We start from the raw sequence: 57,671 nt of genomic DNA on the forward strand, positions 1-57,671 counted from the left end.
TCGTCTTCGAGCGGATTGTTAAGATGAATCGTCAGGATTTGGTTCGGGAGCTAAGCAAGGTGCTTGAAATGATGAAGATTGCCGTCAAATACAAAGACGCAGATGAATTTTCATATCAGGATGTTCTGTTCCATGAAACAATCATCCGGTCGATTGACCACGGATACGTCAGCATGATGTGGCAGAATCTCAAACCTGTCATGGAAAGCTTCATCCTGCTGTCGATGCGTCAACGAATCGAAGACGACATCGAAGATTTTGACCGAATTCTCGAGAACCATGCACTCTACATCGAAGCAATCGAAACTGGCGACCGCAAACGAATGATTGCTTCGCTCCATCAGAACTTCGATGATGTGCAAGAAGTTGAGGATTTATGGAAATCGCAACAACTGATGACGAAAGGAGTCGAACCACATGACTGAACACATGTTAGGGATTGATATCGGGACGACGAGCACCAAAGCCGTACTCTTTACGACAAAAGGGGAAGTCGTCGGACAAACGAATGTCGGTTATCCGCTGCATACCCCGAATCGTTCGACGGCGGAACAGGATCCGGAAGAAATTTTCCATGCCGTGCTCGAAAGCATCCGGTTGATGACGAAACAACATCCGACGGAGCAACCGAAGTTCGTCGCCTTCAGCAGTGCGATGCACAGCTTGATTGCGATGGATGAACACGATCAACCGCTGACCGCCTGCATCACGTGGGCTGACAGCCGGAGCGAAGTCTGGTCGAACCGAATCAAGGAACAGTACGGTTACTCGATTTATCACCGCACCGGAACTCCGGTCCATCCGATGTCGCCGCTCAGTAAGATTTGCTGGCTCGTCGAAGAACATCCGGACATTGCCGCGCGAACGAAAAAATACATCGGCATCAAGGAATTTGTCTTCCAGCGTCTGTTTGGACAATACGTCATCGACCATTCACTCGCTTCAGCGACCGGTTTATTCAACATCCATGATCTCGAATGGGATGCGGAAGCGTTGCAGGTCGCAGGCATTGATGCAACCAAATTGTCGCGACCGGTTTCGACGACGACGTCCTTTACCGACATGTCAGTGGATTATGCCAAACAAACCGGCTTGAATCCGGCAACACCGTTTCTGATCGGGGCAAGCGACGGCGTCCTGTCGAATCTCGGCGTCAATGCGATCCGGAAAGGCGAAATCGCCATTACGATTGGAACGAGCGGCGCCATCCGGACGATCATCGACCGTCCGCAAACGGATGAAAAAGGCCGGATCTTCTGTTACGCCTTAACCGAAAACCATTGGGTCATCGGTGGACCGGTCAATAACGGCGGCATGGTCTTACGCTGGATTCGTGACGAACTGGCCTCGGCGGAAGTCGAGACCGCGAAACGTCTTGGCATTGATCCATATGCCGTCCTGACGAAAATCGCCGAACGCGTCCGTCCGGGATCAGACGGTTTACTGTTCCATCCGTATCTGTCGGGCGAACGGGCTCCGCTTTGGAACCCGGATGTCAGCGGTTCGTTCTTCGGCTTGACGTTATCGCACAAAAAGGAACATATGATTCGGGCCGCCCTGGAAGGTGTCATTTATAACTTGTACACTGTCTTCCTGGCGTTAATCGAATGTATGGATGGTCCGGTCACACGGATTCAGGCAACCGGGGGGTTCGCCCGTTCTGAAGTGTGGCGTCAAATGATGGCGGATATTTTCGAGTCAGAAGTCGTCATTCCGGAAAGTTTTGAAAGTTCATGTCTCGGGGCCTGTATTCTCGGATTGTATGCGACAGGGGAAGTCGATTCGTTCGAGGTGGCAGCAGATATGATCGGCGATACACATCGCCATGTGCCGAATGAGGAAGCAATGCACGAATACCGTCAGTTGTTACCGATCTTCATCAGTTTGGCGCGCGTTCTCGAAACCGATTACCGACGCATCGCTACGTATCAACGGGGTTTGATTCAAAAAGAAATTTAATTTAACGTTTTTGGGGGAAGTCACATGCCATTAGTCATTGTTGCCATCGGGATTGTTCTGTTACTCGTTTTAATTATGGGGTTAAAATTAAATACGTTCGTTTCGTTAATCATCGTCTCGTTTGTCGTCGCTTTACTGCTCGGAATGCCGCTTGATCAAATCGTCACGACGATTGAAGCCGGTCTCGGCGGAACGCTTGGTCACCTCGCCTTGATCTTCGGACTTGGTGCCATGCTCGGAAAATTGATTGCCGACGCAGGGGGTGCGCAACGAATCGCGATGACGCTTGTCGCGAAGTTTGGGGAAAAGAACATCCAATGGGCCGTCGTTGTCGCTTCGTTCATCATCGGGATCGCGTTATTCTTTGAAGTTGGACTGGTTTTATTGATTCCAATCGTCTTCGCGATCTCACGTCAGTTGCGTGTCTCGATCCTGTATCTCGGGATTCCGATGGTCGCTGCTCTTTCCGTCACACACGGTTTTCTTCCGCCACACCCGGGCCCGACCGTCATCGCCGGGGAGTACGGGGCCGATCTGGGACAAGTTCTCTTATACGGCTTTATCGTGGCCGTGCCGACCGTCATCATTGCAGGACCAATCTTTACAAAAATCGCGAAACGGATCGTACCGGAATCATTCAAAAAAACCGGCAACATTGCGTCACTCGGGGAACAAAAAGAATTTAATTTAGACGAGACACCAGGTTTCGGGATCAGTGTTTTCACAGCGATGCTGCCTGTCCTCCTGATGTCCATCGCAACGATTTTAACGTTATTGCAAAAAACGCTTGGTTGGGAAAGTAACTCTGTTTTATCTGCCGTTCAATTCATCGGAAACGCGTCAACAGCGATGTTGATTTCCTTACTCGTCGCCATCTACACGATGGGACTGGCACGCCAAATTCCGATCAAAACCGTCATGGATTCTTGTACGACGGCCATCACACAAATCGGGATGATGCTACTGATCATCGGCGGCGGTGGTGCCTTCAAGCAGGTCCTGATTGACGGCGGTGTTGGTAAGTTCGTCGCTCAGATGTTTGAAGATACGACATTATCACCGATTTTACTCGCCTGGATTATCGCCGCCATCTTACGGATTTCACTTGGTTCGGCAACCGTCGCTTCACTGACGACAGCCGGGCTCGTCATTCCGTTGCTCGGTCAATCGGATGTCAATCTCGCACTTGTCGTCCTTGCGACAGGAGCCGGCAGTTTGATCGCTTCACACGTCAACGATGCCGGATTCTGGATGTTTAAAGAATATTTCGGATTAACGATGAAAGAAACTTTCGCGACGTGGACCTTACTTGAGACAATCATTTCCGTCTTCGGACTTGGATTCGTTCTCCTGCTCAGTCTCGTCGTCTAAAAAAGGAGTCGATCTTATATGCTACATTCAATCGGAGTCATCGGGCTCGGTGTCATGGGGCGCAACATCGCCCTCAACATGGCAAGCCGTCAGGAAGACGTCGCTGTCTATAACTACACACGTGATTTAACGGATGACTTAATGGCACATAACGAAGGATTGCCGGTTCATCCTTATTACGAGGTGGCTGATTTTGTTCAATCCCTAGCCCGTCCTCGAAAAATTTTCGTCATGGTCACGGCGGGAAGTGCCATTGATTCGGTCATCGAGTCACTGATTCCACACCTCGAAACAGGCGACATCATCATGGACGGTGGAAACTCGCATTTCCATGATACGGAACGCCGCTTCGATCAGTTGCAACAACACGGAATCGAATACATCGGTGTCGGTGTCTCCGGCGGTGAAGTCGGTGCACGGACCGGCCCTGCCATCATGCCGGGCGGTACAAAAGAAGCCTACGAACAAGTCGCGCCGATTTTGACGAAGATTGCGGCACAAGTGAACGGTGATCCATGTTGCGTCTACATCGGACCAAAAGGTGCCGGCCATTTCGTCAAGATGGTCCATAACGGGATCGAATACGCCGACATGCAGCTGATCGCGGAAGCGTACAGTTTTCTCCGGGTCCGTCTCGGCCTTGACGTGGAAGAAATCGCGGATGTCTTCGCGTCTTGGAATGAAGGCGAGCTGAAAAGTTATCTGATCGAGATTACAGCCGATATTCTCCGGAAAAAAGATGACGAGACCGGTCTTCCGTTGATCGATGTCATCTTGGATCAAGCCGGTCAAAAAGGGACAGGCAAATGGACGAGCATGCAATCGATTGATAACGGGATTGCTTCGTCGATCATTACGGAAGCCCTCTTCGCCCGCTATCTTTCTGCCGTCAAAGAAGAACGTGTCGCTGCTGCTTCCGTTCTCGGTGGACCGGAAGCCCGTGAGACACTCGATAAAGACGTCTGGATTGAACGGATCCGCCAAGCGCTCTACATGGGGAAAATCGCCGCATACGCGCAAGGGTTCACACAGTACCGGACGTCATCCGAGCTGTATGACTGGAACTTACGTCTCGAAGAAATCGCTTTGATTTTCCGCGGCGGCTGTATCATCCGTGCCGAGTTCCTCAATGTCATCAGTGAGGCGTTTGCGAAAGACGAGTCGCTTGCGAACTTAATGCTTGCACCGTACTTCGCGGACAAAGTTCAGGACTATCAAACGTCACTGCGTCAGGTGGTCGCTGAAAGTTCATTATCCGGACTCGCTGCTCCGTGTCTCAGCACATCGCTGACGTATTACGACAGCTACCGGACGGCGAACTCCAATGCGAACATCCTGCAAGCCCAGCGTGATTATTTCGGCGCCCATACGTATGCCCGGACCGATCGCGAAGGAACGTTCCATACGGACTGGCAGTAACTTATACAGCTTCCATTTCCTGTTTCATTTAAGGAAATGGAAGTTCTTTTTTTGTTCACACTTTGTTTATCAGAATAGGAAATTGCAGGTTATGTCTTGACAAAACTGAGCGTCTATATGAAATTAGTATTAGATTAGAATTATTCTAGTGTGATAGATACAGTTTTTTTCTTTCTACTAGAACAGATTCTTAAATAGAACCCAACAGGAGGATTTTTATCATGTCTTTAATCGGAAGTGAAGTAAAACCATTTAGTGCATCAGCATTCCACAACGGAGAGTTCGTCGATCTTACAGATGCCAACCTTCGTGGAAAATGGAGTGTCGTTTGTTTCTATCCAGCAGACTTTACATTCGTTTGCCCGACTGAGCTCGAAGATCTTCAAAACCAATACGCAACACTCAAAGCGCTTGACGTTGAAGTGTACTCGGTTTCAACAGACACGCACTTTACACATAAAGCATGGCACGAAACTTCAGAAACAATCGGTAAAATCGAGTACGTCATGATTGGTGACCCGTCACACGTCATCTCACGTAACTTCGAAGTCTTAAACGAACAAGACGGACTTGCAGACCGCGGAACGTTCATCATCGATCCGGACGGTGTCATCCAAACGGTTGAAATCAACGCTGGCGGAATCGGCCGTGACGCAAGCACACTCGTCAACAAAATCAAAGCAGCACAATACGTACGCAACAACCCAGGCGAAGTTTGCCCAGCGAAATGGGAAGAAGGTTCTGCAACACTTACACCGAGCCTTGACCTCGTCGGAAAAATTTAAGGAGCGGATTTGAGATGGCTTTAGCAGCAGATATTAAAGCACAACTCGCTCAATACCTCGATTTATTGGAAGGAGATCTTGTCCTCGCGGTCAGCGCCGGGACAGACTCCGTTTCTCTTGAGATGAGCGAGCTCGTCGAAGAAATCGCGAGCATGTCACCACGAATCAGCATCGAACAGGCGGCCTTGCCGCGGACACCAAGCTTCAGCGTCAACCGTGTCGGGGAAGAGAGCGGCATTACGTTTGCCGGGATTCCACTCGGTCACGAGTTCACGTCCCTCGTCTTGGCGTTACTCCAAGTCAGCGGTCGCGCGCCGAAAGTCGACGCCGCACTGATCGAACAGATCAAAGGCATCAAAGAAACGTATCATTTCGAATCGTACATCAGTCTCAGCTGCCACAACTGTCCGGATGTCGTTCAAGCCCTAAACGTCATGAGTGTCCTGAACCCGAATATCAGCCACACGATGATTGACGGCGGTGCCTTTAAACAAGAAGTCGAAGCAAAAGAAATCATGGCTGTCCCAACTGTCTTCGTCAACGGCGAAGCCTTCGGAAACGGTCGGATGTCCCTCGAAGAGATTCTCGCGAAACTCGGTACAGGTGTCGACGCTTCTGATTTTGCGAACAAAGACCCGTACGACGTTCTTGTCGTCGGTGGCGGTCCTGCCGGTGCCAGTGCTGCGATTTACGCGGCACGTAAAGGAATCCGGACGGGAATCGTCGCGGAACGCTTCGGTGGTCAGGTCATGGATACGATGAGTATCGAGAACTTCATCAGCATGAAGTATACGGAAGGTCCGAAACTCGTGGCGAGTCTTGAAGAACACGTCAAAGAGTACGGGATCGATGTCATGAACCTTCAACGGGCGACACGTCTTGAGAAGAAAGACCTCGTGGAACTGGAGCTTGAAAACGGTGCGGTCTTGAAAACGAAGAGTCTGATCCTTTCAACAGGAGCACGCTGGCGTAACATCGGTGTGCCTGGCGAACTTGAATTCAAGAACAAAGGAGTTGCGTACTGTCCTCACTGTGACGGTCCACTCTTCGAAGGAAAACGCGTTGCGGTTATCGGCGGCGGGAATTCTGGTGTCGAAGCGGCGATTGATTTGGCCGGTCTCGTCAAACATGTGACGGTGCTTGAATTTGCACCGGAACTGAAAGCGGACGCGGTCTTACAAGACCGTCTCGCGAGTCTTCCGAACGTCACGGTCGTTGCCAACGCCCAGACGAAGGAAATCACGGGTACGGATAAAGTGAACGGCATCACGTATGTCGAACGCGAAACAGGTGCTGAGCACCATGTCGAGCTCGAAGGCGTTTTCGTCCAGATCGGTCTTGTGCCAAACACAGACTGGCTCGGCGAAACGATCGAACGCAACAAGTTCGGTGAAATCCTCGTTGATCGTCATGGCGCAACGAACATCCCGGGTGTCTTTGCAGCCGGCGACTGTACGGACAGTGCATACAAACAGATCATCATCTCGATGGGATCAGGTGCTACAGCAGCACTCGGTGCTTTCGATTATATGATTCGTAACTGATTATGAAAACGTCTTGCTTCGGCAAGGCGTTTTTTGATTGTAAAATCTAGTATGAACAGAATCTCCATCAACAAAAGAGAATTTTTCCCGTGCTTTTCTCGGGCGAGGCGCAAGCCGCGACTTTGGCGACCAACAGGTCTTAAAGCCGGGTCTCGCCTGCCTCTACCAGCGCGTAAACGCGCTTTTTCCCGTAGAAGTCACGGAAAATCCCCTTTTAAGTTTGTACTTTCATTAGTAAAGATTCAGATTTAAACTGACCCCTATAAATTGGTCGAAATTGATACTTTTAGCTAGTCCAGAAATCTGATAGATTGAGAGTATTCAAAATCTATCATAAAGAAGGTCTGACACATGCAAAAAGCAGCACCGTATTCAAGCACTCGTACCCGGCAACTCGTCATCACTTCAATGTCGATTGCACTTGTTTTTGTTGCTACATTTTTCATTAATATTAAATTGCCGATCGCGGCAAATGGTGGACTTGTCCATATGGGAACAGCGATGTTGTTCCTGATTGCAATTCTCTTCGGACCCCGGACAGCAATGATTGCCGGCGCGGTTGGAATGGGACTTTTCGATATCATGTCTGGTTGGGCACTTTGGGCGCCTTTCTCCTTTGTCGGTCGCGGCTTACAAGGATTCATCGTCGGTTGGATTGCTTGGACGTATGGACGTCAAGGAACCAAACCCGGTATTAACTTGCTTGCTATGATTGCATCGGTTCCCGCTATGCTCGCTGTCTATTATATCTGTGAAGGAATTTTATATAGCAACTGGGTAGCCCCAGCATTATCCATCCCGGGTAACATCACACAAAACGTCGTCGGGATTCTCGTCGCGATTCCAGTCGGAATTGCTTTGAAGAAAACACGTTTCTTCCGTCAACGCGGCTGATGCACGACAAACAACCCCGCTCTCTTCATGAACTGCCCCATAAAAGTTGGACATAAAAATCCAACTTTTATGGGGTGTTTTTTATGGTCAAATATACAAAGGCGTTTAAAGTCCAGGTCGCTGAGCGTTATCTGACAGGACGAGACGGATACCGAGGTGTGGCGAAAGAATTCGGGATAACGCATAACCTGGTCCGTGAGTGGTCACATCTCTATGAGCGCTGGGGGGAAACGATCTTCGATCCTTCCTATACAACACACTCGCTGGCATTTAAACTGGAGGTATTAAACGACATGGCGACCAATAAGCTGTCCAATAGAGAGACGGCCGTAAAATACCGAATTTCCTCCCCGGGGATGATTTCGACATGGCGATCGACGTATGAACGGGAAGGGACCGCAGGTCTGGTCGCCAAACCGAAAGGACGTGCCCCGATGACGAGACGCAAGAAGAAGGATTTTGAAGAGATGACAGAAGTCGAGAAGCTCAAAGATCGGATCGAGTATCTCGAGATGGAGAACGCTGCGTTAAAAAAATTGAAAGCCTTGGTTCAAGAAGAGAATGCGCGACGAACCGGATCAAGGCACAAGTAATCGACGAATTGCGGTCAATCTATCCCGTTCCGGGACTCCTCCGCGTGCTCGGAATGGCCAGGAGCGTCTATTACTATTGGCGGACGCGCCTGACGGGCGAAGACAAGTATGCGGAGGTGAAGGCAGCCATCCATACCCTCTTCCACGAACACGAGGGACGATGTGGTTATCGTCGCATCCACGCACTTCTCGAACGCCAGGGCTTCCGGCACGATCCGAAGACCGTGCGCCGTCTCATGAACGAGCTCGGTCTCAAATGTCTCGTCCGCATGAAGCGATACCGCTCCTATAAAGGACGGGTCGGAGAGGTCGCACCGAATCTTCTCCAACGGGACTTCAAGGCCACCGGCCTGAACCAGAAATGGGTGACTGACGTCACTGAGTTTCACCTGTTCGGTGAGAAGCTCTACCTGTCGCCGATGATGGACTTGGGAAACCGTGAGATCATTGCCTATACCCTATCGGACCGCCCTACATATCGATTCGTTGGTGAAATGTTAGACAAGGCAATCGGGAAGCTCGACGGGAAAGCCCGACCAATCCTCCATTCCGATCAAGGGTGGCATTATCAATATAGAGCGTTCACTGGTACGCTCCACGAGCACGGCATTACGCAAAGCATGTCCCGTAAGGGCAACTGTCTCGACAACGCAGCCATCGAAAGCTTCTTCGCCGTGCTCAAGTCAGAGCTCCTGTATCTCAAGGAGTTCGATGACATGGACCACTTCAAATGTGAGCTCGAGCGTTACATCGAGTACTATAACCATCGTCGTATCAAGAGACGACTAAAAAACCTGAGCCCGGTGGAATACCGGACTCAGGTCCTCAAGGTCGCCTGACAAATTATTTATTGTCTAACTTTTTTGGTTCAGTTCATCAAGAGAACGGGGCTTTTTTATGCTTCCTATGATGTGTTTAACGAATCGGCTGTGCTTCCGTTAATTCAAGAGTTTTTGTTGTTTCGGCGTGGATCTGACCAAAGAGTTCCGGATTCGCGACGAGTGACGTGCCGTACGACGGAATCATTTCTTTGATTTTTGCTTCCCAGCCAGGCAGTTGATCCGGGAAACACTTGGCCAGCACTTCCAGCATGACCGGTACGGCAGTTGAAGCGCCTGGTGACGCGCCGAGCAACGCTGCAACCGAACCGTCTGCCGCACTGACGACTTCCGTTCCGAACTGAAGTGTCCCCTTGCCTTGCGGTGTATCTTTGATGACCTGAACCCGTTGACCGGCAACGACGACATCCCAGTCTTCCGTCTTCGCGTTCGGAATGAACTCACGCAGTTCGTTCATCCGTTGCTCCGTCGACAGTAAGACCTGTTCGATCAAGTACTTCGTCAGTCCCATCTCTTTTGCCCCTGCCGCAAGCATCGTCAAAACATTGTTCGGTTTAACCGATGTGATTAAATCAAGATTCGATCCCGTCTTGAGGAACTTCGGCGAGAAGCCGGCGAACGGTCCGAATAAGAGTGATTTTTGACCGTCGATGTAACGTGTATCCAAGTGCGGGACAGACATCGGCGGTGCGCCGACTTTCGCTTTCCCGTAGACTTTCGCATGATGACGCTCGGCGATTTCCGGATTTTTACAGACGAGGAACAAGCCGCTGACCGGGAATCCGCCAATCTGTTTCGACTCCGGAATCCCTGTTTTTTGAAGCAACGGCAAGCTTCCGCCGCCGCCACCAATAAAGACGAACTTCGCTGTATGATGTTCAATCCGGTTGTCGCGTTCGTTTTTGACTTTGACTTCCCAGCCGCCGTCGACCCGTTTCAAGTCTTCGACACCATGACCGTAGTTGATCTCGACATCGAGTTGTTTTAAGTGATCAAACAGGATCCGTGTCAACGCTCCGAAATTGACGTCTGTTCCCGAATCGATTTTTGTTGCTGCGATCGGCTCCGGTGATGTCCGGCCTTCCATGATCAACGGAATCCATTGTTTCAGTTGCTCCGGATCTTCCGAAAATTCCATTCCTTTAAACAACGGATTAGCTGAGAGCGCTTCCAATCGTTTTTTCAGGAATGTGACGTTTTCCGCTCCTTCGACCATACTCATATGTGGAATCGGCATGATGAATTCTTTCGGATTCGGCAACACCTGTTCTTTGACGAGGTGCGACCAGAACTGGCGCGACAACTGAAACTGCTCGTTGACCTTGACGGCCTTGCTGATGTCGATCGTTCCGTCGGTGTTTTCCGTCGTATAGTTCAGTTCACAAAGTGCTGCGTGACCTGTCCCCGCGTTGTTCCATTCATTTGAACTTTCTTCCCCAGCACTCGCTAACTTCTCGAATACTTTAATCTTCATGTCCGGCGCAAGCTCTTTTAATAAGACCCCTAACGTTGCGCTCATGACTCCGGCACCAATCAAAATAACATCTGTTTGTTTAGGCATACTGCTCATGATATCCTTCCTATCCCCGTTTGATATTATGGACCTGTCATACCAGTTGAAAGCGCTCGTATGACGACAACTTACCTTTCCAGTATAACCCTATCACAGGTCATTCATAAATTAAAATATTGGGTGTCTCCACTTAAAAATAAATCGGCTTCCGAGTGTAATAGGACACATCCGAAGACATACTTTCCAGCAAACGGGCTATATACTCCTATAGAAGAAAAAGGAGGAACGTGCATGGCAACGCGCTGGATTTTCGGCAATCAACTCAATCACAGCTTACCGCTTCTGACAGAAGCGGATCCAGAAGAAGATATCATCCTGATGGTCGAAGCAACGTCCCGCTCGACCTGGAAGGCATATCATAAACAAAAATTGGTGCTGATCTTTTCGGCGATGCGTCATTTCGCAGAAGAACTCCGGGACAAAGGATTTAAAGTCGATTACCGGGAAGCGGACTCGTTTGACGATGCTTGGAAGCAGCACCAGAAGCAGTACAAACCGACACACCTGCTCTATACAGCCATCACAGACGAACCGATGCGCCGTATCATGCAAAAATTTCAGGACGCTCTCCCGAAAACGATCACCGTCAACATCTGTTCCGATGTTCCGCTCTTTTTATTGACGCAGGACGAAGCTGTGGCACTACTTGGGGATAAACCGTGGAAGATGGATCGCTTTTACCGGCAGCTTCGAAAAGACCGTCGCCTGTTGATGAACGGAAACAAACCACTCGGCGGAAAATGGTCGTTTGATGCGGATAACCGAAAACCGGCGAAGGACGGCGTTGATTTTAAAGTACCGATCCGGTTTCGTCCGGATCAGATCACACGCGACGTCATGAAAAAAGTCGAAACGTCATTTGCCGATCATCCGGGGCAGCTTGAGACATTCCACTGGCCGGTTACCCGAACGGAAGCCCAGCGCGCGCTCGCCCGGTTCATTGAGGAACGGCTAGAGACATTCGGCACTTATCAGGATGCGATGCTAACGGGAGAGGATACGTTATCCCACTCCCTGCTCTCCTCGTCGATCAATATCGGCTTACTGTCACCGGACGAAGTCATCAAAGCGGCGGCGGCCGCACTGGAAGACCAGGAAGCACCGCTTAATGCTGTCGAAGGATTCATCCGGCAGATTCTCGGGTGGCGCGAATACATGCGGGCGGTTTATTTAAGTAAGATGCCGGGGTACGAACAGGTCAATGTCCTGCAACACAACCGAGATTTGCCGGACTTCTTCTGGGACGGCGAAACAACGATGACGTGTGTCGCGGAATCACTGCGTCCAGTCGTCGAAACGGCGCACAATCACCACATTCAGCGGCTGATGGTGCTCGGGAACTTTGCTAATCTGTTTGAGATTTCCCCGCAACAAACAGCGGACTGGTTTAACGAAATGTATATCGATGCCTATGAATGGGTCGTCCTGCCGAACGTTCTCGGGATGGCGTTGCATGCCGACGGCGGTCTCTTGTCGACGAAACCGTACATTGCGTCGGCAAACTATATTCATAAAATGAGCGATTATTGCGGGAACTGTCCCTTTAACCAGAAGGATGCGCTTGGCGACAATGCCTGTCCCTTCAACGCCTTATACTGGGACTTCATCGCCCGGCACGAGGAACGTTTCGCCGGTAACCAACGGATGTCGATGATGTACCGGCAGTGGGCAAAACGCGACAAAGCGGACCAGCAGGCGATTCGCAAAAAAGCGACCGCCTTGAAGAAACAGCTGGCGGATGGCACATTTCACCGCTGAGTCTCGTATCAAAAAATAAGACCCGGCTCCCTGACAAGTAAGGCAGGGAGCCGGGTCTTTACTTATTTCCTTGATGTATTATGCACTATGACGTTCTGCTTTTTGATGTTTTTTCGTCCGCAGCTGATACAGGACAAACAATCCGATGAACCAGACCGGTGTCAGGAGAAGCGCAGGACGTGTTTCATCCGCAACCAGCATGACGATTAAGATCAGCGTGAACAGACCGAGCACAAGATAGTTAACGAACGGTGTGAGTGGCGCTTTGAACGTCGATGCAGCATGCAATTCAGGCTGTGTCTTCTTGTATTTCAAGTGACAGACGAGAATAACGCCCCAAACCCAGATGAAACAGATCGCACTGATCGTCGTCACGATGCTGAACGCTTGTCCCGGAAGTAATTTACTCAACAGAGCCCCACCCGAGACGACCAGCGTCGAGACGAACAACGCATTCGCCGGCACATGATTTTTATTGAGCTTCGAAAATGATTGAGGTGCCTGTTTTTGATTCCCGAGATTATAGAGAATCCGGCTCGTCGAGAACATTCCGCTGTTACAAGCAGATGCGGCTGATGTCAGAACGACGAAGTTGATGATTCCGGCCGCGACCGGAATCCCAATCAGACTAAACGTCTTGACGAACGGACTTTCCGTTGCGTTCAGTCCGGTCCATGGATTGATCATCAAGAGGACAAGCAAGGCACCGACGTAGAAGAACAAAATCCGTAACGGAATTTTATTGATTGCGGACGGAATGTTCTTTTTCGGATCAGCCGTTTCGGCGGCCGAGACTCCGACCAGTTCCACTCCGACATAAGCGAAGACGACCATTTGGAACGACAACAGGAATCCGGTGACACCGTTCGGGAACATCCCGCCGTGCTGCCACAAGTTCTTGACCGTGACCGGTCCTGCATCCGTATTAAAGCCGATCACGAGCAAAACGATTCCGACGCCGATCAAGACTAAAATCGTGACGACTTTGATCAAGGCGAACCAAAACTCGAGTTCTCCGAACAGTTTGACCGTCAGGAGATTAAAGCCGAGTAAGATCAACAGGGCGATAACGGCCGGAATCCATTGTGGGATATCAAACCAGTATTTGACGTAAACACCGACGGCGATCACGTCGGCCATCGCCGTCATGATCCAGCAGAACCAATACGTCCAGCCGGTTACGAACGCGGCGCGCGGTCCGAGATAATCTTCCGCGATATCCGTCAGGGACTGATAACCGGCTTTTGACAACAGTAACTCTCCGAGTGCCCGCATGACGAAGAAAATCGCAATCCCGACAAGCAGATAAGCAAATACGATCGATGGACCGGCCAGCTGAATCGCTTTCCCCGATCCTAAAAACAACCCTGTTCCGATCGTTCCACCAATCGCAATCAATTGGACATGACGATTCGATAAATCCCGCTTTAATCCTTGCTGTTCCAAACCTAAACTCCTCCTTTGATGATCTCTCTGTTTCCCCCGGTCAGACTGTTCTGTCAGTCCAACAAAAAAGAGACTGGACGGGTGTCCAATCTCAAAAAAATCATCAGAATAGCAAATAATCATTTTTTGCTTGGCAAAGCCAACACAAAAAATAAAGATTTAGTACTCTTCTGTCCTTTTGCCTGAGATTGTGAACCCTTCGGCGCCGTTTACACGGTCTCTCCAGAAGCTGCTCCTGCCATAGTGTGACCCATGACAATCATAGCTTTCTCTTTTTATTCGGTTGCTGAGGTGACATAATCACCTGAATTGTTTCTAATACTAGTAATCTTATGATCGTTTGTCAACCGTTTTATCAAATTCTTTCATTTCTTCTTTCATAACTTGAAAGAGGATTTTCCATTCTATTACCAGAACTCTTTCATATGGTTACATCTAGAGGAGGTACTTACATTGCAGACCTATTATCTTATCCGACATTGTGAAGCAACCGGACAAGCAGCCGATGCTCCGTTGACGCCACAAGGTCAAAAACAAGCGCTATTACTCGCTGACTTTTTTAAATCCATTCCGATTGACCGGATTTTATCGAGTCCATTTCGACGCGCATACGACACTGTTTTTCCGCTTTCCACTATGTATAATTGTCCAATCGAATTGGAGAATCGGTTGCAGGAACGTATACTCAGTACTTCTTCGTTACATGACTGGCGGGCTGACTTAAAAGCGACATTTTCCGATCTCAAGCTCCGATTTCCCGGTGGTGAATCCAGTCGTGAAGCAATGGAACGGACCTCATCTGTCCTCCATGAGGCATTTCTTCATCCTGCCCGTCACACCGTATTGGTGACGCACGGAAACGCGATGGCTCTATTGTTAAAATCCATCGATTCAAATTTCGACTATCCGGACTGGGAACAGTTGCGTAACCCGGATATCTATCGTCTCGTCAAAAATTCTAAGGGTCTGACTTGCGAACGCTTGCCTTTTAATGCGCAAACAGACTGAAGGAAAAACGTCATTTTTTCAAGTATTCACCAAATGCATCTGACGACTTTTTACCTATTCTTTTATCTTATAGGAAACATAAGAATTATCTATTTTACTTCCCCTTCGAACTCGACTACATTTAACGAATTTATAACAAAGTGAAGTAGTTCAAATCCCTGTCAGACAGGGAGTTGTCTTAAGAAAAGAAGGGGTATGTTATGTCTACACAATCTAATCATGCACGAAAAGGGTATTTGATGATGGCTGTCCTCTGGTTCGCCTATGCGACGTTCGCCATGAACTGGGTCGCCGGTTCCTCATTACCCCCGCAAATCACGGCTCATTTCTTCGGAGACCGGACCGTTGACCCGTTGATTTCACAACTCGTCAATTATTCAATCACGACGGCCCGCGTCTTCGCGAACATTTTGGCGGCACTGATTTTGATGAAACTGGGACCTAAAAAAGCACCGATGCTCGCCCTGTTGTTTCTGATGATGTCCATCGTCGCCATTTATCTGCCGAACTACTGGGCCTATACGGCGGCAAGGATGGTCATGGGCCTTGGCGGTTCAATGGTCATAGTCTACATGAATCCGGTCGTCACTCGTTACATCAGCGATCCAACAGAAAAACTGCGAATCAATGCGCTCAATACCGTCTCGTATAATGTCGGTGCGTTTGTCGTCTCGTTACTGTTTACATTTTTTGCGACTCAATTCACGAACAACTGGCAGCTGACGTTAACGATTTTTGCTGCTTTGACAGCAGTTCTGTTCCTCGCCTGGTTGATTTTCAGTGAAGAGTTCGACTTGAACACGGCAAGTGATCAAAACGAAGTCGTCACGGCTTACGGCTACCGGGATGCGATCAAAGACAGCTTCTTATGGAAATATGCGATTGCGTTCGGCGGCTTCCTGACACTGTATATTCTGTCGCTCGTCGGACTCAAACCGGTGTTTGACACGTATACCGAGTTAAACGGATCGCTCGTCAATCTGCTCGTCTCCGGCGCCGGTATTATCGGGACCTTCGTCGGTTTGAAAATCGGCAGCCGCGGGACACCACGAAAACCGATTCTTCTAATCAGCGGCTTCGTGATGATCGCCAGCTTCATCGTCACGGTTGCGTTTGGCAACATATCACCGCTCGTCTCGTATATCTTTGCTTTCATCTCTGGGTTCGCCATGTACATCCAGTATCCGATTTTCATGAATTTGGCGCACGAAATGAAAGGCATGACACCACAAAAAATTACCGTCTTGTTCGGTCTGTTCTGGGCGATTGCGTATGCGACCCAAACCATCTTTACGATTATTTGGAGTTACACGCTCGGTCAGATGGGTTATACGGCGTCGATGGTCGTCTTTTTCCTCAGCTGTTCGACGTACCTGATCTTTAGTCTCTTTTTACCGGAAACCAAACCGAAACAGTCGGTTCCGGCTTCGAAAAAAACAGCCTGATTGCAAACAATCCCCAGTGTCGCCTGCGACCTGGGGATTGTTTATTTTTGATGCGCACCGTATTGATGGCGCAGGATGAACAGCAATCGGATCAACGGTTCATGGTACGAAATGAATGTCCCTTCCCGAATCCCGGAAATGATTTCCTCTTCCGTCGCCCATTTGACGGTTTGGACTTCTTTTTCCTGTAACGTCAGGGTCGTCAGATCGACTTCCTGTTCGATTAAGTAATAATCGTCAAATCCGACTTCAAACGGAACCGTCAACTGCGGCCGCCGTCCTGCGAACGACAACGACAGACCGAGTTCCTCGAACAATTCGCGCTCGGCCGCCATTTGACTCGTGTCACCAGTCGTCGCACTGCCGCCGACACTGAGGTCCCACATGTTCGGCCAGCCCTCTTTGAACGGCTGGCGTTGCTGAATCAACATTTGTCCTTGTTCGTTAAACAAACAAACATGCACAACAAGATGGTAATCGCCGTCTTTTAATTCTGTCCCCCGCGGCCAGGTACGGCCTGTTTTTACGCGGTCTGCCGTATAGATATCCCATCGTTCCATTTACTTCTTCCCCCCTGCCCAATTGTCCGCAAACAGCGTCGAGACGGTTTTGTCTGCTTTCGCCCGGTCAAGTCCGAGGACGACACTTAAAAACAGTTGTTCTGCCTTGTCGTCAAGCAGTGTCAGTTCGTATTGTTTTCCGAAACGGACCCACCGTCTTTTGCCTTGCCCGATTTTATTCCCCTGATACATGACGCTGAATGTCATCGTCGCCCAATTGATGTCGATTTGCAGGTCGCGGCTGTCAATCCGGTAATCCGAAAACATCAAAAATCCGGTTTTTTGAATCGTCGCGACGACGCGCCCGTCCACTTCCACAAGGATATGCGGCAGCATGCTGAACGTCTGTTTCGTCACCCGACCGACTTCGAATCCTTCGTGAACGAGTTGCCAGTTTTTCTGCATCTGGAATAACTGTCCTCTTACTTCATACGCGATCTGCCCGGTTTCATCGGCAACCGTAAATCGCCGATTCAGTTCAAACGTCTGTTTCATCAAAATCTGCTTCATATACGCTTCCTCTCCTGAGTACTTTCTTATGACGAACTGGATTCTTCATCTTCTTTGACGCAGTCAATGGCGACGACAAGCGCAATCAAAATCTTCTCGATGTCCGGATCAAAGACTTTAATTTCATAACTGTCACCAAATGTGAACCATTTTTTCTCGACGCTTCCGACGACTTCGCCGTGACGCTTGATTTCAAAATCCATATCCCACCAGTCTCCGTCGATTTCAAGATCCGCCGCATCAATCGTGTAGCGGTCTTTAAAGAACGTAAATGATTTTTCGATCGTCAGTGTCTCCCCGTCGACTTCGATAAAAAACTTCGGTAACAGGCTGAGCATTTTTTTCGTGATGACGGCGACTTCCTCTCCCTCAACCGTCGAGATGGAAAAAGTCTTCGGCAGTTTCATAAAGCTGCCTTCGACGAGATAAACGTCCTGTTCCTGTTGATCTTGAATCGAAAATCGTCCCCGTAAACTGAATACTTTCTGTTTCATGTACAGCATATGCATAAGAAATCATCCTTTCGTTCATCTGATTATTCGTTAGGTTTGTATTCTTTAGGCAAGTGGTATCGAGATAGAACGGTCTTGTTTTACCTTATTCGACTAACCTGTTTGTTTTTCCCTCTTCATTGTCCCGCCGCTCATACTCCTGAAGGAGGCACTCCCATGTCGACTGATACCATCATTCTGACGATTATCCTGACATTGATTTCACTCATCATCTTCGTTCCGTTGGCGCTTGGACTCTATCTGTGGAATATCGATCACAGACAACAGGAGCATTCCATCTTACGAAACTTTCCGGTGCTCGGAAAAATCCGTTACATCCTTGAAAAAGTGGGTCCTGAACTTCGCCAGTATTTGTTCTTAAATAACAATGAAGACAAACCGTTTTCCCGGAATGATTACAAAACGGCTGTGCTGGCCGGTAAATATAATACGCGGACGATGGGATTTGGTTCCGAACGTGATTTTGAAGCAGCCGGCTTTTATTTGCAAAATGCCCTTTTCCCGACGAACCGTCAGGAACTGCGGATCGATAACCAGCATAAAATTACGACTCACCTCTATCAGCTCGATCAGGATAATCTCCTGACCCGGAAAGAACACCTGGTTGAACAACAGATTGCACCGTTTTTACTTCCCGCCGCTGACGCTCCGATCATCGGGGAGTACACCTGCCGTCAACCGTTTCAAGTCTTCGGACTAATCGGTCAGTCGGCAATGAGTTTTGGTGCGCTCGGTGACCGGGCGATTACCGCACTGTCGATCGGTCTCGGCCGGGCGGAAGGAACCTGGATGAACACCGGAGAAGGCGGACTATCCGACTATCATTTGAAGGGTGACGTCGATATCATCTTCCAGATTGGACCGGGACTGTTTGGTGTCCGGACGGAAGACGGTGCTTTTTCGCTCGAGGAATTCAAAAAGAAAAGTAAACTGACGCAAATCAAAGCCTTCGAACTGAAACTGGCGCAAGGTGCGAAAACACGGGGCGGTCACCTTGAAGGCGAGAAGGTCACGGCTGAAATCGCCTCCGTCCGGAACGTCAAAGCCGGTGTCAGTATTGACAGTCCGAACCGGTTCAATGAATTCCAGACACCGGAAGAGATGCTGACGTTTGTTGAACTGTTACGGGAAACCGGCGGAAAGCCGGTCGGTATCAAACTGGTCGTCGGCAATCTCAATGATCTGCATGAACTCGTCTCTTACATGAAAACGTCCGGAAAACATCCGGATTTCATCACGATTGATGGCGGGGAAGGCGGAACCGGTGCGTCGTTCCAGGAACTTGCGGATGCGGCCGGTTTACCGCTCAAATCGGCCCTGCCGTATCTGCATCAGTTGCTGGTCGCTCACGGCATCCGCGACCGGATCAAACTGTTTGCTTCCGGCAAACTGATCAGTGCCGATAAGATTGCCGTCGCTTTAGGGCTTGGCGCCGATTTCGTCAACATCGCCTGTGGCCTGATGTTTAACGTCGGTTGCATCCAGGCGCAAGTCTGTCACACGAACCACTGTCCGGTCGGAGTCGCAACGACTGATCCGAAACTCCAGCAAGCGCTGATCGTCGATGAAAAAAGTTTCCGGGTGACGAACTACATCATCTCGCTCCGGGAAGGTTTATACAATCTGACCGCCGCTGCCGGTCTGAAGTCCCCGACCGAGTTGTCGGCAAAGCATATCATCTATAAACAATCGAACGGACAAGTCACACCGGCCACCGCCTTGATTCATTATCCGATGCCTCTTTCCTAAACCATCCGCTTGCACTTTTTCCTCATTACGCTTAAAGTGTATAGTTGATGAAATTTTAATTGTGCAAAACGAATTACCTTAAGGAAAGGGTTTTATATACGATGAAAAACAACTTTTGGCAGGACCTGCCACGACCATTTTTTGTACTTGCTCCAATGGAAGATGTCACCGACGTCGTTTTCCGTCACGTCGTCGCGAAAGCAGCGCGACCGGATGTCTTCTTCACTGAATTTACGAATACAGAAAGTTACTGTCACCCAAAAGGGAAACAGAGTGTCCGCGGACGCCTTGAGTTCACGGAAGATGAGCAGCCGATGGTCGCCCACATCTGGGGCGACAAGCCGGAATATTTCCGTGAGATGAGTATCGGAATGGCGGAAATGGGCTTTAAAGGAATCGATATCAACATGGGTTGTCCGGTCCAGAACGTCGCCGTCAACGGAAAGGGATCAGGACTGATCAACCGTCCCGATGTCGCCGCTGAACTGATTCAAGCAGCAAAAGCCGGCGGTCTGCCGGTCAGCGTCAAGACACGACTCGGCTATTCGAAAGTCGAGGAGTGGCACGACTGGTTACGTCATATCCTTGAGCAGGACATCGCCAACCTGTCGATTCACCTGCGGACGCGTAAAGAAATGAGTGCAGTCCCGGCCCACTTCGAACTGATTCCGGAAATCAAGAAACTCCGCGATGAAGTAGCACCGCAAACGCTCTTGACGATCAACGGAGACATCAACGACCGTCAACATGGTCTTGAACTCGTCGAACAGTACGGTGTCGACGGCGTCATGATCGGACGCGGGATTTTCCATAACCCGTTTGCGTTCGAAGTCGAAAAGAAAGACCATTCAAGCGAAGAATTACTTGATTTGTTACGTTTGCAACTCGACCTACACGATCAGTATTCAGCTGAATTCGAGCCGCGTCTCTTCAAACCGCTCCGCCGGTTCTTCAAGATTTATGTCCGCGGTTTCCGCGGGGCGAGCGAACTGCGCGCCCGTTTGATGGACACGAACTCAACGGATGACGTCCGGGCATTGCTTGACGAATTCGTCGAACAAGAAGGCATTCACGCTGTTAATTCGTTTTCGATTTAAGGATTTGAATTGAATATGCAAAAGAGCAAGGCATCGCGCCTTGCTCTTTTTTTGACGTTAGTTCACTTCCGCTTCCAATCGAATCTTTAAACAGGTCAATTCAAACGGTGTATCGCATGTTACTCGTTCCAAGCGCCGTTTCCCGACGCGCCGGTCGAGCAACGCAAAACCGCGGATGAAGGCATGGGGATGCGTCAACGCTTCTTCAATCGCGAGCGTCGGATACAACAGCAAATCCTTTTGCACGTCGTAATTGGCATGCCATCCCTCTTCCTCCAACTCACGTTCAATCTGCTCATATAATACACGTGATGTGTTGAACCAATCCGATTGAAAAATCTCCAGTGTAATTCGCTCCGGTTTTTCCGGCAAGCGCTTCTTCGCCAACGCATAACGACGGTCCGCTTCGAACGTAAACCGCAAATCCTCCGCCCGGAAAATTTCTTCCCCGTCCAGTGTCATCCAGACTCGGGCTTCGCCGTCATGAAAATGCCGGTCAACTGTGGCATACAAATCGAGACGCGGTCGAAGTGACGGCGCGACGAACGATAAGATCTGCTTTTTCATTTTTGAGAATTGCATCGGGTCCTCCTTTAAAACGCGTTAAACACCAGGCAGCAACTGACTGCCTGGTGTTTAAGTTTACCCGTTTTTCATATGGAACGATTCCGTTAACGTAAAGGTGATGTTTTTGAGCTCAAGCCCGCCAAGTGCAAAGTACAGCTTAAAGTAGTTGTGCGGATTAAAGACGAAGACGTCTTTCGTCTGCGTCACCCATTCGCCGTTTGTCCCGTTAAACGTAAACGTCGCGACCGGCATGTTGTTCGCAAACAACGTCACCGGCATCTGTGCCAGTTCCCCGGCATACGACCGGGCTTCAAACGTGACGTGGTACATGCCGGTTTCTTCCGCCGTCACGGCGAAGACATGGCTGCTTCCAGTCGACGTGTCGAGTTCATCAAACACGATCGGGACACCGCTTTGAAGTTGCTGGTGCGTCACGGCTTGTTCGTTCAGATCATCCGTTTCTTCCGGTAATCCGGTGACGTCGACTGTTACTTCCTGACCAAGCGTCCGCTCCATGACCGGTGACCGCAGGATGAACCGACAGATATTCGCCGCACTCCGTAACAATTCTGCCCGTGTCAACGTCCCATCTGCAAGCGACGACAGCGTATCATCCTCAAACGGATTCGCCCCCGGTTCTCCGACGACCATGTAGAGATCGTTTTGCGAACGGACCATCGTCGCCGTCTGTTGCCGGTTGGCTTCCGTTTCTTCCGTATTGATCTTCGCCCACCAGTCGGTCATGACGACACCGTCAAAGCCCCACTCGTCGCGGAGAATCCGGGTGTTCTGATCATACAAGCCGGCGGTCCAGAGTCCATTGACGGCACCGTATGTCGTCATAATGGCATAGGCCTGTCCCCGTTTGACGGCATGCTCAAATCCTTTCAGATAAATTTCCCGCAACGCCCGTTCCGAAACGATCGAATCGAGATCATGACGATGGAACTCCTGATTGTTGGCACTTAAATGCTTCAGCGTTCCAGTCACCCCGACCCGGTGCATCCCGTCGAGCTGGGCGACAGCCATCATCCCCGTCAGATGCGGATCTTCCGAGAAGTACTCGAAGTTCCGACCGTTGAGCGGATGACGGTGGATGTTCATCCCCGGTCCAAGCAACGTGTCGATGCCGTTTTTCCGGAGTTCGAGCCCTGTCATTTCAAATAAGTCGGCCACCAGATCGACGTTGAACGTCGAGGCGACGAGCGTTCCGTTCGGCAGGGAGAAGGCTTTGGTTCCGATATCCATCCGGATGCCGGACGGACCGTCGGCACAGCAGGCCGCCGGGATCCCGAACGCTGTCAGCCGGTCGGTGACACCGCCGAATGCGGCCGCCGTTCCCGGAGTAACGCGTGGGGAGTTCATCCCTTCACCGCGGACGATTGCTGCCAGATCTTCATTCGATAACTGATCAAGAAACGCATCGAGCGACGTCTTCTCTTCGTAAACGTCCTTCAGGGTCAGTCCCTGGTCGTCCGAATACGTGCGTGCTGCCGGTCGTTCGTCGAGGCGACGGGCTTCCGGATCAATCGTCCGCAGTGGTGTCGCTTCATACGCCACGTCATATCCGGTCTTCGTCTGTTGCGGCTTCAGCCGGTCGAATGGCGTGACCGGCGCCATGTTTTCGCTTAACGTCTCAACGACACGCAACGCTTCAATTGTTTGTGTCGCCACGTGCGCCGCTGTTCGGACGTCTGTGCCGGCGTACAGATGATAAGCACCCGCTTCGATGACGTAAGACGATTTATGCCCCGTCGCGCCGGAATCATCGTAACTTGCATATTCCGTCAGCGGAACGATCAGCGTCAACGTCTCCTGTTGGCCCGGTTCAAGCTGTTGCGTTTTCGCAAACGTCACAAGCCCGCGTGCCGGATTGCCGAGTTGTCCCTGCGGTTTTTCAAGATACACCTGGACGACTTCTTTCCCACTGTGCGTCCCTTTGTTCGTCACGGTGACGGTTAACGTGACCTGTTGCTCCGTCATCTCAACAGTATCGGTGACGACATCAAACGTCGTATACGATAAGCCGAATCCGAACGGATAGAGGACATCGTCTTTTGCAAACGTCTCGAAGTACCGGTATCCGACATAGATGTCTTCCTTGTAGATCGCCCGGTCCTCATGACCGAAGTACGGTGTTGACGGGTACGCATCAAGGGAACGGACAATCGTGTCCGGCAGTTTTCCGGATGGTGTGACCGCTCCCGTCAAGAGATCGACCAACGCGTTTCCGCCTTCCATCCCGCCTTGCCATCCGTACAGGATCGCACTCGGATTAAAATCAAGCGCCCACTGCATGTCGATGACATTGCCGACGTTTAATAAGACGACAGTCTTCGGGAACGCTCCCGCGACTTTTTCGATCAGTGTCAACTCGACGTCCGTCAGCAGATAACTGCCGGGATCCGCTGTATTATCGCGGTCTTCACCGGCCGTCCGACCGATCATGATGATGGCGACATCCGATTGCGACGCTGCATCTGTGACGACTTCGTCCGTGATCGGCATTTCTTCCTGCGACCACGGTTCCGCCGCCCAGCCTTCGCCTTTATCAAATGGATGATCTTTTAGCCAGCCTTCATAGACGTCGAGCAACGATTGGTTTACCGTCACATCCGGATGGTCTTGCAACGCTTCGAGCGGACTTGTCACGTGTGTGACGTTCACCATCCCGCCCGATCCCGTTCCGCTTTTGTAATAGTTGAACTGATTGCGTCCGAACACCGAGACTGTTGTCCCCGCTGACAGCGGCAACGTCTGCTTGTCATTCTTCAGCAGGACCGCGCCTTCTGCGACCGTCTGCCTCGCCAGTGCCGTATAGGCGTTCCAATCTAATATATATGTCGTCATCGATTCATCCTCCTGTTGGTTGTGTAGTCGCAAACCGCTTCTTCAGACCATTTGCGATTTCCGTGATGCAGTCTTCCGCTTGCGGATACTGTCCGAGCTTTTCGATAAAGGCATGGTCCATCCCGTTGTACTGAATCCGTTTTGTTTTCACACCTGCCCGTGCGAGTTTTCGTCCGTACGCTTCTCCTTCAAGACGGAGGTAATCGTATTCTGCCGTGATGATCAATGCTTCCGGCAGTCCGGCCAGCTTGTCGCTGAAGAGCGGCGACACATGCGGATCCTGGACGCCTGTCGTCCCTTGCAGGTACAACCGGTTCAACAGTCCATCCGTGTCTTCAAGGGCTGTGACGATTCCTTCGAGGAATTCCCGGTTTTCGTTCATCTCGTATGCGTCAAGATGCCAGTTGAAATCATCCGTCGGCAGAGCCGCGAGATTGACGACCGGATAGAGCAGGACTTGGTACTGGATCATCTCTGTCTGTTGTTCACGGTCAAGCAGGGCACAAACCGTCGCTAAGTTCCCACCGGCACTGTCGCCGGCAACAGCGAGCTGCGCGCGGTTGATGCCGAGTTCATCCGCCTGTTCGTAGACCCATTTGACGGCCGTGAAACAATCGTTCAGTCCGGCTGGAAACGGATGTTCCGGTGCCAACCGGTAATCGATCGAAATGACGACGACATTCGCCCGTTCCGCTAAAAGCTGACACGGATGTTCGACCGGTTCAAGCGTTCCGCCGAAAAAGCCGCCGCCGTGGAAGTAGACCACTACCGGTAACAGTTCCGTCGACCGGGGACGATAGATTCGTGCCGGAATCGATTGTTCGGCACTTGGAATCATGATGTCTTCCGTCGTGATGTCTGTCGTCGTCAGGTCGGTATTGATCCATCCCATCCCGGCCCGTGCTGCTTCGAGTGAAAAAGGACCAGCCGGCGAACTGTCCTGCTGTTGTTGCATCATGACTTCGAAGACGCGCGGATCAAGGACACCGCTTTCCGTCCGGTCCGGTACCGGTTTGATGACGACGTCGACACCATCCTGCTGTTCACCGGTCTTTTTTTGCGCTAACCGGTCGACCAATTGCTGATACTCCTGTCCCATGTTTTTTCCTCCTTTTATCGAATTCCTGACGTGCTTATAAGAGATGATTCATTTGTAAAAATAAGTATCGAAACCGCTTTCGTAAATAATTAAAAAAATGTTTGATATCTCTTTTTCTTAAAAGATACCGCTTACAAAACCAATCATACGCATCTTTATCCGATTAATCAATCATTCTGGATGATTCAAAAAACGGCACCCGTCTTTCGTGTGCTTTCCTTGTCGGAATGACGCGAAACGAGTGCCATTTGAAATTAACTTAAAATATTTTCTTCCGAGACGAGTGTGAATCCGTCGATGACGGTATCTTCCTCGACTTCAATCAACAGACATTGTTTGCCGTTGTAATTGACCTGCTTGATGTACTTCAAATCCTGCGCACTGACCGAGATGTTCGCGACTTTCGTATTGATCTTAATTGATTTCGCTTCATAGTTCGGGACGATGTTACTCGCCTTCATTTCGTATGTCGTATCATCGATGACTGTTTTGAAGGCCCGTTCGACCTGTTCCGTACTGACGTCTTCGATTCCGCTCGCCTTTAAGACCCGTTCGACTTCTTTGACGTCCAGCATCGGGATGTCTTCCGGCTCGTCTTCCTTTTCGTCCTCAACGACGAGCAGATGATTGACTTCCTCATAGACACCCGCAAGCGTTTTTGAATCGACTGATTCGCCGATGACCAGTTTGACGATTTCTTCAAATACCGCTTTGTCTTCTTCTGCCGTCACGATTTGTTCGCCGTTCAGGACGTTTTCGATGAACAAAACGTCCGGTTTATTCGGCTTGCTTGCCGTATAAAGGACACGGTTGACGTCCGCCGCATTATCCGTGAAGCAGGGGAATAAAAAGCCACCGATTGGTGACGCAAGTTTGATGACCGGGTTGATCAGCAGATTCGACTTGAACTCGAGATCGACGTAGTCGAAGACAAGCGATTGTTTCGGCAGTTCCGTCTGATTGAGACTGCTGAGAATGAACGGAGTCGTATAAACTTCATCGTTTTTGTTGACCTCCGTCTCGTCTTCCTGCCGTTTTGTCGTCTTGTAGTACTGTCCGCGGATGAACGTGACGACAATATCATTGTCGTACTGCACGTCCTGGACCATCTTCAGCGCAATTTGTTGCATCTGTTCCGTCCAGTCTTCCGTCTCTTCCGTGTAGAGTCCTTCGTACAACAGTTGTTGCGTATGTCCGGTCGCGCCTTCTTCCGGCTGCTGGAACTTAACTTCAAACAACTTGATGTCGAGTTTCCCGGTCAGGACTTTCTTGAAGTTCGCTAGGAACAGCTCCTGTTGTTCGAGTTCGAGAAAGGCGAACGGACGGCTTTCTTCATAGAAGATTTCACTCGTTTCCTTGCGGATATATACATTGTAAATTTCGTTGATTTTAAGTAGTTCCGAATCGACCTTAAAATGGCGACGGATATCACTGATGTCTTGTTTGTTCATGATAACGTTTCAGCTCCTTGGCGTTTGAATTCCTCGTGGCTCCTAAAAAAGGAGTGCCTCCTGTCCAAATCGAACAGAGGTACCCCTTTACTATACAAGAGTTGAATTTTTTTATGTTGAAAGTCTCCGCAATTTTAATTTTTCCAAGTAACTTCTTTTTTATATTACTTTAGTCTTATTTTTAAAAAAATATTTTTAATCAAAAGTATTCAACTTTTGTAATGTTTACATTATTTTAACCCTATCCAAAATATTCGGTGGCATACTGAGTGAGTTGAGAGGATTCTCTCATCATACTTACATAAGAGGAGGCAATTCATGTTCCAGAAAATCAAGCTACTCGCCGTATCGTTTGTTTTGTTTCTCACTGCGTTTCAGTTCGATCTCTCACCCGTTTCCGCACTCCCGTCCGGCATCCCGTCAAAAGCGACGGCTCAATCTGAGCTCAACGCACTGACAGTCAAAACCGAAAGTACGATGACCGGTTACTCCCGTGATCTCTTCCCACATTGGAGCAGCCAAGGAAGCGGTTGTGATACGCGTCAAGTCGTCTTGAAACGCGATGCGGATTCTTACGTCGGAAGCTGTCCGGTTACGTCCGGCTCATGGTACAGTTATTATGATGGACTGACATTCACGAACCCGTCCGATCTCGACATCGATCATGTCGTGCCGCTCGCGGAAGCATGGCGTTCGGGTGCAAGCAGCTGGACGACAACGACACGTCAGGCATTCGCAAACGACCTCAACGGTCCGCAATTGATTGCCGTCTCTGCAAGCTCGAACCGTTCAAAAGGTGACCAGGATCCATCGACATGGAAACCAACCCGTGCCGGCGCAAGCTGTGCGTACTCGAAGATGTGGATCAATACGAAAAGTCGTTGGGGCTTAAGTCTCCAATCCTCTGAAAAAACAGCACTGCAAACGATGCTGAACACCTGTACATACTAAGAAGGAGTCGATTCGATGGAAACGAAAACCTCTACTTTTACCGCCACGCATGGTGTGATGACGAATGAAGTCGGCGTCATCAGCGGCGAACTGGAACTGCGGACGACCTGCCAGGAAGATGGCAAACTCGAACTCGCCATCTCATATGTCGGCTCAACCGACGTTTACACGTTACCCGGCAAGGATTATCAGCTGCATGATATCCGCGATCACGAAGTCGTTCACCGGATGCTCGCGACAGTGCTGGAACGGACATAAAAAGTATAAAATAATATAATTCTTTTGATATCTCCCTTTATAAAACGAGCAGTTAAATGAATCTGCTTATCTTTATAAAGGGATTTTTTATTACAACATATTTTAAAAATACTATCTCATTTCTTAAACACGGAATTCACATACCCATAGTTTAGATAGTGCTATTATTTGGTAATAATATTCAAAGGAGGCGATATAGAAATGGATGATTCAGTTACTAAACTGCTCATGAAAAAAGTAAAAAAGTATAAGAAATGGACAGAGGGAGCGTTTGTTAATCCGGTTTATTGGATGGTAAATGGAACGCCTTATTATATGGCTGGATTTACTAAGAATAATGCTCCTGTGGCAACAGCATATTTGACAATTGGTGATGAAAAGCTCGACGAGGCACTAGAGGCTCAAAGACACTTGTCGATTTTTGCCGACTTAAATCATAATGTACTTGATATCGGCAAAGATTTTTTAAAAATTAATGCAAACTATTTTACACAACCGCTCAGTATACCTGTTGATGACTCTAATTTATCTGTATTGACTGGAAAAGAAGCATTTTCAGAGCTTTGGAAAAATCAACAAAAAATATTTTCATTAGTAACTGAATATAAGCAATATTATGAGACTGATGTATTAATACGTCGGGAAATCTTTATGAAAGACATTATTAAAACACAGGAAGCAGCAAATTTATTGACACTTTATCAATATTTAAATTTAAAAATTTTACTTGATAACAATGATGAAATACATGCCTTCTCTTCTTTTTTAAAGACAACAAAACAATGGAGAAAACTTGATCGACAATCTAAAAAATTCGTTCAAGGTATTAGTGGTAACCCTAGGAAAATGCGTAAGAGTATGGACAATCTGAACCTTATCATAGATGACGATTTTGAAACGATGATCACCTTGAATTACAATAAAATGATAGAAGAAAATAAACCAATAATTGAAGGGCAGCGAAAATACATACGCTATCCTAAATAATCTACAGGTCGTTATACGTTTTTCACTTACTCGTTACTAAATATTAAAAATACGTCGATTGATGTTGCTCCTATTTATCGAATATATTTGATTCATGATGAGAATTATTTATCAAATAATTTATTTAAGGGAGTTCTGTATGAGAGAAGTTTTGATTGGATCAGGTGTAGCGATAAGCAGTGCCGGTATTTTCATGTTGTTGTATGGGAACATCCCACAGGGTTTTATCGGTTTGATTACGGTCACTTTTGGTGTAGTTATAGCAATGTTAACAAAAAAAAAGAAGGTAGATTGACCATTATGTATAAGGAGGCAACGTCATGATTTATGAATTCATTCAAGCATCTGAATCTACTACGATTGGTGGATTTATTGCAACGTGTGCTGACCCGATTTTAGCCCATGTCAATCCAGCGCAACTAAAGACCAAAGATTTGATTGTCTCCATTCACAAAGATCATTCCATTTTTGCGGCGCGCATTCCTCTTGCAGAAAACGAATTGAACTGGATTGAACTCTCACCGGAAAACATCAAGAAACAAACCAGTCTGCTAGCTCCAAATACGTGTTACTTCGGCATCAAGCGGGGCGAATTACACGGAACATATCTAGTTTCGAATGATTTGATCGCAAACAAATATTTTTCAAATGAGCGGGACTACTTAGATGGTATAGTGCTTTCAAAATAAGGAGGTTGCCTATGAATCCGATTTTAACTCAGGTCGGGACCATCTTCATTCCCGTCAGTAACATCGAAAAATCCCGAGATTGGTACTGTGATCTGCTCGGCTTACATCCGACAGTGAGATTTTGTTTGGTCACCTGTACGTCATTCCGATGAATGGTGTAGACATCATGTTAGACAGCAAAATTTTTTCACCAGACAACATTCTCAATACGCCACTTTTTCATTTTAATACAAACAATATCGAACAATCTTATACATATATGAAGAATAAAGGCATCGAATTGACGACAGAAATTGAACACGGTCACTGGTTCAATCTTAAAGATCTCGACGGCAATCATTTGATGATTTGTACCTATTAAGTCCATTTTAGTTAAGAAATAAGAATATAAAAAAGCAGAAGAATACACGTCATTCTTCTGATGGCTTCGTTTCTTTGAAAAGAATGATCGGATCATAAGGTGCATTAGGATCATTTTTCAAATTGATAAAATGTCTTTGATCATTCCGATCCCCAAACTGCTCCGTATAGGGCATTTCCAATGACTGAAACACTTCCTGATTTTTGACCAGACCAATGTAAACTTCGTACCCTTCATCATCTGATGAGAAAAAGCCGCCTTCAGCAGCCGTAGTTTCAACCAGCGCTTCATCGATCAGATCTCTTAATTTCAATAATGCTTGTTTATTGCCAACAATAAAGGATTCTTGATGATTGGTATGCTGAGCATAAATATGTAAATACATCTGGTGTTTCCATGACATGATGCCTTCTCACCTCACCGGTTATTTTTTCAAGCGCACTTTTTATTTAGTATTGATTTTGAATATGACCTAAATGTAATTGATGAAATCCTAAAACAAAAGGTGCTTCATTTTTATTCCTTACTCCCATATCGATGCTGTTTTCCCATCCAATCATTTCTTTCTCTCCATCTAAGTTTTTTAGCTGATATCCAGCTTACGTTCTGTTCGATAGTGCTCGGATCGAAATCAATATCATCTGACCAGTAATAAGTATCGTTCTGTTTTAAAATGATAGCCTCAAAAAGTATCGAGGCGAAATTTTCTGGTGTCGGAAGGATATGAATTCCTGTTACACCTTCAAACCATAATTCAATCGCGGACGGGCTTTTAAACTGGCGCTGAAATAACAGTTTGACGTTTGTATCTAATTCGCTTGGAACAGCCATCGTCAGACCCTCATCAACATACGTTTCGGTCCACATATGCATCTCCTTCAAACAGCCATCATGAAAATAACCAAAGTCCTCAAGTAATTCCCTGATTTCTGATTCCTCTTTTAGTTCAATCCAGTTCATGAGCGACCTCCAGTACAGTGTTTGTTTTGTTTTTAATAGTTTTTTGCTGAGAAAACTACTCCTTTTATTACCTCCGGTAGTTTCGAATTATCTATTTCTTCTCTCCAGAGTTTGTGGAGTCCATTCGAGGCATTCATTGGCAACTCTCCTTTTGAAGCAGACAGATTATATTGAAGTTGCGCAATTTTTCTCGCTCAGGGAATGGTACTAGATGCTTCTTTGAAAGCAAAAATATACTGGAGGACTGATTGTACCATCGAAGGATTTTCTCCAAGGATGAGAAATTTTCTACTAACCTTATTGATTATGAATAAGAGATTCCTCTTGTTGCGTTATTTCTATTCATCGTTTAAAAAAGACGATCATCTAACACATGATCGTCTTGTGTAATTCATTTAATAAAATTCAATTGTTACTTTACTATATCCATTTGTCTTGAGGAAAGACGTTAATAATTTTTGAATTCTTACATCTGCCTCTTCTAAAAATCCTTGCTCGATTTTTTTCTTTTCAATTTTATTTTTTTCTTTGTTGATATCATCAAAAATTTGTTGCGATTGATAATCTGAAAATAGATCACCTTTAACATCCGTTACCTTTGCTGTGTCTGTATCTGCTACGTTATCAAGTATCTTTGAATTCGGTACCTTAACTAATAATTGCTTTGTTGTCTCGTTATAAGACAGCTGTAGCTTAGATAAGTCTGTACCTGCTTTCAAATAACCATCGTATTCAATTAACTTGATTGCTTCAGCTAATTTAAGATCAATCAAAGGTACATTTTTACTGCTTCGACTGATTATTACCTTGCTGTACTCATATTTCAAAGTAGTCCATTCAGATAACTCAACTAATTGTTCTTTTACCAATGCGGTATCAGAACTTTTACTGGTAGAGATTATAGACGGTTTAAAGAACAGAATGCCACATACGACTAATACACCAATCATCAATAAAACTGTAAACATTTTTAGAACCAATTTTTGCATCTTGCAAACTCCTCATTTTTAGATATAGTATTCAGAATTACTACATTATTATCAATACAAATTTATCCAAATATATAATCCTTTCAATTCTGATCTAACGATAATTCGACATTTAAGTCTTTGAAGTTCAGTACTTTAATTCTTACCTTTATTACTTAATTTATTAACAATATAGGTTCCAAAAGCACTAGTAACTAACATTAAAGTGCCAGCAGCAATTTTTTCTACAGTATCTTTCCACTCTTTTCTCGCTTTATCGACCTGTTCTGTTAAAAATCGTAGCTCCCCATAAATCATTCCGATTTCTTCTTCAGTTATATGCTCTTTATCTAATCTTTTAAACAAATGATCTATCGTAGTTTGATGAACAGAAATCACCTTATCATGTACTTTCTGATTCTGATCAGAGAGATTGACGATAAAATTCAATATGTCTTTTCCGAGTTCTGGAGTAGCCATTAACTTCATTCTAAATACTTCATCAAACTCAGCTATTTTTGCTTTCGGTAGTTTGGCTCTTTGAAGAAACATTTCCATTCCTGTAAGAACCTCTTGGTCATTATCCTCCTGCAATTTTGAACTTTCATTAGTATTATTGCGTTTTTCTTTCATTTCAATCACTCCTTTAATAGTTAATTTACTGTTGCATCATAAGCCATGTTTTTCTTGCGATTTATATTGATGGCTATGTAAACATTTCCGTACTTAAAAATAAGGCCACAAACCATATTAAAGATTTGCGACCTGATTTTTACTTATGATACGGCTCATTCCGATTAATCCGATATGCCCGGTAAATCTGCTCACACAGAATCATCTTCATCAATTGATGGGGAAATGTCATCTTCGAGAAGGAAATCGTATCGTTCGCCCGCTGCACGACTTCCGGTGCGAGACCGAGCGATCCACCGATGACAAACGCGATTTTACTTTTGCCGTACGTCGCGAGTCGGTCGAGTTCTGTCGCAAACTGTTCGCTCGTTCGTTGCTTTCCTTCGATAGCAAGTGCATAGACATGAACATCCGGTCCGATCTTCGCTAAAATCCGTTCGCCCTCTTTTTTCTTCACTTGCTGCATCTCGGCGTCACTCAATTGTTCCGGTGCTTTTTCGTCCGGCACCTCGATTTCCTGAATCGAACAATACGCGCCGAGCCGTTTTGTATATTCGGCAATTCCTTGCTTCAAGTACTTCTCTTTCAGCTTTCCGACCGTAATAATGGTAATTTGCATCATTTTTCTCGCTTTCTGACAGAAAATTCAGGAGTTATCCACAGAGTTATCCACATGTCCACATGTTGATAATTATTTTTTGCTTGACACAAGATATGTCGCGGGCTGATCACAGTACTCACATGTGACGTTTTTCTTTGCCGGCACCTCTTCCAAAATCGGGTATTCTTCCGTTTCATCAACTACTTCGTCGAGCGCTAACTCGACATGTTCTAAACAGACATATTTATCCACAGGCCTTTTCCTCCTTTTAAGTTATCCACATTTATCCGCTACCAGTATAACAAAAATTGACTTCCCTCACTGAAAAAAGTTATCCACACCTCCTCTTTGGAGTTACTTCCTTGATCGTCTTGCCCCTCACTACTAATCCCTTCATCGTATCCGCTGCACGCGACTCCTACAGGAAAAAGCGCGGCTCGCCCGCGCTGTCAGAGGAAAACGAGACCCGGGCATCGACGCCGACAGGCAAGAAGCCCGCGGCTTGTTCCTCGCCTGAGGAAAGCGCGTGCCAGCAAGATACGATGAGAACCAGAGATACTATCTTTTCTGTGCACAAAAAAACTACCCGCACGTATACGAGTAGTTGATCTAATCTGTTATTGCACCGTCGCCGCTTGCGCCGACAGTTTGACATCGAGTGTCTGCTTCTCGCCGCCCCGGTAGAACGTTACCTTGACGTTATCACCGACTTTCGCATCCCGGTACAGGACACTTTTTAGATCAGCAAACGAGTTGATGTCCTTACCGTTGATTTCAACGATGACATCATTTTCTTTTATCCCTGCTTTTTCCGCTCCGCTGTTGCCCGTCAAACCGACGACGACAATCCCACGGGTGACGTCATTCGGTAACTTCAGACGATCTTCCCGGAAACCGCTCGGGAACTCCTGAACGTCCCGGATCTGGATCCCGAGTTGCGGACGAATCACTTCACCGTTTTGTTCAAGATCACGCATGATTGGCAACGCTTCGTTGATTGGAATCGCAAAACCGACCCCTTCAACGCTTGCTTCCGCAATCTTCATTGAGTTGATTCCGATTAATTGACCGGACGTATTGATGAGCGCTCCGCCTGAGTTCCCCGGATTGATTGCGGCATCCGTCTGGATGACTTCGGTGTTGAAGTCCTGCTGTCCGTCCTTGTTCGTATCGACCGGCACCGTCCGCTCCTGGGCACTGATGACACCACGTGTGACCGAGTTCGCAAAAATCCCGAGCGGATTCCCGATTGCAAGAACCGTCTCCCCGGCACGTAACGTATCCGAATCTCCGAGCTTCACGACTTGTGTCACTTTTGATGAATCGATCGATAACACGGCTAGGTCGTACGTCGGATCTTCCCCGAGCACTTTCGCTTCGAGCGCCGTTCCGTCGGACAACGTAACCGACAGACGGCTCGCACCTTCGACGACGTGATAGTTCGTGACGACATAGGCTTTGTTTCCGTCTTTTTTGTAGATGACACCCGATCCGGCACCGGTCTCCTGATCGGCACCTTGGAACGAACTTTGCAGATTCGTCACGCTGACGACCGCTTCCTTCGTCTGACCGACGGCACTGACGATATCGTTTTCCGATTCCGTCGCCTTCGTCGCTGCTTGTTCCGGCGTTGCCGTCGAGACCGGTGCCGGACTCGTCATCTCATCACGGACGAACGGCCAGGCGATCAAGGCAATCAACAGCGCCCCGATGATTCCGCCGATTAAGCCGACAAAAAAGGCTTTTCCGCCGCCGCGGCGTTTTGGTGCAGGTGGTTCTTCTTCATATGATTCACGATAAGGACTGACCGGCTCGTCTTCACTTGGTCGTCGCGGCGGAAAGCCGCTCGTCTCATCGGTCGATGCGTAAGGCTGATCTGATTCGTTCCGTGGTTCTTCTGGTCGATCCATCGACACACGCCTCCTTCTAGACTCTCTTTACACAAGTATACCCCCATCACGTGGCGAGTTAGCCAAATGTGGGGGTCTTTTGAGCATATTCAGTAATTTCCCATAATCAAAGCTTCAAAAGCGGTGTCGGAATGACCGGATCCGTGTCGAGCAACTGGATTTTGCTGAGGTCGACATCGCGGCTTGCGAGCGTCTGTGAGACACTCATCCGGGCCAGTTCCTTCATGTTGTTGTCCTTACTCAGGTGGGCCATGTGGATCCGTTTCGTCCGGTCGTCGAGCACTTCGCTCATCGCGATCGCCGCGTCTTCGTTCGAGACGTGTCCGTAATCACCGAGGATCCGCCGTTTAACGCTCCACGGGTAATGCCCCATCTGAAGCATCCCGATATCATGGTTCGCTTCAAAGATATAGGCATCTGCTCCGCGGATAACACCTTTCATCCGGTCCGAGACGTAACCCGTATCGGTGATGTGGGCGAGTCGTTTTCCTTCATGGGCGAACTGGAAGAACATCGGGTCGGCCGCGTCATGGCTGACGTTAAACGATTCGACTTCGATGTCGCCAAACTGTTTGACCTCACCGACTTCCCAGAGGAACTTCAGCGCCGGATCGATTTTGCCGATCTTCGCTTCCATCGCCGCCCACGTCTTTTCGTTCGCATAAAGCGGGATGTTGTACTTCCGCGCCATGATGCCGACGCCTTTGATATGATCCGAATGTTCATGGGTGACGAACAAACCGTCAATCTGATCCGGCGACCGGTGAATCTGGTCGAACAGGGCGAGCATCGCTTTTCCGGTCAGGCCGGCGTCGACGAGCAGGCGGGTCTGTTCACTTTCGATATAGAGGGCATTCCCCGTCGAGCCACTGGCAAGGACGCTGTAGTGTAGGCTCATCGTGCATTCCTCATTTCTCTGAAACGGTATCAAGCCGTTCGATGGTCTGGACTCCGCCGTCGATCGCATTGACGAAATACAGTTCTTCTCCGTTCAGTTCAATCTGCCACGTCGGCGGTAAAATCTGCACCGATTTTGTTCCTTCTGTCACAAGACAGAAATAACCGAGCTTTTGGCTCGTCATTCGTTTCGAAGCAGGGAATAATCCCTGCTCCGACAGTTGAATGACGGACTCACTCGCCGATAATAACGTGACATCCTGTGCCTGACGGACGACTTTGTTTAAGTGACGTTGTTTGTAGCTGACGACTTCCTTCTGCTCGTTCAACTGGAGCACAAGTAACGACGGACCAATCATCGCGTCATCCTCTCGCGACTGTTGCGGTGTCGAGTATAACGGTTGTTCCTTATACGTCTGAACGAACGTCATCTCATTGTGTTTGCTGTCATACTTCCAAAACGTGTAGTCGGTCCCGTATGCAGCCGACGATTGGACAAACGATGTTGCCGAATCCCGCATTGCTTTCGCTTCGAGCGGGAACGGCTTCGTCAGACGAACCGACCACTCGATTTGATTTTTGACGGATGTGACGGCATCTTGGATCGAAGAGCCTCGTTTAGGAGCCAATGAACTCGTATCGACTTCCGCCGTCAAATAACCAATTTCTTTCGAGACGGTCTGCAGTTTCTTTTCATCAATTTTTCGTTCTTTCAAAACAGTTTTCCCGTCCGCATTCGTCGTGACGATTCGGGGATCAATCATTCGGTCCATCAACTGAACGGCAAGATAGGCGTTCAGGATCAGGAACGTCAAAATCAGTAACGTTTTTGCTTTACTCCAATCCATGAAACATTATCCCTCTTTTCCGATAGCTTGATCAACCGTGGTCCATTTTCCGTTTCGTTTGACGAACCAATTTGGCTTAAACAAGGCATAACGACTCGTTTCAATTTCGTACGTCATTTCATATCCCATCCGAATACCGGAAATCTCATCCAACATGTCGGCGGATTGAAGCTGTTTTTCAATCTGATCGATGGATGGCAATGTCGTTTCCCGGAGCAACAGCTTCCGATCCGCCCGAATCATACTGCGGCTGAGCGAACGGATTTGATTTTCTTCGAACGTTACTTTGATGGTCGCGAGATCAAAGTCCGGTTGTTCAAGTAACGGTCCTGTTTCACCAAAAATCGGGTATCGGTTCAAATACAATCGGAACGTCGCCGCCTGTTCCTCTTCCGCTTTCGACATCTGATCAAAGTAATAGCGGAAACCGCTGCGTTGTGTCACAGGATCGAGCCATCCGCCATGGATGTTGATGTAACTGACGATTGTACTGTAATCGACGGACGAGGTTTGGGTGTTCGGAGACAATGTATTAAAACGGAACGCATTATAATCCCGGTCGTAGGTCGAAACACTGACACCGTCCGTCAAAACGTCCAGGTCATCCCGGCTCTTGATTTGTTGGACGTTCGAGTTTTCCGTAAAGAACGCGCTCTCGATCCGGCTGAGCGGCTTCGGATCCTGTGAAACATCATCGTAGACGAATACTTCTTCCAGTTTCGTCGCGCCGCTTGGGACATACGTGTAGTCACCGCCCTTGAGCTCGACTTTCGTCATCGGTTTTTTCTTATCATAGGCGAATAGACGTTTTAAGACCGTCTCATCCCCGATTAATTTAAAATCCTTAAATCGTCCCGTCGTCGACTCCAGTCGAAGGATCGGTCCTTCATAATCGAGCAGATAGAGCCGTTTGATCGGCTCTGACATCGCAATTTGTTTTTCCCCGAGCAACTCCTCGAGCATCTTTGAACTGATCGGCGTCGGGAAAATCATCTCGACACTCCGTTTGCTGACCGGAATATCTGACGCCTTATCGGTCAAAACCAGGACACCGACATCAAACGAGGCGCCAATCCGGTTCAGAATCGTCCGACCGATGATTTGGGTCTGATAGGCACTTTCACCGTTCGAATAGATGACCAACTCCGGATTAATCAGCTGATTTCCTTCGACCGTCTTTGAGGTATCGATTTCATTAAACGATACCTGTTCCTGTTCAATCGACTCGCTGCTCGGATGATACGTCCATAACATGGCGGTTTGCACGATTGAGGCACTGACCAGAAGAATCAAAGCGATGGATTTCAGTCGCTGTTTCGTCATCCGATATCCACCTCTTCGATCACCTCGTATGGAAGCGTAAAGTAAATCGTTGTCCCGCGTCCCCATTCGCTTTCTGCCCAAATGTCACCACCGTGTGCCGAAACGACGTCTTTGGCAATCGAAAGACCGAGTCCGGTTCCACCAATCTTCCGTGCCCGTGCTTTATCGACCCGGTAGAAGCGTTCAAAGATTTTCTGCAGGTTCGCTTTTGGAATCCCGACTCCTTCGTCTTTGATGCTGATGACGATCCGTTTCGCCCGTAACATCGTCCGGACGGTGATCGTACCGCCTTCCGGTGAATACTTGATCGCGTTCGTTAAGATATTATCCGCGACCTGAATCAACTTATCCTGGTCCCCGCGGATGTAGACTTTCCGTTTCATGATCTTGCGGCGGAACTGAATCCGTTCCGGTTTCGTCATATCGTGGCGATCGAGAATATCATTTAAGAATTGAATATAATCAAACCGGACTTTGTTCATCTTGTATTCCTTGCTGTCCATTTTCGACAGTTGCAACAGATCGGTCACGAGGCGGATCATCCGCTCCGTTTCGTTTTGTGTCGTCTCCAGGAACCGTGGCGCCAGTTCTTCATCCTGGTACGCACCTTCCGCTAAGGCTTCGAGATAACTCCGCATCGTCGTCAGCGGTGTCCGGAGTTCATGACTGACGTTCGCGACGAACTCACGGCGGTCCTGCTCGACTTGTTCCTGCTCCGTGACGTCATGCAGGACGATAATCATACCGGTAATCGGTCCACTGTGTTTTTTGACCGGTGAGAAGAAGGCCCGGACAAGGAACAGTTCGTCCTCGCTGCTAAAATCAAGCAAACGGGGCGGCATCGTGCCGTCTTCCGGAATCATAAAGTCGTCTCCGAGCGCGAGTAGATCCTTTAAATTCGTCCCGACGATACCGGATTCATCGACACCGACGATATCCTTCGCCTGGTCGTTCATCAGGATGACACGTAGCGTCCGGTCCGTCGCAATCACACCATCCGTCATATTTTCAAGGACACTCGTCAATTTCCGCCTTTCGGCTTCCGTCGTCGCATTCGCTTCGAGTAATTCATCCGTCAGTTCATTAAAGGAACGTGCCAACTGACCAATTTCGTCATCGGAATAGACTTTAACCTTCCGCGAGAAGTTCCCGCGCCGCATCTCGATTGCCTGGCGCCGCATATCCGAAATAGGCCGTGTAATCGTCCTTGATAACAGGACACCGAGAATCGAGGTGATGACAAGTGCAATCACTGTCCCCGTTGCTAAGATGCGTGTGACTTGCTGCATCTGAGAATAAATCGACTCCATCGAAGCCCGGACGTAAATCATCCCGGTCGTTGCACCTGTCCGTTCCGAGGTAACGGGGACTGCAAAGATCCGAATCTTGTCTTCCGTCGTCGGATCGAGGACGGTATCGACACGGGAGGAACTCGTAGCTTGTGCTTTTTTAATCAGTGAATTCGTCGCCCGTTGTCCGACCGCTGACTGATTGTCCTCGTCGGACGTCGCTTGAATGATCGAGTCCTGATCAATGATTTGTACTTCGAGAATATCGTTCCTTGACGTCGAGCCACTACTAAACTCAGACAGCAGTTGTCCAAGAGATTCAGACAACTGCCGTTTGGAGGCCTCATCATCGCCTGTCTTATCGAATTCCTTCCCGACATTGTACGCAACAAGTCCGGCCCGGTCTTCAACAGATTTTGAGAAGTTCGTAATGTACTGTTTTTCAAGAGAACGAACGAAGTAAACCCCAATGACTTGCATCGCGACTAAGATCAACAACGCATAAATGACGACAAGTTTCCACTGGATCGATTTGAAGAAGTTCGTTCCTTTTAACATCGTTATTCATTCTCCCCGTCTTGGAGATAATAGCCGACACCACGGCGGGTCATGATATAGATTGGTGTACTCGGGTTATCTTCGACTTTTTCTCGCAGACGGCGCACAGTGACGTCAACGGTCCGGACGTCACCGAAGTAATCATATCCCCACACGGTTTGGAGCAGGTGTTCACGCGTCATGACTTGACCGATGTTTTTCGCCAAGTAATGCAACAGTTCAAACTCACGTTGTGTCAGTTCGATTTTTTGATCCTGTCGTGTGACGGTATGAGAATTCGTATCGATATACAGTTCTCCTACTTTCAATGGACCCGGTCCTGCATTTGCCGGTGTCGCTTCGACCGTATTGACGTTTCGTAAGTGTGCCTTCACCCGTGCCAATAATTCGCGCGAGCTGAATGGTTTCGTCACGTAATCATTTGCACCAAGCTCCAGGCCAAGGACCGTATCAATTTCAGAATCCTTTGCCGTTAACATGATGATCGGGACTTTTGATGTTTTCCGGACTTCCCGGCAAACTTCCATTCCATCCATCAAGGGCAACATGATATCGAGCAAAATCAAATCGGGCTTAAACTCTTCGACTTTCTCGAGTGCTTCCACTCCATCATTTGCTACGGCGACACTATAACCTTCTTTTTCTAATTTAAATTTTAATATATCGGCAATCGGTTGCTCGTCATCGACGACGAGGATTTTACGTTCCGTCACTGGGTGTTCCCCCTTAATAATTTCTATTCAATCTATTTTACCTGTTTTTCAGGCATATAGAAAGGTGGCGACGGAAACTCCCGACGCCACTCTGTTGACTTCATCATACGTTTACATCGTGCGTTCCACGTGAAACATTACCTTTAGTATACGCTCGTTCACTTTATTTTGTGAATGATTTCGCTTGATTAGAGATAAAAAAAAGCAACTCCAGATTTCAAATCCGGAACTGCCACTTTTCAACCATTAAGCTTCTTCGTACAAATCACGGAGAACGACCGTTTGTTCACGACCCGGTCCAACTGAGAATGTCACGAGGGAGATGTTCGTCAAATCTGCAATCCGTTTAACGTAGTTCTGCGCATTGATCGGCAAATCCTCAAACTTGCGGATGTGCGTAATGTCTTCTTTCCAGCCCGGTAGCTCTTCATAAACCGGGACACATGCTTCGAGATCGCGGAAACTTGCCGGATACTCATCGATCTGTTTGCCGTTAAACTCATACGACGTACAGATTTTAAGCGTCTCGATACCTGTCAGGACATCGATTGAGTTCAATGAAAGATCTGTCAAACCGCTTGTCCGGCGTGAGTGACGGACGACGACTGAATCGAACCAGCCGACACGGCGTGGACGGCCTGTCGTTGTTCCGTATTCACGACCGACTTCCCGGATGTGATGACCGATTTCGTCAAACAGCTCTGTCGGGAACGGACCATCACCAACACGTGACGTGTATGCTTTACAGACACCAACGACGTGATCGATCCGGGCTGGACCGACACCAACACCTGAAGCGACACCGCCGGCTGATGCGTTAGATGATGTAACGAATGGATACGTCCCGTGGTCAAGGTCGAGTAAGACACCTTGTGCCCCTTCGAAGAGGACTTTTTCGCCCTTATCGAGGCTGTCGTTGACGACGACTGATGTATCGCAGACATATTTCGCAAACTCTTGACCGTATGCGTAGTATTCTTCGAAGATATCATCGAAAGCAATCGCTTCCGCATCATACATCTTCGTGAACATCCGGTTTTTCTGATCAAGAACGATTTTTAGTTTTTCGGCGAATGTTTCTTTGTCGAGTAAATCAGCCATCCGGATTCCGATTCGTGCTGCTTTATCCATGTAGCACGGTCCGATTCCTTTAAGTGTCGTTCCGACTTTCGCGTCGCCTTTTGCTTCTTCTTCGAGTTGATCTTGCAACTGATGATACGGCAAGATGACATGCGCCCGATTCGAAATCAGTAAGTTATCCGTTGAAACACCACGATCGTGCAGATACTTCAATTCCTTGACGAGCGATTTCGGGTTGACGACAAGGCCGTTCCCGATGACACATTTCTTGTCTGAGTAAAAAATTCCTGATGGAATCAAGTGTAACTTATACGTCTCATTATTAAATACGATTGTATGTCCGGCATTGTCTCCACCTTGATAACGAGCAACGACATCGGCTTTTTTCGAAAGAAAATCGGTAATCTTTCCTTTTCCTTCGTCGCCCCATTGTGTTCCGACTACTACTACTGATGACATATTCTCATCCACCTCCACGTACGATTCAAAACCACGACTAAGTGTAACGCGGAAAAAAACAGAAGTCAACCAAATACCGAACAATTAAATGTTACAATTCTTTTTCGTTCGTTTAAAAGACGGTTTTAATTCGTTTTTTTCCTTTCTCTTCAAGATATTCAAACATAACGATTAAAAAAACGCTTCTGTCTCAGAAGACGGAAGCGTTTTTAAGCCATTTAGGCGGGTGGTGCATAGGAATTATTCGGTTCGAGATCCACGAACTTATTAAATTCTTTCCGGAAAGCGAGTTTGACGGTACCGGTCGGACCATTCCGCTGTTTCGCGATAATGATTTCGATCGTGTTCGCATCTTCCGTTTCTTTATTGTAGTAATCGTCGCGGTATAAGAAGGCAACGATATCCGCATCCTGCTCGATTGCTCCCGATTCCCGGATATCGGACATCATCGGCCGTTTATCCTGCCGACTTTCCACGCCCCGTGACAGCTGCGATAACGCAATGACGGGGACTTCGAGTTCACGGGCGAGCGACTTCAAGGACCGGGAGATCTCGGAGACCTCCTGTTGCCGGTTATCGCTGGAACGCCCGTTTCCTTGAATCAGTTGAAGATAATCAATCATGATCATTCCAAGACCGTGCTCCTGCTTCAGACGGCGGCATTTCGCCCGGATATCGTTGACACGAATACCCGGTGTATCGTCGATATAGATCCCGGCTTGGGATAAGCTGCTCATCGCGAGGGATAACTTGCCCCAGTCCTCATCTTCGAGCTGTCCGGTCCGGAGGCGCTGCGCGTCGACATTGCCTTCCGCACACAGCATCCGCATGACAAGCTGCTCCGCTCCCATCTCAAGACTGAAGATGGCGACATTCTCATCGGCACGGGTCGCGACGTTTTGTGAGATGTTCAAGGCGAAGGCCGTCTTCCCGACAGACGGACGGGCGGCAACGATGATTAAATCGTTGCGCTGGAATCCGGCCGTCACTTTATCGAGATCACGGAAGCCGGTCGGAATCCCGGTCGTCTCGCCGCTTTGTTTATGCAACTTATCAATCGTCGCATACGCACTCGTCAAAACGTCCGAAATCGGAATGAAGCTGGCACTGCCTTTTCCTTGTGAGACTTCGAGAATCTTCCGTTCTGCTTCATTCAGCAGGACGTCGACCTCGTTTTGCCGTTCGTAACCGTCCGTGACGATTTCATTGGCGGTCCGGATCAACCGGCGCAAGGTCGACTTTTGATCAACGACATTGACGTAATAGTTGATGTTTGCGGCGGTCGGAACACCTTCCGCCAGTTCACCGAGGTACGGCAATCCGCCGACTTCCTCGAGGATACCAAGCGTACTGAGTTCCGCCGTAACGGTCACGAGGTCGATTGCTTCTCCCCGATCCGACAACACAAGCATCGTTTCAAAAATGCGTTGGTGGGCCGCACGATAAAAATCTTGTGGCAATAATCGTTCGGACGCACTGATCAGTCGATCCGCATCGATCATGATCGCCCCAAGGACGGCTTGTTCCGCCTCAATGCTTTGGGGGGGCGTATTTTGCATTACATCACTCATCACCGGTCCCCTTTTCTACTCACGCTTCTTTAACCTGGACATTTAACGTTGCTGTGACTTCATTGTGCAATTTTAATGGTATTTTCGTCACACCGAGTGTTTTGATCGGATGCTCGAGTTCGATTTTACGTTTATCAATCTTGTAACCCATCTGTTTCAACTCATCCGCGATTTGTTTGCTCGTAACGGATCCGAAGACACGACCGCCTTCACCTGTTTTCGTTGAGACGATGATCGTTTCTTTTTCAATCTTATCTTTTAACGCTTGAGCGTCCTGTAACACTTGTTTCGCTTCTTCTGCCGCTTTACGCTCATGTGCCTCATGCTGCTTAAGGTTTCCGGTTGTTGCCGGACGTGCCAATTTCTTTTTGAACAACACGTTGTTTGCATATGCGTCAGCGACGTCTTTGACGTCTCCTGTTTTACCCTGGCCTTTTACATCTTGTAAGAAAATAACTTTCATTCTGTTTCCTCTCCTTTTGTTTCATCTTCTAAATAATGGTCAATCGCTTTTCGTAATTCTGTTGCGACAGTCAAGACCGACTCGGTCATCTGTGTCGCAGCATTCGTTAAATGACCGCCGCCGCCAAGCGTCTCCATAATCAGCTGGACGTTCACTTCACCGAGTGAACGGGCACTGATGGCAGTTCTGCCGTCCTGCAATTCCGCGATGACGAACGCCGCGCGGATTCCTTGGAGCGATAGCAGCTGATCCGCCGTTTGGGCGATCAGGACCTGATCATGGATGACGCCGGGCTCAGCCGTCGCAATCGCCATCCCGGCGGCGTAAACTTCCGTCCGCTCGAGGATATGCGATTGTTCGACGTATGTCTCAAGGTCCTGACTGAGGAACTCCTGAACCAAAACCGTATCCGCTCCTTGCGAACGCAGATAGGAAGCGGCGTCAAACGTCCGGGAACCGGTCCGTAGCGTAAAGCCTTTCGTATCGACGATGATTCCGGCAAGCAAGGCTGTCGCTTCAAGCATTGCCAGTTTCTGATTCGTCGGCTGATACTCGATCAGCTCTGTGACCAGTTCTGATGTCGATGACGCATACGGTTCGAGATAAACGAGAACCGGTTCTTCAATAAAGTCTTCTCCCCGTCGATGGTGGTCGATGACGACCATCCGTTCAAAACGCTCCAGCAAGGCCGGTACGACAACCAGGGAAGGTTTGTGGGTATCGACGATAATCAAGAGCGCCTGATCATCAATCAATTGATCTGCTTGGAACGCATTCACGAAACGGGTCTCGAGTTTCGGTTCCTGGCTGATTTCATTCATCATCCGCCGGATTCCTTGTCCGATTTCAGCTTCCGGAAGAACGATATGGGCTTCTTTATCGTTCATCTCGGCGAGTTTTAAAATCCCGATTGAGGCGCCCAGGGAATCCATATCCGGATTCCGGTGCCCCATGATGAGGACACGGCTCGACTCCTGCATTAAATCACGCAACGAGTTGGCAATGACGCGGGCCCGGACACGTGTCCGTTTTTCTGTCGGATTGGTTTTCCCGCCATAAAAACGAACTTTCCCGTCCCGCTTGATGACGACCTGATCACCGCCGCGGCCTAAGGCCAGATCTAAACTCGATTGGGCCATCAAACCGAGTGCCGGAATCGGATCACTGCCACATCCGATACCAATCGACAACGTCAACTGAACACCACGTTGACTTGTTTCTTCCCGGACGGTATCAAGAATCGTAAATTTTGATCGTTCCAAAATCCGTAAATTCTCTTCCGTCGTCACAATGAAATAACGGTCGGAAGCGGTCCGTTTAATGTAAGTGCCGTGATCCGCGGCCCAGTGATTTAACAACTGGGTGACCCGGCTGTTCAATTCACTGCGAAGCTGATCTTCAATCCCTTGTGTCATCTCATCATAGTTATCAAGATAAATGACACCGATGACCGTCTGATTATCGACCAGTTGCTGTTCGACCTGGGCTTCTTCTGTCATATCGAACAAATAGAAAGTCCGGTTTTCGCTGTTTGAAAAGACACGGTAAACTGATTCGCCGATTTCAAGCGTCGCCTGATCCTCATCGACGCCAATCATTTCAACGAATAAGGGATCAAGATCCGTCAGAACGTGTCCCATGGCAAGGTCCTCAAAAATCTCACGCATCGGATCATTGAACCAGGTAACACGTGCTTCTTCATCATAAAGTAAAATTCCAATTGGCATGTTCGTCAAAGCATCTTGACCGGTGTCTTCGACCTGGATCGATATACCGGCGACGTAGCTTTCCCATGACTTCCGACCACGTCGTTCCTCCAAAAGATGAAGGACAAACAGTGCCGTCGTCAAGACGGCTCCAACCGCTGCGATGATTGGGTGATCGACGGCAATGACAAAAAGTAGAGCCACGATTAATAGATACGGAACGAAGCGAAAAAAGCGCTGTTCTCGTTCAGGTGATACTTGCTGACCTAACCCCATCGCGTCCTCCTTGTATACTAAATATACTCGTATGAAAAATTCGGTAACTTGTATATTATAACCGAAAAGGCGGACCGGTTGAAAGCGAAGCGAAAAAAAGCGCCTTTCCTTCGAAAAGGAAAAGCGCTAGACCGTAATCAGTCAGCTACGTATGGAATTAAAGCCATTTGACGTGAACGTTTGATTGCGATTGTAAGTGGACGTTGGTATTTCGCTGAAGTACCAGTCACACGACGTGGAAGAATCTTACCGCGTTCCGAAATGAAACGTTTGAGAAGTTCTACGTCTTTATAATCGATATGAGTGATGTGGTTCGACGTGAAGTAACATACTTTACGACGACGTTTTCCACCTGGACGACGTGCCATGTGATTAACCTCCTTTTTAGAGTAAATTTTTCAGTCCGACGTTCCCATTAGAATGGAAGGTCGTCGTCTGAAAGATCGATCGAACTGCCGCCGCTGAACGGATCAGCGCCGAAGCCCGAATTCGATGAAGATGAAGCGGGTGCTGGCGAGGAAGAGTTGTTCTGCTGTTGCTGTGAACCCCATCCTGCAGCATTTCCGTTTCCACCTGTATTTGAATTTGAAGAGTAGCTATCACTATCGGAAGAACGGCTTGCATTGCGTGATTCTAGGAATCGAACACTATCCGCGACGACTTCTGCACGATAACGACGTTGACCATCTTTATCGTCATAGCTACTAATCTGAAGGCGACCCTCAACTCCTGCGAGGCTCCCTTTTTTCAAATACTGAGCAACGTTCTCTGCCTGCTTGCGCCAAACGACGCAATCGATGAAGTCAGCTTCTCGCTTCCCATCTTGTCCTGTAAACGGACGGTCACAAGCGAGTGTGAATCGCGTTACCGCAATCCCGCTCTGCGTATAACGCATTTCAGGGTCACGAGTTAACCGACCGACTAAAACGACGCGGTTAATCATCAGAATCACTCTCCTGTTTCAGCTTATTTCTCGTCTTTTGTGATCATTAAGCGAACGATATCGTCACTGATCTTCATGAGACGGTCAAGTTCTTTTGTAGCTGCTGGTTCAGCAGTCACGTTAAGAAGAACGTAGAAACCTTCACGCATATCATTGATTTCGTAAGCAAAACGACGTTTACCCATTTCAGTTGTTTTTTCAACTGTACCACCGTTGTCAGTGAGGACTTTGTTGAAACGCTCAACTAGAGCTTTTCGTGCTTCCTCATCAACTTCCGGACGGATGATGTAAAGTACTTCGTATTTACGCATATCTGTCACCTCCTCTTGGACTGGCGGCTCGATTCATCGAGCAAGGAGCAATAATTCATTACTCACATTTGTTAATACTATCAAAGTATTTTGGTTTATGCAATAACGATTCGTTCGCTTCTCTTAAACGTTGAAGCGGAATGTGACGACATCGCCGTCTTGGAAGACATATTCTTTCCCTTCAGAACGGTAACGGCCTTGTTCTTTCACGGTCGCCATGTTTCCAGCAGCTGCTAAATCTTCGTAAGCAACAACTTCCGCACGAATGAAACCGCGTTCGAAATCCGAGTGGATGACACCCGCACATTGTGGTGCTTTCATGCCTTTTTTGAACGTCCAGGCACGAACTTCTTTTTCACCGGCTGTGAAGTACGTCGCAAGACCAAGCGTGTTGTACGCTGCGTGAATCAACTGATCCAGACCGGATTCTTCGATTCCGAGGTCAACGAGGAACTCTTGGCGTTCTTCCGGTTCAAGCTCAGCAATCTCTTCTTCGATCCGGGCACAGATGATGATGACTTCTGCGCCTTCTTTCGCTGCAAATTCACGAACTAACCGCACATTTTCATTGCTGTCTGCGTCCGCGACTTCGTCTTCACCGACGTTTGCAACATAAAGCATCGGTTTCATCGTCAACAATTGGAAATGCTTGACGATCGCTGCCTGATCTTCATTTAACTCAGCAAGACGTGCCGGTTTTTCGTCTTCCAGTAACGCCAAGACGATTTCAAGTGCTTCCAGTTCGCCCGCTGCATTTTTATCGCGTGACTTCACTTGTTTTTGGACACGCTGGATCCGTTTTTCAACCAATTCGAGATCGGCAAGGATCAATTCAAGATTGATTGTTTCGATATCGACGATTGGTGAGACTTTTCCTGAAACGTGTGTAATGTTCTCGTCGATGAAACAGCGGACTACCTGACAGATGGCGTCGACTTCACGAATGTTGGCTAAGAATTTGTTTCCCAGCCCTTCTCCTTTTGAAGCTCCCTTGACGATTCCGGCGATATCCGTGAATTCGAATGCGGTCGGGATTGTTTTCTTCGGATTGACGAGTTCTGTCAATTTACGAAGACGTGCATCAGGCACCTCGACGACACCGACGTTTGGATCGATGGTTGCGAACGGATAGTTCGCCGCCTCGACGCCTGCTTGTGTAATTGCGTTAAAAAGTGTTGATTTTCCTACGTTTGGTAAGCCAACGATTCCGGCTGTTAATCCCACTTGGAATTCCTCCTTTTCGGTATTTCCTAGGAAATCCGTGCTAGCGGCCGCAGTGGGTAGAATGATTACACCACGTCAGCACATCTTTCACAATTATAGATAGTTCAATTTTTTTAAGCAAGGAGATGTGTCTTCTTTTTTTAAGACAAGATTGTTTCATGTACGTTTTGCTGTAGTTTAAAGCAGTCTTGTATTTGATTAAAGGAACAGCAACAAACCCCTGAAGACCTTCTCCGGTCGCCAGGGGTTTGCTCGTATTCATTCAGGTAAGACTTTTTTCAAACGCTTATCGAAGTCGCGGCGCGGCATCAGGATACTCGCTCCGCATCCTTGACATTTAATGCGGATGTCCATCCCGACACGAATGATTTGCCAACGGTTCGTTCCGCAAGGATGTTGTTTTTTCATTTCGACATAATCATGAAGATTGTACGTTTTTGGCATCATCGGCTTGACCACCATTCCCTTGTTCTGTATTCATCATGACCATCCGTGGATACGGAATCTTAATTCCTTCCAGTTCGAGTCCCTGCTTGAGTTCTTTCCGGATCAAACGACCGGCCTGGAAATGTTGCATCGGTGGCACTTCTGCCATCAGGCGGTAGACGACTTCTGACGGTCCAAGTGTCTGGACGCCAAGCATTTGGATCGGCTCGATAAACATGTCGGTATATTTTTCCGTCGTCGTGTTAGCAATTTGATGCAAGACCTGTTCGACCCGTTCCAAATCTTCTTCATACGATACTTGCACATCGACTAAAGCAAAACTGTTGTCGACGGAAAAGTTCGTCACCTGTAAGATTTGTCCGTTCGGAATGATGTGGATTTCTCCATTCAATCCTTTTAACTTCGTCGTCCGGATTCCGAGTTCTGTGACGACCCCTTCAATCAAACCGACACGGACGAAGTCACCGACTTTAAACTGTCGTTCAAAGATGATGAAGGCCCCGGTAATGATATCCTGAACCAGGTTCTTTGCCCCAAACGAAATGGCAAGACCGGCGATACCGGCACTGGCGACAAGACCTGTAATGTTGATTCCGAACTGACTGAGGACCGTCAAGAGCATGACGATTCCAAGAACATAACGGATAGCATTTTGGAGCAGTTTCAACAACGTTTCATTTTGGCGTTGCGCCAATGAATCATGCTCATTGATTTTTCGAATCGTAAATAATCGCGAAACCGCACCTGTTAAAATACGCATCAGTACATAAAAACCGGCGATGATAATCAGGGCGATCAATAACTTCAATCCAAAGCGGATCCACATGTCTGCGTCCATGACTTGGTCTAGAATCCGGTCAACCTGGGCGACTGAATCCTGTACGTCTTTATTGGTAGCCATTCTCTCCATCCTTTCGACTTCTCTCTATCTTCTCTCTATTACGACAGTATACGTGATTTTAAATGACTTTCAACCAAAGAACCGATTTTGACGTTAGATTTTCACAAAAACCGGGAAAGGAAAATCATTACAGAACGCCTTCACTCTCACCACGACACCAGGATGCTGACATCAGGAGAAGAAAGGATGATCCAGATGAATTTCCGTTTTCATTCTCACGAAAAAAAGCCCTATTCTTTCTTTCTAGAATATACGGAACCATTCGCTAAGGAACGACTGGCGGAACAATTACATGAACAGGTCAATGCCATGAAGGAAAACCGTCCCGTCGTCCTTGTCTGTATCGGTTCCGACCGGTCAACCGGCGACTCACTCGGACCGCTCGTCGGAACCTTTTTGGAAAAAAATCGACCGGCGAACATGCATGTCTATGGGACATTAGCCAAACCGGTCCATGCATTGAATCTGGCCGAAACCATTCATTCGATTCAAACGACACATTACCGTCCGCTCGTCATCGCCATCGATGCCTGTCTCGGCCGCCTTTCAAGTGTCGGTCATGTCTTCTTCTCGGAAGGTCCGCTTGCTCCTGGTGCCGGTGTCCAAAAAGAATTACCGGCTGTCGGTGATTTTAATATTAAAGCTGTCGTCAATGTCAGTGGCTTTATGGAAATGATGATCCTTCAAAATACACGCCTCCATCTTGTTTATGCGTTGGCTGAACTCGTCGCTGATAGTTTTGCCTTGCTCGATACGAAATTAGCAGCTGAGACAACACGTACGACCATCTCCTTCACACCACGTTCAATTTAAGGGCAGTGTTTCTCCTTTCCTTTATCCTGTAAGTTTCAAAAAAAGGATCCATTCCAAGTACCATACTGGAATGGATCCTTTGCTGTTAATCTTCTTCAGATAAAAGCAGTTCGAGAATTCGGTTTAAATCGTCCTCGTCCGTAAAATCAATTTCGAGTTTTCCAGCTTGTTTCGTCATCTTAATGCGGACAGTCGCCCCAATCCGTTCCCGTAACGTTTCTTCGATGAAATCCAGTTCGGTTGACTGCTTAGTTACCGGACGCACCTGTTTTTTTTCACGCAACTCCTGTTCGAGGCGCCGGACATTCCAATTTTCACGCATGACACGTTCCGCCATCCGTTCGATCTTCAGTGGATGCTTTAAGGATAATAAAGCCCGTGCATGTCCCATCGATAACCGTTCTTCCATGACGGCTTGCTGGACCTCGACCGGTAACTGCAGTAAACGGAGACTGTTCGTGATGTGGGAACGGCTTTTTCCGACCCGGTTCGCAAGCTCTGCCTGTGTGATGTTAAACTCTTCGAGCATCTCGGCGTACGCCATCGCTTCTTCAATCGCACTCAAATCGGCACGTTGGATATTTTCGATCAATGCCAGTTCCATGACACGGGTTTCATTCGCTTCAATAATCAAGACCGGAACACGATTAAATCCGGCTTGTTTTGCAGCTTGATAACGTCGTTCGCCGGCGATGATTTCGTAAAACCCCTCACGTGGACGAACGACGATCGGTTGAATCATTCCATGGCGTGTCAAGGAGTTGGCGAGTTCTGCCAACGCTTTCTCGTGGAACTGTTTCCGCGGTTGCCCCGGATTCGGCCGGATTGCTCCAATCGGTATTTCATTCATGCTAATCTCTCCTAAACGTAGCGGAAGGCACGACCGCTAGTTTACGGACGTGCCTTCACGATGCGGATCCGCACCTCGACATATTCTTCACAATCCACTTCTTCTTTTTCGACCGTCAAACCGGTCCGTTCAATCATATCGACGGAATCACGAATCGTGTTCAATGCAATTCGTGTATCCCGGGCAAAACTTTTATGACGTTTTTTAGGAACTTTTGGTGTCAACAACCGTTCAACACGTTGTTCCGTCTCTTTGACGTTCCATTCCCGTTCAATGATTTCAATCAAAACCTGAAGCTGTAAGTCAGCTGCTTTTAACGGCAGGAGGGCCCGCGCATGACGTTCCGTGATTTTCCGTTGTTTCAGAGCTTCACGAACCGTTTCCGGTAACCGAAGCAAACGAAGCTTATTCGCAATCGTCGACTGGCTCCGTCCGAGTCTGCGCGCCAACACTTCCTGTGTGATTTCTTGCATGGCAAGCAACCGCGCGTATGCTTCGGCTTCTTCGATTGGTGTCAATTCTTCACGTTGTAGATTTTCGATGAGTGCGAGGGCAGCCGTCGTCTCGTCTGTCATCTGTTTAATGATAGCGGGAATCGTCTCCCATCCGAGCGATTGAACAGCCCGAAAACGACGTTCGCCGGCGATGATTTCATATCCTTCGCCTTGTTTTCGGACGACAATCGGTTGCAGTAAACCATGTTCTTCAATCGTAGTCGCTAGTTCGGTAATCCGTTCCCCGTCAAAGACGGTCCGCGGTTGGAACTGGTTGGCGACCAATTCCGTTAACTTGAGCTCACGGACGGTATCTTGTGGATCCAGCTCTAGGGAAACGGTTTGTCCTCCCTTACCGAGCAGTTTGGCAATTGCATTCTTCACGTTGGTGTACCTCGCCTTCATCAGTCATCGTTTCACGTGAAACGGTGTTTAACCCAGTGGATCTTTTGCCGGTGTACCTGCTTTACGCGGATATTTCCCGGGTGTTAATCGTTTTTTATCGACAATTACGATATTACGCTCACTTTCTTCTCCTGGCAATTGGAATTGGAAACTTTCCCGCAAATTTCCACCTAACACCTTCAAGGCTGTCGCGCCCTCTTCCAGTTCTTCACCCAGTTTCGCAGCTTTTAAGGCAACGAATTGCCCGCCGACTTTCGCAAGTGGTAAACAGTATTCCGCAAGAACCGACATCCGGGCAACGGCACGCGCTGTCACGACATCAAAATGTTCCCGGAACTGTTTATTTTTCCCGAATTCTTCCGCCCGACCATGATGGAAGGCGACTCCTTCGAGTTCAAGTTCCGTCGCGAGCATGTTCAAGAACCCGATTCGTTTATTGAGTGAGTCAATGATTGTGACTTTTAGATGCGGGAACATGATTTTAATCGGCAGACTCGGGAAACCGGCACCGGCACCGACGTCACAGACGGTTTCGACTTCCGTGAAGTCAAAGTAGAATGCGGCTGTGATCGAATCATAAAAGTGTTTCAAATAAACACCTTCTTCATCCGTGATGGCCGTCAAATTCATTTTCTCATTCCATTCGACAAGCAGTTCATAGTATTTACGGAACTGTTGCAATTGATGATCTGAGACTTCGAGTCCTTGCTCCGCTAATGCGGTTACGAATTGCTGTTGATTCATTCTCTTCACTCCGCAGTCAATGCGTATTGGCCTTGTTCGATATAGACAAGCAAAATCGAAATATCAGATGGATTGACACCTGAAATCCGTGATGCCTGTCCGATCGAGAGCGGACGCACTTGGTTTAGTTTTTGTTTTGCTTCAATCGCAAGACCACTGATGACATCGTAATCGAGACGTTCCGGAATCCGTTTTTTCTCCATCCGCATCATCCGTTCGACTTGATCGAGCTGTTTGTCGATGTATCCCGCATATTTGACCTGGATTTCGACCTGTTCCGCTGCTTCCGGAGAAAGAGCGACCGGCGCCGGTGTCATTTCTGCAATCATCGCATACGTGATTTCCGGACGTTTCAGTAACGTGATGGCATGTAATGCCTCTTTTAACGGAGAAACACCGATTTCCGTCAACCGTTCATTGACCTCACTCGTTGCTTTGATGACGACTTTTTCGAGTCGTTTCATTTCCCGCTTGATTTCTTCTTTTTTCTCGGCCAGTTTCGCGTGTCTTGTTTCGTTGATCAGTCCGAGCTCATGTCCGATATCGGATAAACGTAAATCCGCATTGTCATGACGCAACAATAACCGGTATTCGGCACGTGACGTCAAGAGACGGTACGGTTCGTTCGTTCCTTTTGTGACGAGATCATCGATCATGACACCGATGTATCCTTGTGAACGCGACAGAATGAGCGGATCTCTTTCCTGAACTTTCAGTGCCGCGTTGATGCCGGCCATGATGCCTTGTCCGGCTGCTTCTTCGTAGCCGCTTGTCCCGTTGATTTGTCCGGCCGTGAATAGTCCGGCAATCCGTTTTGTTTCAAGCGTCGGCCAAAGTTGTGTCGGAACGACCGCATCATATTCGATCGCATAACCGGGACGCATCATTTCTGATTTTTCAAGACCCGGAATCGACCGTAAAATATCATGTTGAACGTCTTCCGGCAGACTCGTTGAAAGTCCTTGGACGTAAACTTCTTCCGTGTCACGCCCTTCCGGCTCAAGGAAGATCTGGTGACGCGGTTTATCACTGAACCGGACGACTTTATCTTCAATCGACGGGCAGTAACGCGGACCCGTTCCTTTGATCATCCCGGAAAACATCGGGGAACGGTGAAGATTCGCATCGATCAACTGATGGGTATATTCCGTTGTATACGTCAACCAGCATGGAATCTGTTCCGTGATCATTTGTGTCGTTTCATGACTGAACGGCAACGCCACTTCATCTCCAGGTTGGATTTCCGTTTTCGAATAATCGATCGTTTTCCCGTCGATTCGGGGTGGTGTACCCGTTTTGAAACGGGCGAGCTCGAAGCCGAGTTCTTCTAGATGTTTCGACAAGTTGACCGACGGCATCTGGTTGTTCGGACCACTCTCATAAGACAGTTCACCGATGATGATTTTCCCGCGCATGAATGTGCCGGTCGTAATGATGACCGCTTTTGCCCGGTACTCGGCTCCTGTATTCGTCACGACGCCGACACACGTATCGTCTTCGATGATTAACCGCTCGACGAGTGCTTGGCGTAATAACAGATTCGGTTCGTCTTCGAGCGCTTTTTTCATCCGGTTTTGATACTCGAATTTATCTGCCTGTGCCCGAAGTGCACGAACAGCAGGACCTTTTGAGGTGTTAAGCATTTTCATTTGAATGTACGTCGCGTCGATCGCCCGTGCCATTTCTCCGCCGAGGGCATCGATTTCCCGGACGACGATTCCTTTTGCCGGACCGCCGATTGACGGATTACAATACATGAATCCGACCATGTCGGGGTTCATCGTCAACATGACGGTTTTTGAACCCATACGAGCGGCTGCAAGAGATGCTTCAATCCCTGCATGACCGGCTCCGATGACGACGACATCGAATTCGCCTGCTTGATAAGCCATAACTGTGGTTCCTCCTTTTAAAAATCAACAACCTGACAACGTTTATTTCCCTAAACAAAATTGCGAGAACAATTTATCGAGTAAACTGTCTTGCGCTGTATCTCCATTAATTTCACCGAGTGTATCCCACGCCCGGCGTAAGTCGATCTGGACCATGTCAATCGGCATCGACGCTTCTGCCGCACCGAGTGCATCTTCAATCATCTGACTCGCCTGTTTAATGAGTTGAATGTGACGGGCATTCGAGACGTACGTCATGTCCTGACCCTCGACCCCTTGTTCAAAGAAGAGCGAGGCAATGGCTGCCTCAAGATCGGTAACACCTGCTTCTTCGAGCAGTGATGTCGTGACGACGGGACGGCCCTCTGCCAGTTCATTGACACGCGTCAAATCGATCGCTTGTGTCAAATCACTTTTATTGACGATGATGATGGCGTTCATCCCCCGAATTGCTTCGAATAATAAGACGTCCTCTTCCGTCAATGCATCATTTCCGTTTAAGACGAGTAAAATCAAGTCGGCTGAGTTTAATGCTTGCCGCGATTTTTCGACACCCATCCGCTCGACGATATCTTCTGTTTCCCGGATACCGGCCGTATCAATTAATTTCAGCGGGACACCGCGGACATTGACGTATTCTTCAATCGTATCCCGTGTCGTCCCGGCAATATCCGTGACAATGGCTTTTGCTTCTTGCACCAATGTGTTGAGCAAAGACGATTTCCCGACATTCGGACGTCCGATGATCGCGGTCGACAAGCCTTCGCGCAGGATTTTTCCCTGTCGCGCCGTCGACAACAGTTCCGTTAGAATACGGCGAACTTCACCCGCGTCTTTTTGGACGATTTGCTGCGTCATTTCTTCGGCATCATATTCCGGATAGTCGATGTTGACTTCAATCGAAGCAATCGTCTGCAACAATTGTTCCCGTAAATCCTGGACCAGTTTTGACAAGCGTCCTTCGATTTGACCAACCGCGACCGTCATCGCCCGGTCCGTTTTCGCCCGGATCAAGTCCATGACAGCTTCTGCTTGGGACAAGTCAATCCGACCGTTCAGGAAAGCCCGTTTCGTGAATTCACCCGGTTCTGCGAGACGAACGTCCGGTTGTTCGAGGATCAGTTCGAGCACCCGATTGACGGCAACGATTCCGCCGTGACAATTCAGTTCGACGACATCTTCCCGCGTAAAGGTTTTCGGTGCCCGCATGACACTGACCATGACTTCATCGACGACCTGTTCTGTCATCTGTTCAACCAGTTTTCCATAATGAATCGTATGTGTCGGGACTTCCTTCAACCGGTTGGCACCGCGGTAGACGCGATCGGCTGTTTCGACTGCTTTAGGACCGGACAAACGGACAATCGCAATCGCGCCTTCACCCATTGGCGTCGAAATGGCGGCTATCGTATCAAATTCCATCATCAGTTGTTCACACCTCGTTTTCTGCAATCTTTTCTATATTTAATGTTCAGGACTATTTAAATGGGTATAACGTGACAACTATACACGAAATAGCGCAAAAGAAAAAGAGCGACACTCTGTAAAACGGAGTATCGCTCTCACTTATTGTTAACGTTTCTTTTTCGGTTTTTTCGGAGCAGGAGCAGCGTTCGCCGCTTCTTGTTCGCGTTTTGAAGCAATCGTTGCTTCCGTCTGCGCTTTGATTTTCTCACGCATTGGCTTCATGATTGCAATCGTGACGATGATCGAGAAGATGTAACCGACGACCCAGTACAGCGACAAGGCAGATGGTAACGTTACACCCATGACGAAGATCATGATCGGGAAGACGTACAACATGATTTTCATCTGTGGATTGTCATCTTGTCCAGCCATTGAGAGTTTTTGCTGCAAGTACGTAAAGATAGCAGACAAAATCGGTAAGATGAAATACGGATCCGGTTTTCCAAGATCGAACCAGAGGAACGTGTGTTGGAAAATTGCCGGTGTATAGATGATTGCGTTATAGAAAGCAATCAAAATCGGCATTTGAATCAAGATCGGTAAACAGCCGGCAAGCGGATTGACATTGTGCTCTTGGTACAGCTTCATCATTTCCTGTTGCAGTTTCTGCTGTGTTTCCTGATCTTTCGAACTGTACTTCTCACGAAGCT

55 protein-coding genes, 1 pseudogene and 1 riboswitch (2 of these 57 cut by a window edge) are annotated in these 57,671 nt (G+C 48.1%); of the genes and pseudogenes, 19 read left to right on the plus strand and 37 right to left on the minus strand.

Annotated features, from left to right (window positions below):
• The 8 genes from ACP26N_RS15775 to ACP26N_RS15810 form a co-directional block, all read left to right on the plus strand.
• Positions 1-425, plus strand: partial view of a GntR family transcriptional regulator gene (locus ACP26N_RS15775; RefSeq protein ID WP_131503591.1) — the 3' portion only. Its footprint begins 292 nt before the window's first position; 425 of the gene's 717 nt are visible here — the last part of the coding sequence; its start codon lies beyond the left edge, outside the window; the stop codon is at positions 423-425.
• On the plus strand, positions 418-1,959 hold the full coding sequence (gene gntK / locus ACP26N_RS15780; RefSeq protein ID WP_426354345.1) for a gluconokinase: 1,542 nt from the start codon (positions 418-420) through the stop codon (positions 1,957-1,959). The genes ACP26N_RS15775 and gntK overlap by 8 nt, the downstream gene beginning before the upstream one ends.
• Positions 1,960-1,983: 24 nt before the next feature.
• Positions 1,984-3,330, plus strand: a complete 1,347-nt coding sequence (locus ACP26N_RS15785) for a GntP family permease (protein WP_026827070.1) — start codon at positions 1,984-1,986, stop codon at positions 3,328-3,330.
• 18 nt (positions 3,331-3,348) lie between these two features.
• Positions 3,349-4,749: a decarboxylating NADP(+)-dependent phosphogluconate dehydrogenase gene (gene gnd, locus ACP26N_RS15790; protein WP_131973557.1), complete on the plus strand. Its 1,401-nt coding sequence runs from the start codon at positions 3,349-3,351 to the stop codon at positions 4,747-4,749.
• A 221-nt stretch (positions 4,750-4,970) separates the two neighbouring features.
• Positions 4,971-5,534 (plus strand): alkyl hydroperoxide reductase subunit C, encoded by a 564-nt coding sequence (gene ahpC / locus ACP26N_RS15795; RefSeq protein ID WP_012371860.1) that lies wholly within the window; start codon positions 4,971-4,973, stop codon positions 5,532-5,534.
• Between the two features lie 14 nt (positions 5,535-5,548).
• On the plus strand, positions 5,549-7,078 hold the full coding sequence (gene ahpF / locus ACP26N_RS15800) for an alkyl hydroperoxide reductase subunit F (protein ID WP_131503595.1): 1,530 nt from the start codon (positions 5,549-5,551) through the stop codon (positions 7,076-7,078).
• Between the two features lie 351 nt (positions 7,079-7,429).
• Positions 7,430-7,972 (plus strand): ECF transporter S component, encoded by a 543-nt coding sequence (locus tag ACP26N_RS15805; protein WP_131503596.1) that lies wholly within the window; start codon positions 7,430-7,432, stop codon positions 7,970-7,972.
• Between the two features lie 83 nt (positions 7,973-8,055).
• Positions 8,056-9,404, plus strand: a protein-coding gene (locus ACP26N_RS15810; protein ID WP_426353953.1) for an IS3 family transposase whose coding sequence is annotated in 2 segments (ribosomal slippage) — positions 8,056-8,515 and positions 8,515-9,404 — 1,350 coding nt in all. Because the reading frame shifts where the segments join, the coding sequence is not laid out codon by codon here.
• Between the two features lie 76 nt (positions 9,405-9,480).
• Here the strand turns inward: ACP26N_RS15810 and ACP26N_RS15815 are convergent.
• Positions 9,481-10,974: a malate:quinone oxidoreductase gene (locus ACP26N_RS15815; protein WP_426354347.1), complete on the minus strand. Its 1,494-nt coding sequence runs from the start codon at positions 10,972-10,974 to the stop codon at positions 9,481-9,483.
• A 234-nt stretch (positions 10,975-11,208) separates the two neighbouring features.
• On the opposite strand from ACP26N_RS15815, the gene ACP26N_RS15820 reads away from it, so the two are divergent.
• Positions 11,209-12,735, plus strand: coding sequence for a cryptochrome/photolyase family protein (locus tag ACP26N_RS15820; RefSeq protein WP_131973559.1), 1,527 nt, complete (start codon positions 11,209-11,211; stop codon positions 12,733-12,735).
• Between the two features lie 78 nt (positions 12,736-12,813).
• Here ACP26N_RS15820 and ACP26N_RS15825 read toward each other — a convergent pair whose 3' ends face one another.
• Entirely contained in the window at positions 12,814-14,181 is a 1,368-nt protein-coding gene (locus tag ACP26N_RS15825; protein ID WP_131973560.1) for an amino acid permease, read from the minus strand.
• Positions 14,182-14,341: 160 nt separating this feature from the next.
• Positions 14,342-14,417, minus strand: a riboswitch (glycine riboswitch).
• Between the two features lie 217 nt (positions 14,418-14,634).
• Here ACP26N_RS15825 and ACP26N_RS15830 point away from each other — a divergent pair.
• Both ACP26N_RS15830 and ACP26N_RS15835 read left to right on the plus strand, forming a co-directional pair.
• Positions 14,635-15,189: a histidine phosphatase family protein gene (locus ACP26N_RS15830; RefSeq protein ID WP_426354349.1), complete on the plus strand. Its 555-nt coding sequence runs from the start codon at positions 14,635-14,637 to the stop codon at positions 15,187-15,189.
• A gap of 200 nt (positions 15,190-15,389) precedes the next feature.
• Positions 15,390-16,634: an MFS transporter gene (locus ACP26N_RS15835; protein ID WP_426354350.1), complete on the plus strand. Its 1,245-nt coding sequence runs from the start codon at positions 15,390-15,392 to the stop codon at positions 16,632-16,634.
• Positions 16,635-16,675: 41 nt separating this feature from the next.
• On the opposite strand, the gene ACP26N_RS15840 is transcribed toward ACP26N_RS15835, so the two are convergent.
• Genes ACP26N_RS15840 through ACP26N_RS15850 form a run of 3 tightly spaced genes read right to left on the minus strand, consistent with a single transcriptional unit; the run spans position 16,676 to position 18,213 of the window.
• On the minus strand, positions 16,676-17,194 hold the full coding sequence (locus ACP26N_RS15840; protein ID WP_426354352.1) for an NUDIX hydrolase: 519 nt from the start codon (positions 17,192-17,194) through the stop codon (positions 16,676-16,678).
• Entirely contained in the window at positions 17,195-17,704 is a 510-nt protein-coding gene (locus tag ACP26N_RS15845; protein ID WP_131503604.1) for a hypothetical protein, read from the minus strand.
• 26 nt (positions 17,705-17,730) lie between these two features.
• The gene (locus tag ACP26N_RS15850) at positions 17,731-18,213 is read right to left on the minus strand and encodes an LURP-one-related family protein (RefSeq protein ID WP_131503605.1); all 483 of its coding nucleotides are present in this window, start codon (positions 18,211-18,213) and stop codon (positions 17,731-17,733) included.
• 159 nt (positions 18,214-18,372) lie between these two features.
• Between ACP26N_RS15850 and ACP26N_RS15855 the strand changes: the two genes are divergently transcribed.
• On the plus strand, positions 18,373-19,965 hold the full coding sequence (locus ACP26N_RS15855) for an FMN-binding glutamate synthase family protein (protein WP_426354353.1): 1,593 nt from the start codon (positions 18,373-18,375) through the stop codon (positions 19,963-19,965).
• Between the two features lie 101 nt (positions 19,966-20,066).
• A complete protein-coding gene (locus ACP26N_RS15860; protein WP_026827057.1) occupies positions 20,067-21,062 on the plus strand; it encodes a tRNA dihydrouridine synthase in 996 nt (331 codons plus the stop codon).
• Positions 21,063-21,119: 57 nt separating this feature from the next.
• Here the strand turns inward: ACP26N_RS15860 and ACP26N_RS15865 are convergent, their stop codons facing one another.
• The 4 genes from ACP26N_RS15865 to ACP26N_RS15880 all read right to left on the minus strand — a co-directional run bounded on the left by ACP26N_RS15865 (position 21,120) and on the right by ACP26N_RS15880 (position 27,029).
• Complete coding sequence (locus tag ACP26N_RS15865) at positions 21,120-21,644, minus strand: SF0329 family protein (RefSeq protein WP_426354355.1); 525 nt, start codon at positions 21,642-21,644, stop codon at positions 21,120-21,122.
• Between the two features lie 60 nt (positions 21,645-21,704).
• Positions 21,705-24,479, minus strand: a complete 2,775-nt coding sequence (locus ACP26N_RS15870; protein WP_426354357.1) for a glycoside hydrolase family 3 protein — start codon at positions 24,477-24,479, stop codon at positions 21,705-21,707.
• 4 nt (positions 24,480-24,483) lie between these two features.
• A complete protein-coding gene (locus ACP26N_RS15875) occupies positions 24,484-25,578 on the minus strand; it encodes an alpha/beta hydrolase (protein ID WP_426354358.1) in 1,095 nt (364 codons plus the stop codon).
• Between the two features lie 254 nt (positions 25,579-25,832).
• Positions 25,833-27,029: a DUF4317 domain-containing protein gene (locus ACP26N_RS15880; protein WP_188004953.1), complete on the minus strand. Its 1,197-nt coding sequence runs from the start codon at positions 27,027-27,029 to the stop codon at positions 25,833-25,835.
• A 318-nt stretch (positions 27,030-27,347) separates the two neighbouring features.
• On the opposite strand from ACP26N_RS15880, the gene ACP26N_RS15885 reads away from it, so the two are divergent.
• The 5 genes and pseudogenes from ACP26N_RS15885 to ACP26N_RS15905 all read left to right on the plus strand — a co-directional run bounded on the left by ACP26N_RS15885 (position 27,348) and on the right by ACP26N_RS15905 (position 30,275).
• The gene (locus ACP26N_RS15885) at positions 27,348-27,980 is read left to right on the plus strand and encodes an HNH endonuclease family protein (protein WP_026831610.1); all 633 of its coding nucleotides are present in this window, start codon (positions 27,348-27,350) and stop codon (positions 27,978-27,980) included.
• 15 nt (positions 27,981-27,995) lie between these two features.
• Positions 27,996-28,238 carry a hypothetical protein gene (locus ACP26N_RS15890; protein WP_188004954.1) on the plus strand — a complete coding sequence of 81 codons (243 nt, stop codon included), beginning with the start codon at positions 27,996-27,998 and terminating at the stop codon, positions 28,236-28,238.
• Between the two features lie 201 nt (positions 28,239-28,439).
• Positions 28,440-29,225 (plus strand): hypothetical protein, encoded by a 786-nt coding sequence (locus tag ACP26N_RS15895; RefSeq protein ID WP_188004955.1) that lies wholly within the window; start codon positions 28,440-28,442, stop codon positions 29,223-29,225.
• Between the two features lie 320 nt (positions 29,226-29,545).
• A complete protein-coding gene (locus ACP26N_RS15900) occupies positions 29,546-29,914 on the plus strand; it encodes a hypothetical protein (RefSeq protein WP_188004956.1) in 369 nt (122 codons plus the stop codon).
• Positions 29,915-29,925: 11 nt separating this feature from the next.
• Positions 29,926-30,275: pseudogene (locus tag ACP26N_RS15905) on the plus strand (VOC family protein).
• Positions 30,276-30,324: 49 nt separating this feature from the next.
• Here ACP26N_RS15905 and ACP26N_RS15910 read toward each other — a convergent pair.
• From ACP26N_RS15910 to ACP26N_RS16015, 22 genes are all read right to left on the minus strand, one after another.
• Positions 30,325-30,678 (minus strand): hypothetical protein, encoded by a 354-nt coding sequence (locus tag ACP26N_RS15910; protein ID WP_188004957.1) that lies wholly within the window; start codon positions 30,676-30,678, stop codon positions 30,325-30,327.
• A gap of 113 nt (positions 30,679-30,791) precedes the next feature.
• On the minus strand, positions 30,792-31,235 hold the full coding sequence (locus ACP26N_RS15915; RefSeq protein WP_426354362.1) for a hypothetical protein: 444 nt from the start codon (positions 31,233-31,235) through the stop codon (positions 30,792-30,794).
• Positions 31,236-31,630: 395 nt separating this feature from the next.
• On the minus strand, positions 31,631-32,224 hold the full coding sequence (locus ACP26N_RS15920) for a DUF4230 domain-containing protein (RefSeq protein WP_188004959.1): 594 nt from the start codon (positions 32,222-32,224) through the stop codon (positions 31,631-31,633).
• 135 nt (positions 32,225-32,359) lie between these two features.
• Positions 32,360-32,836 (minus strand): hypothetical protein, encoded by a 477-nt coding sequence (locus tag ACP26N_RS15925; RefSeq protein ID WP_188004960.1) that lies wholly within the window; start codon positions 32,834-32,836, stop codon positions 32,360-32,362.
• A 139-nt stretch (positions 32,837-32,975) separates the two neighbouring features.
• A complete protein-coding gene (rlmH, locus tag ACP26N_RS15930; RefSeq protein WP_426355424.1) occupies positions 32,976-33,455 on the minus strand; it encodes a 23S rRNA (pseudouridine(1915)-N(3))-methyltransferase RlmH in 480 nt (159 codons plus the stop codon).
• Between the two features lie 72 nt (positions 33,456-33,527).
• On the minus strand, positions 33,528-33,689 hold the full coding sequence (locus tag ACP26N_RS15935) for a CxxH/CxxC protein (protein WP_426354364.1): 162 nt from the start codon (positions 33,687-33,689) through the stop codon (positions 33,528-33,530).
• Between the two features lie 365 nt (positions 33,690-34,054).
• Complete coding sequence (locus ACP26N_RS15940; protein ID WP_426354366.1) at positions 34,055-35,347, minus strand: trypsin-like peptidase domain-containing protein; 1,293 nt, start codon at positions 35,345-35,347, stop codon at positions 34,055-34,057.
• A 106-nt stretch (positions 35,348-35,453) separates the two neighbouring features.
• Positions 35,454-36,245: an MBL fold metallo-hydrolase gene (locus ACP26N_RS15945; RefSeq protein WP_026831603.1), complete on the minus strand. Its 792-nt coding sequence runs from the start codon at positions 36,243-36,245 to the stop codon at positions 35,454-35,456.
• Positions 36,246-36,255: 10 nt separating this feature from the next.
• Entirely contained in the window at positions 36,256-37,092 is an 837-nt protein-coding gene (locus ACP26N_RS15950) for a two-component system regulatory protein YycI (RefSeq protein WP_426354368.1), read from the minus strand.
• A gap of 6 nt (positions 37,093-37,098) precedes the next feature.
• Entirely contained in the window at positions 37,099-38,415 is a 1,317-nt protein-coding gene (locus ACP26N_RS15955; protein ID WP_131503618.1) for a YycH family regulatory protein, read from the minus strand.
• On the minus strand, positions 38,412-40,262 hold the full coding sequence (gene walK / locus ACP26N_RS15960) for a cell wall metabolism sensor histidine kinase WalK (protein ID WP_114596768.1): 1,851 nt from the start codon (positions 40,260-40,262) through the stop codon (positions 38,412-38,414). Before walK ends, ACP26N_RS15955 begins: the two co-directional genes overlap by 4 nt.
• Positions 40,263-40,264: 2 nt before the next feature.
• A complete protein-coding gene (yycF, locus tag ACP26N_RS15965; protein ID WP_026827044.1) occupies positions 40,265-40,975 on the minus strand; it encodes a response regulator YycF in 711 nt (236 codons plus the stop codon).
• 246 nt (positions 40,976-41,221) lie between these two features.
• The gene (locus ACP26N_RS15970) at positions 41,222-42,514 is read right to left on the minus strand and encodes an adenylosuccinate synthase (protein ID WP_131503619.1); all 1,293 of its coding nucleotides are present in this window, start codon (positions 42,512-42,514) and stop codon (positions 41,222-41,224) included.
• A 218-nt stretch (positions 42,515-42,732) separates the two neighbouring features.
• On the minus strand, positions 42,733-44,085 hold the full coding sequence (gene dnaB / locus ACP26N_RS15975) for a replicative DNA helicase (RefSeq protein WP_012371893.1): 1,353 nt from the start codon (positions 44,083-44,085) through the stop codon (positions 42,733-42,735).
• Positions 44,086-44,104: 19 nt separating this feature from the next.
• On the minus strand, positions 44,105-44,548 hold the full coding sequence (gene rplI, locus ACP26N_RS15980) for a 50S ribosomal protein L9 (protein WP_131973579.1): 444 nt from the start codon (positions 44,546-44,548) through the stop codon (positions 44,105-44,107).
• Complete coding sequence (locus tag ACP26N_RS15985) at positions 44,545-46,530, minus strand: DHH family phosphoesterase (protein WP_131973580.1); 1,986 nt, start codon at positions 46,528-46,530, stop codon at positions 44,545-44,547. The genes rplI and ACP26N_RS15985 overlap by 4 nt, the downstream gene beginning before the upstream one ends.
• Before the next feature lie 137 nt (positions 46,531-46,667).
• Positions 46,668-46,898, minus strand: a complete 231-nt coding sequence (gene rpsR / locus ACP26N_RS15990) for a 30S ribosomal protein S18 (protein WP_012371896.1) — start codon at positions 46,896-46,898, stop codon at positions 46,668-46,670.
• A 47-nt stretch (positions 46,899-46,945) separates the two neighbouring features.
• Positions 46,946-47,473, minus strand: coding sequence for a single-stranded DNA-binding protein (locus ACP26N_RS15995; protein ID WP_012371897.1), 528 nt, complete (start codon positions 47,471-47,473; stop codon positions 46,946-46,948).
• A 23-nt stretch (positions 47,474-47,496) separates the two neighbouring features.
• Positions 47,497-47,784 (minus strand): 30S ribosomal protein S6, encoded by a 288-nt coding sequence (rpsF, locus tag ACP26N_RS16000; RefSeq protein ID WP_012371898.1) that lies wholly within the window; start codon positions 47,782-47,784, stop codon positions 47,497-47,499.
• 123 nt (positions 47,785-47,907) lie between these two features.
• A complete protein-coding gene (ychF, locus tag ACP26N_RS16005) occupies positions 47,908-49,008 on the minus strand; it encodes a redox-regulated ATPase YchF (RefSeq protein WP_426354373.1) in 1,101 nt (366 codons plus the stop codon).
• A gap of 258 nt (positions 49,009-49,266) precedes the next feature.
• Entirely contained in the window at positions 49,267-49,455 is a 189-nt protein-coding gene (locus ACP26N_RS16010) for a DUF951 domain-containing protein (protein WP_012371900.1), read from the minus strand.
• A complete protein-coding gene (locus tag ACP26N_RS16015; RefSeq protein WP_131503622.1) occupies positions 49,427-50,356 on the minus strand; it encodes a mechanosensitive ion channel family protein in 930 nt (309 codons plus the stop codon). The genes ACP26N_RS16010 and ACP26N_RS16015 overlap by 29 nt, the downstream gene beginning before the upstream one ends.
• A 186-nt stretch (positions 50,357-50,542) precedes the next feature.
• Between ACP26N_RS16015 and yyaC the strand changes: the two genes are divergently transcribed.
• The gene (yyaC, locus tag ACP26N_RS16020) at positions 50,543-51,169 is read left to right on the plus strand and encodes a spore protease YyaC (RefSeq protein WP_370528970.1); all 627 of its coding nucleotides are present in this window, start codon (positions 50,543-50,545) and stop codon (positions 51,167-51,169) included.
• Between the two features lie 85 nt (positions 51,170-51,254).
• Here yyaC and ACP26N_RS16025 read toward each other — a convergent pair whose 3' ends face one another.
• The 6 genes from ACP26N_RS16025 to yidC all read right to left on the minus strand — a co-directional run.
• Positions 51,255-52,019, minus strand: a complete 765-nt coding sequence (locus ACP26N_RS16025) for a ParB/RepB/Spo0J family partition protein (RefSeq protein WP_131503623.1) — start codon at positions 52,017-52,019, stop codon at positions 51,255-51,257.
• Positions 52,020-52,060: 41 nt separating this feature from the next.
• Positions 52,061-52,897 carry a nucleoid occlusion protein gene (noc, locus tag ACP26N_RS16030; protein ID WP_131973583.1) on the minus strand — a complete coding sequence of 279 codons (837 nt, stop codon included), beginning with the start codon at positions 52,895-52,897 and terminating at the stop codon, positions 52,061-52,063.
• A gap of 48 nt (positions 52,898-52,945) precedes the next feature.
• Positions 52,946-53,662 carry a 16S rRNA (guanine(527)-N(7))-methyltransferase RsmG gene (gene rsmG, locus ACP26N_RS16035; RefSeq protein ID WP_131503625.1) on the minus strand — a complete coding sequence of 239 codons (717 nt, stop codon included), beginning with the start codon at positions 53,660-53,662 and terminating at the stop codon, positions 52,946-52,948.
• A 5-nt stretch (positions 53,663-53,667) separates the two neighbouring features.
• Positions 53,668-55,554 carry a tRNA uridine-5-carboxymethylaminomethyl(34) synthesis enzyme MnmG gene (gene mnmG / locus ACP26N_RS16040; protein ID WP_426354376.1) on the minus strand — a complete coding sequence of 629 codons (1,887 nt, stop codon included), beginning with the start codon at positions 55,552-55,554 and terminating at the stop codon, positions 53,668-53,670.
• A gap of 42 nt (positions 55,555-55,596) precedes the next feature.
• Complete coding sequence (gene mnmE / locus ACP26N_RS16045) at positions 55,597-56,979, minus strand: tRNA uridine-5-carboxymethylaminomethyl(34) synthesis GTPase MnmE (protein ID WP_426354378.1); 1,383 nt, start codon at positions 56,977-56,979, stop codon at positions 55,597-55,599.
• 147 nt (positions 56,980-57,126) lie between these two features.
• A protein-coding gene (gene yidC, locus ACP26N_RS16050) for a membrane protein insertase YidC (protein ID WP_114596777.1) crosses the window boundary here: on the minus strand, positions 57,127-57,671 show its 3' portion. The gene runs 310 nt beyond the window's last position; only the last 545 of its 855 coding nucleotides appear in the window; its start codon lies beyond the right edge, outside the window; it ends in the stop codon at positions 57,127-57,129.

This window comes from Exiguobacterium sp. R-39 (genome assembly GCF_049942815.1).
Classification (GTDB): Bacteria; Bacillota; Bacilli; order Exiguobacteriales; family Exiguobacteriaceae; genus Exiguobacterium_A.

Coding starts and splice junctions, on each gene's coding strand:
- ACP26N_RS15815 (WP_426354347.1), bottom strand. CDS start 10,974: ATGAGCAGTATGCCTAAACAAACAGATGTTATTTTGATTGGTGCCGGA.
- ACP26N_RS15995 (WP_012371897.1), bottom strand. CDS start 47,473: ATGATTAACCGCGTCGTTTTAGTCGGTCGGTTAACTCGTGACCCTGAA.
- ACP26N_RS15940 (WP_426354366.1), bottom strand. CDS start 35,347: ATGGATCGACCAGAAGAACCACGGAACGAATCAGATCAGCCTTACGCA.
- ACP26N_RS15955 (WP_131503618.1), bottom strand. CDS start 38,415: ATGACGAAACAGCGACTGAAATCCATCGCTTTGATTCTTCTGGTCAGT.
- ACP26N_RS15845 (WP_131503604.1), bottom strand. CDS start 17,704: ATGAAGCAGATTTTGATGAAACAGACGTTTGAACTGAATCGGCGATTT.
- ACP26N_RS15880 (WP_188004953.1), bottom strand. CDS start 27,029: ATGAACAAACAAGACATCAGTGATATCCGTCGCCATTTTAAGGTCGAT.
- gnd (WP_131973557.1), top strand. CDS start 3,349: ATGCTACATTCAATCGGAGTCATCGGGCTCGGTGTCATGGGGCGCAAC.
- ahpC (WP_012371860.1), top strand. CDS start 4,971: ATGTCTTTAATCGGAAGTGAAGTAAAACCATTTAGTGCATCAGCATTC.
- ACP26N_RS15855 (WP_426354353.1), top strand. CDS start 18,373: ATGTCGACTGATACCATCATTCTGACGATTATCCTGACATTGATTTCA.
- ACP26N_RS15920 (WP_188004959.1), bottom strand. CDS start 32,224: ATGCAAAAATTGGTTCTAAAAATGTTTACAGTTTTATTGATGATTGGT.
- yyaC (WP_370528970.1), top strand. CDS start 50,543: ATGATCCAGATGAATTTCCGTTTTCATTCTCACGAAAAAAAGCCCTAT.
- ACP26N_RS16015 (WP_131503622.1), bottom strand. CDS start 50,356: ATGGCTACCAATAAAGACGTACAGGATTCAGTCGCCCAGGTTGACCGG.
- ACP26N_RS15860 (WP_026827057.1), top strand. CDS start 20,067: ATGAAAAACAACTTTTGGCAGGACCTGCCACGACCATTTTTTGTACTT.
- ACP26N_RS15900 (WP_188004956.1), top strand. CDS start 29,546: ATGATTTATGAATTCATTCAAGCATCTGAATCTACTACGATTGGTGGA.
- ACP26N_RS15805 (WP_131503596.1), top strand. CDS start 7,430: ATGCAAAAAGCAGCACCGTATTCAAGCACTCGTACCCGGCAACTCGTC.
- ACP26N_RS16010 (WP_012371900.1), bottom strand. CDS start 49,455: ATGATGCCAAAAACGTACAATCTTCATGATTATGTCGAAATGAAAAAA.
- ACP26N_RS15895 (WP_188004955.1), top strand. CDS start 28,440: ATGGATGATTCAGTTACTAAACTGCTCATGAAAAAAGTAAAAAAGTAT.
- ACP26N_RS15915 (WP_426354362.1), bottom strand. CDS start 31,235: ATGAACTGGATTGAACTAAAAGAGGAATCAGAAATCAGGGAATTACTT.
- ahpF (WP_131503595.1), top strand. CDS start 5,549: ATGGCTTTAGCAGCAGATATTAAAGCACAACTCGCTCAATACCTCGAT.
- ACP26N_RS15950 (WP_426354368.1), bottom strand. CDS start 37,092: ATGGATTGGAGTAAAGCAAAAACGTTACTGATTTTGACGTTCCTGATC.
- ACP26N_RS15925 (WP_188004960.1), bottom strand. CDS start 32,836: ATGAAAGAAAAACGCAATAATACTAATGAAAGTTCAAAATTGCAGGAG.
- gntK (WP_426354345.1), top strand. CDS start 418: ATGACTGAACACATGTTAGGGATTGATATCGGGACGACGAGCACCAAA.
- rpsR (WP_012371896.1), bottom strand. CDS start 46,898: ATGGCACGTCGTCCAGGTGGAAAACGTCGTCGTAAAGTATGTTACTTC.
- ACP26N_RS15850 (WP_131503605.1), bottom strand. CDS start 18,213: ATGCATATGCTGTACATGAAACAGAAAGTATTCAGTTTACGGGGACGA.
- ACP26N_RS15865 (WP_426354355.1), bottom strand. CDS start 21,644: ATGCAATTCTCAAAAATGAAAAAGCAGATCTTATCGTTCGTCGCGCCG.
- rlmH (WP_426355424.1), bottom strand. CDS start 33,455: ATGCAAATTACCATTATTACGGTCGGAAAGCTGAAAGAGAAGTACTTG.
- ACP26N_RS15820 (WP_131973559.1), top strand. CDS start 11,209: ATGGCAACGCGCTGGATTTTCGGCAATCAACTCAATCACAGCTTACCG.
- ACP26N_RS16025 (WP_131503623.1), bottom strand. CDS start 52,019: ATGAATGAAATACCGATTGGAGCAATCCGGCCGAATCCGGGGCAACCG.
- ACP26N_RS15870 (WP_426354357.1), bottom strand. CDS start 24,479: ATGACGACATATATATTAGATTGGAACGCCTATACGGCACTGGCGAGG.
- mnmE (WP_426354378.1), bottom strand. CDS start 56,979: ATGATGGAATTTGATACGATAGCCGCCATTTCGACGCCAATGGGTGAA.
- ACP26N_RS15885 (WP_026831610.1), top strand. CDS start 27,348: ATGTTCCAGAAAATCAAGCTACTCGCCGTATCGTTTGTTTTGTTTCTC.
- ACP26N_RS15985 (WP_131973580.1), bottom strand. CDS start 46,530: ATGGGGTTAGGTCAGCAAGTATCACCTGAACGAGAACAGCGCTTTTTT.
- ACP26N_RS15910 (WP_188004957.1), bottom strand. CDS start 30,678: ATGTCATGGAAACACCAGATGTATTTACATATTTATGCTCAGCATACC.
- mnmG (WP_426354376.1), bottom strand. CDS start 55,554: ATGGCTTATCAAGCAGGCGAATTCGATGTCGTCGTCATCGGAGCCGGT.
- ACP26N_RS15835 (WP_426354350.1), top strand. CDS start 15,390: ATGTCTACACAATCTAATCATGCACGAAAAGGGTATTTGATGATGGCT.
- rpsF (WP_012371898.1), bottom strand. CDS start 47,784: ATGCGTAAATACGAAGTACTTTACATCATCCGTCCGGAAGTTGATGAG.
- ACP26N_RS15970 (WP_131503619.1), bottom strand. CDS start 42,514: ATGTCATCAGTAGTAGTAGTCGGAACACAATGGGGCGACGAAGGAAAA.
- ACP26N_RS15875 (WP_426354358.1), bottom strand. CDS start 25,578: ATGGGACAGGAGTATCAGCAATTGGTCGACCGGTTAGCGCAAAAAAAG.
- ACP26N_RS15785 (WP_026827070.1), top strand. CDS start 1,984: ATGCCATTAGTCATTGTTGCCATCGGGATTGTTCTGTTACTCGTTTTA.
- ACP26N_RS15840 (WP_426354352.1), bottom strand. CDS start 17,194: ATGGAACGATGGGATATCTATACGGCAGACCGCGTAAAAACAGGCCGT.
- rsmG (WP_131503625.1), bottom strand. CDS start 53,662: ATGAATCAACAGCAATTCGTAACCGCATTAGCGGAGCAAGGACTCGAA.
- walK (WP_114596768.1), bottom strand. CDS start 40,262: ATGTTAAAAGGAACGAACTTCTTCAAATCGATCCAGTGGAAACTTGTC.
- ACP26N_RS15945 (WP_026831603.1), bottom strand. CDS start 36,245: ATGAGCCTACACTACAGCGTCCTTGCCAGTGGCTCGACGGGGAATGCC.
- ACP26N_RS15890 (WP_188004954.1), top strand. CDS start 27,996: ATGGAAACGAAAACCTCTACTTTTACCGCCACGCATGGTGTGATGACG.
- dnaB (WP_012371893.1), bottom strand. CDS start 44,085: ATGAGTGATGTAATGCAAAATACGCCCCCCCAAAGCATTGAGGCGGAA.
- rplI (WP_131973579.1), bottom strand. CDS start 44,548: ATGAAAGTTATTTTCTTACAAGATGTAAAAGGCCAGGGTAAAACAGGA.